We start from the raw sequence: 57,671 nt of genomic DNA, 5'->3' as shown, positions 1-57,671 counted from the left end.
ACGGCGTACGGCGTCCAGACCGCCACGGAGCCGGCGGGCCTGCGAAATGAGTGCGTCGACCGCGCCGCGCTCGGGCGGCTGCGCGTGATGATGGTCCGCGAAGAGATGGGACGGCATGACGTACTCCGATATCAGGCGGCGCTCGGCCATGTCTCCGGCCTTGTCGGCCATGTCTGACGGAAGGGCCGGTAACGACTGTTGCACAGGCTGCGACCGCGCGTAAGGGATTTGGCATGACCCGATACGGTGGTGCACATGGCATATGCCTCCGGCTGCGCCTCCGCAACCCTCCCGGGCGCTGCGGAATCCGTCACTCCGGGCTAGGCTTCGGCCGCCGTACGGCAGTCGTTCCGCCGATCCACTCCGGTGAACGACGCATACGGCCCGCGGACACCGGCAAGAATGCCGGTCAGCGGAAATCCCGTTGCCAGCCAGTCCCCCGCACCGGATGCTGACCTCATGTTCGATCCAGACATAGCGCCCAGTGGCACCCTGCTCGGCCTCCTCCAGCGAGGCCGCGGCGACGGGACCCTGCATGCCTTGGCGGCGCCCCGGGCCGAGGCCCTGGCCGCCCTCGACGACAGCGTGCTGCGCGACCCCCGGCGCGACTGGCAGCTGGAGAACCGCTCGCTGTACTACGCACGCCTCTACATGCAGCTCGACGGCGGACTCGAAGAGATCGAACGGCACCTCTTCCACCCCGACGACCGCACCGACACCCGTGAGGAGCGCACCGGCCTCGCGCTCTCCGTGCTCGGCCACCTCGCCTCCTACGGGCGCGACGCCGCGCTGCTCCTCTTGCGCAGCTACGCCGCGGTCGGTGCCAACTGGCGCTGGGCCCTGGACGAGCTCGCTCTGCGTGACGACGACGAGGGCCTGCTCTCCCTTGCGCCCGCCGTACTGGCGCGCTTCCCGGAGACCCCCGAGGGCGAGGCCGAGCTGGCCGCCGCCGTACGGGACGCCTTCGAGCCCCGCCCGTGGCGGCTGTGGGCCGAGGAGGACCGGTACGGCGCCCGGGTGCGGGCCGCGGGCGAGCAGGGCTGCTTCGACCGCTGGCAGCGCCAGCTCGCGCCGAGCGGTCCGCGCCCCGGCTGGAGCGTCCGTGAGGTCCTCCAGTGGGCCGAGGACGGCCGGGCCGCCCGGCCCGCCGAGTGGCGGACCGGCGCCGCCGCCCGCTGCCTCGCCGCGGTGGCCGGTCCCGAGGACCGCCCCGAGCTGCTCGCCGCCGCCCGCAGCGGCCCGGACGCGGCCCGCGCCGCCGCCCTGCGCCACCTCGCCGAGCGCGGCGACCCCGAAGCGCTCGACCTGATCGAGGCCGCCGTCTCCGACCCGCTCGGGTGCGTGGAGCTCACGGAAGCAGCGACCAGCGCCTTTGTCCGCATGCGCGCCGTGGCAGCCGTCGAACGCGCCAGGGTCTGGGCCCGCCGTCCGGACCGGCTGGGCGCCGTGGCCGCGGGGCTGCTCGCCCGGCGCGGCGGCGTCCAGGACGCCGGTACGGTGCTCGCGGCGCTGCGCAGGACGGTGCAGGCCGAGGGTCCGGACGCGGACGGCCTGTGGGAGCTGGCCGACGGCGTCGGACGGCTCGGCGTGGAGTGCGCCGCCCCCGTACTGCGCCACATCTACCGCGAGACCTCCTCCTCCCATCTGCGCGGCCGGGCGGCCGCCGCGCTCGCGGCCACCGATCCCGGCTTCGCCGCCGGGTTCGCCGTCGAGTGCCTCTGGGACTGCGAGGAGACCACCCGGGAGCTCGCCGCACGGACCGCCGCCACCGGCGACGCCCGTGTCGTGGAACAGCTCCGCCGGCTCGCCGCCGACCCGGCCGAGGAGACCGAGGTCCAGACCGCCGTACGCGGACGCATCGGCCCGGACGCCGCCGAGGTCTGACCTGCGGGCCCGCCGGGTCGGACAAGCCCCTTCGTGCGCCGCGTCGCCTGTGCGTCATGCCGCGGTCCGTCTCGTGTGCGGCGCTGCTGCCCCCTGTGTGCGATGTCGTTGCCGGCCTTCGTGCGCCGCGGACCGCGGCCCCGTCGTATGCGTATGGCGCGTGGCCGTACGTCCTACGACGGGCTGCGGATCGTGGCCCCGTACGGTGCGACCGACTCGCCGCACACGGGGCCGTCGACGCGCGTACGGGACGGGACGTAGCGGACCCGCACAGAGAACAGCCGTACGGGAACTCCCGCCGCCGTCGTGCTGTGCCGTCGTGCTGAGCGCGGCACGCCCCCGGGCGCCGAGAGATGAGCGCGCCTCGCCGTCTCGCGGCCCTCCTGCCACTCAAATCCCTCTTGTCACTCAAGCACCTCTTATCACTCGGGCGACCAACGCTCATGGGACGTTCCCCCGTTGGAAAGATCCCCTTGGCCCCGTCCACGCCCGGCCCGCCGACAACACCGGTATGCGTGTCGTCATCGTCACCGAATCCTTCCCGCCCGACGTCAACGGCGTCGCGCACTGCACCCTGGAGACCGCCCGGCATCTGGTGCGGCGGGGCCACGAGCCGCTGGTCGTGGCCCCCGCGGCGGCGCAGGACCCGGCGGCGGGCCGGACCCCGCCGTGCCCGGTCGTGCGGGTGCCCTCGCTGCCGCTGCCCGGCTACCCGCAGGTCCGGGTCGCGCTGCCGGGCCGCAAGCTGGCCGCCGCGCTCGGCGCGCACCGGCCCGACCTCGTCCACCTCGCGAGCCCCTTCGTGCTCGGCGTGCGCGGCATGGCGGCCGCCGCCCGCCTCGGGGTGCCCGCCGTCGCCGTCTACCAGACCGACCTGGGCCGCTACGCGCGTACGTACCTGGGCACGGGCAGCGCGGCGGCCTGGCGGCGGCTGCGCGCGGTGCACAGCGCCGCGGACCGCACCCTGGCTCCGTCCACGGCCGCGGCCCGGGAACTGACCGAGCACGGCGTCCCACGGGTGCTCCTGTGGCCGCGCGGGGTGGACTCCGTGCGGTTCCACCCGGCCCGGCGCGACGAGGTGCTGCGCAGCTCGCTGGCCGCAGGGCGGGAGGTGCTGGTGGGGTACATCGGGCGGCTCGCCCCGGAGAAGGAGGTCGGTCTGCTGCGGGAGGCGGAGCGGCTGCCGGGCGTACGGACCATCGTGATCGGTGACGGGCCGAGCGCACCGGCGCTGCGCGGGGCGCTGCCCGGGACGCGCTTTCTGGGCCGCCGCACCGGGGACGAACTGGCCCGGCTCTTCGCCAGCCTGGACGTCTTCGTGCACACCGGCCCGTACGAGACCTTCGGCCAGACCGTGCAGGAGGCCATGGCGAGCGGGGTGCCGGTGGTGGCTCCGGCGGCGGGCGGCCCGCTGGACCTCGTGCAGCACGGGCGCACCGGGCTGCTCGTCGCACCGGGGGACGCCGCCGCGCTGCGGGACGCGGTGCAGGTGCTTGCCGACAACCCGCGGCTGCGCGCCGCATACGGGGCGGCGGGACGCGCGGCCGTCACGGACCGCACATGGGAGGCGGTCGGTGACCGGCTGCTGGCGCACTACGAGGACGTACTGGGACAACGGGAGGCGGTGCCGGCATGAGGCGCGACGGTACGGAGTACGACCGCACGGGGTACGACGGCAGGGGGTACGACCGCACGGAGCACCTGCGGAGGCAGTCCGAGGCGGACGCCGCCGGGCACCGGGATCCGCGCCCCGAGGGGCTGCGCATCGTGCGGCTCGCGAACTTCGTCACCCCGGCGTCCGGCGGGCTGCGCACGGCCCTGCGGGAGCTGGGCGAGGGGTACCGGACGGCCGGTCACGACCCGGTGCTCGTCGTGCCGGGACCGGTCGCGAGCGACGAACGCACCCCGCAGGGGAGGGTGATCACCCTCCCCGGCCCGGTGCTGCCCGGCACCGGCGGGTACCGGGTCCTCGCCGGACGCGCGCACCTGGAGCGGCTGCTGCGCACCCTCGCCCCGGACCGCCTGGAGGTCTCCGACCGTACGACCCTGCGCTGGACCGGGGAGTGGGCCCGGCGCGCCCGGGTGCCCGCGGTGATGGTCTCGCACGAGAGCGTGGACGGGGTGCTGCACACGTGGGGCGTGCCCCGGTACGCCGCGCGGTCGGTCGCGGACCGGCTCAACCTCCGTACCGCGCACGCCTACACGCGCGTCGTCTGCACGACCGAGTGGGCGGCGGCCGAGTTCACCAGGACGGGCGCGCGCAACGTGGTCACCGCCCCGCTCGGCGTCGACCTGGCCCGCGCCCACCCCGGCTGCCGCAGCGAGGAACTGCGCCGGCGGACCGGCGGCGGCGCGTCCGCCGTGCTCCTGCTGTGCTCCCGGCTGTCGGTGGAGAAGCGCCCGGGAAGGGCCCTGGACGCCCTCTCCCGGCTGCGCGCCGGCGGGGTGGACGCCGCGCTGGCCGTGGCCGGTGACGGCCCGCTGCGCGCCCGCCTGGAGTCCCGTGCCCGGGCCGAGCGGCTGCCGGTGGCGTTCCTCGGCCACGTCAGCGACGCCTGCGCGCTCGCCGCCCTCCAGGCCAGCGCCGACGTCCTCCTCGCACCGGGGCCCGCGGAAACGTTCGGGCTCGCCGCGCTGGAGGCGCTGGCCTGCGGTACCCCGGTCGTCGCCAACGCCGGCTCCGCGCTCGCCGGCCTGATCGGCCCCGCGGGCGACACCGCCCTCGACGACGGCGACAGCATCGCCGCCGCCGTCCGCCGCGTCCTGGCCCGCCCCGAAGAACCCCGCCGCGCCGCGGCCCGCCACCGCGCCGAACACTTCGGCTGGCACGCCGCGATCAACGCCTTCCTCACCGCCCACGACGCGGCCCCCCTCACCCCGTCCCGCCCACCGGCTCTCAGGGGAGCGGCCTGACGCCCACTCGGCGGCCTCTCCGGGGCCCTCGCCGCTCCTCCGGAGCCCTCCCGCACGCCCGGCGGTCGCCTCTCATGGGCAACGCGCCGTCCCCTTCGGAGCGCTCCCTTGACCTGGTTCCGTTGTCACAATGGGTGCATGACGGGACGCTGGCAGTTCTGGATCGACCGGGGCGGGACCTTCACGGACGTGGTGGCGCGGCGGCCCGACGGGGGGCTGGTCACGCGGAAGCTGCTCTCGCACCATCCCGAGCGGTACGACGACGCGGCCGTCGCGGGGATCCGGGAGGTGCTGGGGCTCGCGCCCGGGGAGGCGGTGCCCGCGGAGCAGGTGGCCGTCGTGAAGATGGGCACCACCGTGGCCACCAACGCCCTTCTGGAACGCAAGGGCGAGCCCACCGTGCTCGTCACCACGCGCGGCTTCAGGGACGCGCTCCGCATCGCCTACCAGAACCGGCCCCGGCTGTTCGACCGGCACATCGTGCTGCCCGAAGCACTGTACGACCGGGTGATCGAGGTGCCGGAGCGCGTGGACGCGCACGGGGAGACGGTCACGCCCCTCGATGCCGGCGCGGCCCGGGAGGCGCTGACCGCCGCCTACGAAGCGGGCCTTCGCAGCGCCGCCGTCGTACTGCTCCACGGGTACCGTCACCCGGCGCACGAGAAGGAGCTCGCCGGGCTGGCCACGGAGGCGGGATTCACCCAGGTCAGCTGCTCGCACGAGGTGAGCCCGCTGATGAAGCTCGTGCCGCGCGGCGACACCACCGTGGTGGACGCCTACCTGTCGCCCATCCTGCGGCGCTACGTGGAGGAGGTCGCCGCTCAACTCCCCGGCATCCGGCTGATGTTCATGCAGTCCAACGGAGGGCTGCGGAAGGCCGAGCACTTCAGGGGGAAGGACGCGGTGCTCTCCGGGCCGGCGGGCGGCGTCGTGGGCATGGTCCGCTCCGCCGCCGAGGCCGGGCACGACAAGGTCATTGGATTCGACATGGGCGGCACCTCCACCGATGTGTCGCACTACGCGGGCGAGTTCGAGCGGGTACTGGGCAGCGAGGTCGCGGGCGTACGGATGCGCGCGCCCATGATGAACATCCACACGGTCGCGGCCGGCGGCGGCTCCGTCCTGCACTTCGACGGGCGCCGCTACCGGGTGGGGCCCGACTCGGCGGGCGCCGTCCCGGGGCCCGCCTGCTACCGCCGCGGCGGCCCCCTCACGGTCACCGACGCGAACGTCATGCTCGGCCGCATCCAGCCCGCGCACTTCCCTGCGGTGTTCGGCCCGCACGGCGACCAGCCGCTGGACGCAGACGAGGTGCGCGAGCGCTTCGAAGGGCTCGCGCGGGAGGCCGAGAAGGCGGTGGGCGACCGGCGCGGCCCGGAGGAGGTCGCCGCGGGCTTCCTGGACATCGCCGTGCTCAACATGGCCAACGCGGTCAAGAAGATCTCCGTGCAGCGCGGCCACGACGTGACCCGGTACGCGCTCACCAGCTTCGGCGGCGCGGGCGGCCAGCACGCCTGCGCGGTCGCCGACGCGCTCGGCATCGGCACGGTCGTCGTGCCCCCGCTGGCGGGCGTGCTCTCCGCGTACGGCATCGGGGTCGCCGACGCCACGGCGATGCGGGAACAGGCCATCGAGACCGAGCTGACGGCCGACGCCATGGAGGGGATCCGCGCGACCTGCGACGGGCTCGCCGAGCGGACCCGCGACGAACTCCTCGCCGACGGCGTGCCCGAGGAGAGCATCACCACCCGGGCCCACGTCGTCCTCCGGTACGCGGGCACCGACGCCGGCATCCCCGTGCCGCTCGCCGGGGCGGACGACATGGCCGCCGAGTTCGCCCGCGTCCACCGCACCCGGTACGCGTTCACCATGGACAAGCCGCTGATCGCCGAGGCGGCCTCCGTGGAGGCCGTGGGCGCGGCCGGCGGCACCGCGCGCCACCGCAGCCTCGCGACGGACCGGGAGGGACCGCTGAGGCCGCTGGACACCGTCCGGATGTTCGTCGGCGGGCAGTGGCGGGAGACCCGCCTGTACCGGCGTACGGAGCTGCGTCCCGGGGACACCGTGACCGGCCCCGCGATCGTCGTGGAGGACGACGCGACCACCGTGGTCGACCCGGGGTGGCAGGCGGCCGCGGCAGACCACGGCCACCTGCTGCTCTCCCGGGTCGAGGCGCGCCCCGAGCGCACGGCCGTCGGTACCGCCGCCGATCCGGTCATGCTGGAGGTCTTCAACAGCCTCTTCATGGCCATCGCCGAGCAGATGGGGGTGCGCCTCGAACACACGGCGCACTCCGTCAACATCAAGGAGCGGCTCGACTTCTCCTGCGCGCTGTTCGACGCCGACGGCAACCTGATCGCCAACGCTCCCCACATCCCGGTCCACCTCGGGTCGATGGGGGAGTCCATCAAGGAGGTGCTGCGGCGGCGCGAGGACGACATGCGCCCCGGCGACGTGTACGCGATCAACGACCCGTACCACGGCGGCACGCACCTCCCCGACGTCACGGTCGTCACCCCCGTCTTCGACGAGCGGGGTGAACAGCTGCTCTTCCTGGTGGCCTCCCGCGGCCACCACGCCGAGATCGGCGGCATCACGCCCGGCTCCATGCCGGCCTTCAGCCGCACGGTCGAGGAGGAGGGCGTGCTCTTCGACAACTGGCTCCTCGTGCGCGACGGGACGCTGCGCGAGGAGGAGACGCGGCAGCTGCTCACCGAAGGGCCGTACCCCTCGCGCTCCCCGGACGCCAACATCGCCGACCTGCGGGCCCAGATCGCCGCGAACGAGAAGGGCATCCGGGAGCTGCACAGGATGATCGGGCAGTTCGGCCTCGATGTAGTGCGTGCCTACATGGGCCACGTGCAGGACAACGCCGAGGAATCGGTGCGCCGCATCATCGCAGGACTGGCCGACGGCTCCTTCCGGTACGAGACCGACAGCGGAGCGGAGATCCGGGTCGCGCTGACCGTGGACCACGAAGAGCGCGGCGCGGTGCTCGACTTCGCCGGTACCTCGCCCCAGCAGCCCGGCAACGCCAACGCGCCCAGTTCGGTGGTGATGGCCGCGGTGCTGTACGTCTTCCGCACCCTGGTCGCCGACGACATCCCGCTCAACAGCGGCTGCCTGAAGCCCCTCCGGGTGCGCATCCCGGAGGGCTCGATGCTCGCGCCGGTCTTCCCGGCCGCCACCGTCGCGGGGAACGTGGAGACCTCCCAGGCGGTCACCGGTGCGCTCTACGGGGCGCTCGGCGTCCAGGCCGAGGGCGCCGGCACGATGAACAACGTCACCTTCGGGAACGACCGCGTGCAGTACTACGAGACGGTCGCCAGCGGCTCGGGCGCGGGCGACGGCTTCCATGGTGCCGATGCCGTGCAGACCCACATGACCAACTCCCGTCTCACCGACCCCGAAGTGCTGGAGTGGCGCTATCCGGTACGCGTCGAGGACTTCTCCGTCCGGGACGGGAGCGGCGGCCACGGGCGGTGGCACGGCGGCTGTGGCGTCACCCGCCGCCTCCGCTTCCTGGAGCCGATGACGGTGGCCCTGCTGACCGGGCACCGCAAGGTGCCGCCGTACGGCATGGCGGGCGGCGCGCCGGGTGCCCCGGGCGAGAACCTCGTGGAGCGTGCGGACGGCCGCACGGAGCGGCTGGCGGGCTGTGACGTGGCCGAGATGGACACCGGAGACGTGCTGGTGGTCCGTACGCCGGGCGGCGGTGGGTACGGGGAGCCGTCCGCGTAGCGGCCAGTGGCCCGCAGTCCGCCGCCCCGCAGTCCGTGGCCGCGCAGTCCTTGGCAAGGCGGTAAAGATTTCTGAGGTGCTGTGCAAGAACTCTTGTCCTCGGGGCCAGAGTTCTTTAGGTTCCCCGCCATGGCACATGGGCCCGAAGGGCAGCAGGACGACGGTGCCGGGGACGTCCCTGTGGGCGAGCGGCTGCGCGCACTGCGCCGTGCGCGGCGGCGGACACTGCGGGCGGTCGCCGACGCGGCCGGCATCAGCGAGGGGTACCTCAGCCAGGTCGAACGCGGCATGGCGAACCCGAGCATCGCCACGCTCCAGCAGATCGCCGGCGCGCTCGGCCTGAAGATGGGCGATCTGTTCGCCGCCGACTACACGACCGGCCCGCGGGTCCTGAAGGCGGCAGCGGCGCCGAGCCTCACCTTCGGGGTGCTGGGGCGCAAGTTCCGGCTCACTCCGGGGCCGCAGCATCACCTGGAGGCGTTCCTCGGCGAGTTCGCCCCCGGCGGGTCGACCGGGGACCAGCCCTACACCCACGGCGACTCCGAGGAGTTCCTCCACGTACTGGAGGGCGAGGTCGAACTGCACCTCGGGGGCGAGATGTTCGCCCTCGGGGCCGGCGACAGCATCCGGCACAGCAGCGCGGTCCCGCACAAGCTCGTGGAGACCGGCGGCGACGGCGCCAGGGTCCTGTGGGTGATCAGCCCGCCCAGCTACTGAGCGACGGAGGCGACGATGACGTGGAACGGCAACATCTCCTTCTGGTACCGCCAGACCGGCGTCCCCGGCCGGCGCGATCCCCTGGACGGACCGGTCGACGCCGACGTGTGCGTCGTCGGCGCCGGCTTCACCGGGCTGTGGACCGCGTACTACCTCAAGAAGGCCGACCCGGGCCTCGACATCGTCGTACTGGAGCGGGAGTTCGCCGGCTTCGGTGCTTCGGGGCGCAACGCCGGCTGGCTCAGTGCGAAGATCGCCGGCTCGCCCGCGACGTACGCGAAGGAGCGGGGCCGGCAGTCCGTTCTGGAGCTGCAACGGGCCATGAACGCCACGGTGGACGAGGTCATCGCGGTGGCCGAGGCCGAGGGCATCGACGCCGACGTGGTCAAGAGCGGCTACCTGAGCGTGGCCCACCGGCCCGCCCAGTTGCCGCGACTGCGCGCCGCGCACGAGAAGTCGCGGTACTGGGGCAACGAGGACGAGGTGCTGCTCTCGGGACGCGAGGTGCGCGACCGGGTCGATGTGGCCGGCGCGCTGGGCGGCGTGCACAACCCGCACTGCGCACGGGTTCACCCGGCCAAGCTGGTCCAGGGACTCACCCGGGCGGTCGCGGCCCTCGGAGTGCGCATCCACGAGTCCACGCCCGCCATCCGCATCGCCCCGGGGCGCGTGGAGACGCCCTTCGGGACGGTACGGGCCCGAAGCGTCCTGCGGGCCACCGAGGGCTTCACCACGGACCTGCACGGAGAGCGCCGCACCTGGCTGCCGATGAACTCCTCCATGGTCGTCACGGAGCCGCTGTCCGCCGCCTGGAAGGCCATCGGCTGGGACGGCCACGAACTGCTCAGCGACCTCACGCACGCCTACACGTATGCGCAGCGCACCGCCGACGGCCGGATCGCGATCGGCGGGCGGGGTGTCCCGTACCGCTTCGGGTCCCGCGTGGACCAGGACGGGCGCACCAGCCCGAAGACGGTACGGGCGCTGCGCGACACCCTGAACCGGCTGCTGCCCGCGACCGTCGGGGCGCGGATCGAGCACGCCTGGTCCGGAGTGCTCGCCGTACCGCGCGACTGGTGCGCTTCCGTCTCCTTCGACCGGGCCACGGGACTGGGCTGGGCGGGCGGCTACGTGGGCCACGGCGTCGCGGCCACCAACCTGGCCGGCCGTACGCTGCGCGACCTCGTACTGGAGCGGGACACCGAGCTGACGCGCCTGCCGTGGACCGGCCACCGGACCCGGGCGTGGGAGCCGGAGCCGGCCCGCTGGCTCGGCGTGCACGGCATGTACGCCGCCTACCGGGCGGCGGACCGCAGCGAGGCGGCGCGCCGCACCAGCACGGCGCCGATCGCGAAGCTCGCAGACCGCATCTCGGGGCGCTGACCTGGACGCCACCACGAAGGCCGCGGGCAGCGCCACGGCACACGAAGGCGGCGACAGCCGGACCGCACGCCGTGCGGGACTCGCCTCGTTCATCGGCACCACCATCGAGTGGTACGACTTCTACATCTACAGCACCGCGTCCGCGCTGGTACTGGGCAAGCTGTTCTTCCCCGTCTCCTCCTCGGGCACCGGCATGCTGGCCTCCTTCGGCACCCGGCTGGCTGGGCTTCCTCGCGCGCCCCATCGGGGGCGTCGTCTTCGGGCACCTCGGGGACCGCATCGGCCGCAAGAAGACGCTCGTGACCACGCTCCTGATGATGGGCGTCGCCACGACCCTCATAGGGCTGCTGCCCACCTACAGCAGCGTCGGGCTGCTGGCCCCCGTACTGCTCATCGTGCTGCGCATGCTGCAGGGCATGGCGGTGGGCGGAAGGGGGTCCCCCCCCTGGCCCTTTAGGCCTTGGGGGCGGGGTGGCGCGGTGCTCATCGCCTCCGAACACGCGCCTCGCGGCCGGGGAATGACCTTCGGGGCCTTCGCGCAGCAGGGCTCGCCCGCCGGGTCGATCCTGGCCACGCTGAGTTTCGCGCTGCTCTCGCAGCTGCCGGACGCGTCGTTCGACGCCTGGGGCTGGCGGCTGCCGTTCGTCTTCTCGGCCCTGCTGGTGATCGTCGGGCTGGTGATCCGGCTGCGGGTGGAGGAGTCGCCGGAGTTCACGCGGCTGCGTACGGAGCGGGCGGTGGCCCGGGTGCCGCTCGGCGAGGTCCTGCGGCACCATCCCGGCACCCTGGTGCTGGGCGTGCTGGCCAGCTCCATCGGTATCGCCGCGACCTACTTCATCACCACGTTCGTGCTCTCCTGGGCCACGAGCGACCTCTCCTTCGACCGCTCCACGATGCTGAACGTGCTGCTCTGCTACAGCGTCGTGCAGTTCCTCGTGCAGCCACTGGGCGTGGTCCTGGCGGAGCGGTTCGGCGCGGCCCGCACGGTCGGCACGCTGCTGACGCTCAACTTCCTGCTGGTACCGGTCATGTACGCCCTCGTGGCCACGGAGGACGCGGTCGCCGCCGGGTTCGGCATCTCCCTGCTGGGCGTCACCGGCGCGATGAACTACGCGATCCTGGCGGGGCTGCTCGCCCAGGCGTTCCCCGCCCGCGTCCGCTATACCGGCATCTCGCTGTCGTACCAGCTGTGCTCGGCGCTGATCGGCGGCACGGCCCCGCTGGTCGGCGAGTGGCTGTTCACCGCCGGCGGCGGCTCCATCGTGCCCGTCGCGGTCTACCAGATGGCGCTGGTGGCCGTGTCGCTGGTCTGCTCCCTGGCGGTCCTGGCCCGCAGCGCCCGGACCGCGGACCAACTCGATTAGCCGCGCGCCCGGGGGCCGGGGTGGGCGCGTACGAAGCGCACCGGGGTACCCGGCGCGGCCTGGGCGGCGGCCGGCAGCGCGGCCTCCTGGACGACGCCGACGACCGGGTAGCCGCCGGTCGTCGGGTGGTCGGCGAGGAAGAGCACCGGGAGGCCGTTCGGGGGCACCTGGACGGCGCCCAGCGCCATGCCCTCGCTGGGGAGCTCGCCGTCCCGGGCCCGCTCCAGCGACGGGCCCTCCGTCCGCAGGCCGATGCGGTTGCTCGCGGACGACACCCGCCAGACACCCGTCAGCAGGGTCCGCAGCCCGGCCGCCGTGAACCAGTCGTCGCGCGGCCCGAGGCGCACCGGCAGCACCAGCTCACGCACCGGACCGGCGTGCGGCACCGCGTCGGCGGCGGTGCCCGGCGCGCCCGGTGCGCCGAGCGGCAGTACGGCGCCGTCGGCGAGCGGGTCGGGGCCGAGCCCCGAGAGGAGGTCGGTGGCGCGGCTGCCCAGTACCGGTTCGGCGTCGACACCGCCCGCGAAGGCCACGTAGCTGCGCAGCCCGTGGGTGGCGGTGCCCACCTCCAGTACGGCGTCGGCCGGCACGTGCACGGGGGCGCCCCAGGCGGCGGGGCGGCCGTCGACGGTCACCGGGCAGGGGGCTCCGGTGACGGCCACCGTGACCGCGCACCGCATCCGTACCGCGCAGCCGGTGACGGTGGTCTCCAGGGTCGCCGCTTCGGGGGCGTTGCCGACGAGGCGGTTGGCCAGGCGGTGTGCGGCCGCGTCCAGCGCGCCGGAGCGCGGGACGCCCACGTGGGCATGGCCGGCGCGCCCGAGGTCCTGGACGGTGGTCAGTGCCCCCGCGCGTACGACGGCGAATGCGCGGTCGGTCACTGGGCCGCCTCCGGGTGCGGGTCGAACGGTTGGGGGACGAAGCGTACGAGGGTGCCCGGAGTGAACAGGGCCGCGGGCTCCCGGGAGGAGTCCCACAGGACGGCGTCCGTAGTGCCCAGCAACTGCCAGCCCCCGGGGGAGGAGCGCGGGTACACCCCCGTGTACGGACCTGCGAGGGCCACGGAGCCGACCGGGAGGCGGGTCCTCGGGGTGGCGCGGCGCGGCACGTGGTAGCGCTCGGGCAGGCCGGTGAGGTACCCGAAGCCGGGCGCGAACCCGCAGAAGGCGACGCGGAATTCGGTGCCGGAATGGATCCGTACGACCTCGTCGGGGGTGACGCCCCACAGCTCGGCGACGTCGGCGAGGTCCGGACCGTCGTAGCGGACGGGGACCTCGAGGGTCCGCGCACCGGACCGGGCGGCCGGCGGGATCTCCCAGCCGGCCAGCTCTGCCGCGAACCGTTCCGGTGCGTCGAGCCCGTCGATCAGCACGGTACGGGCCGCCGGCACGATCTCGCGGGTGGCGGGGAGCCGCCCGGCCGCGGCGCGGCGCAGCAGCTCGGCGTGGAGCGCCTCGACGGCCTCGCCGCTGTCCAGCTCGACGAGCAGGCCGTGGTCGCCCACGGGCAGGGTGCGCATCGGCAGGACGCGGTCCGCGGTGGAGGCGGACGGGGGTGCGGTCATGCGAACGCCGCCACACGGACGCCGGCGGCCGTCAGCTCGTCGCGTACCCGCCGGGCGAGCGCCGCGGCGCCCGGAGTGTCACCGTGCAGGCACAGCGACTGCACGTCGACCTCCACGCGCTCGCCGTCGATGGCGGTGACGGCGTGGTCGCGGGCGAGGCCGAGGGAGCGCTTGACGACGGCGTCCGGGTCGTGGACGACCGCGCCGGGCTCACGGCGTGGGACCAGGGTGCCGGCGGCGGTGTAGGCGCGGTCGGCGAACGCCTCGGTGACGGTGGGCAGTCCGGCGGCGTGCGCCGCCGCGTGCAACTGTGAGCCGGGGAGCCCGAGGACGGGCAGCGGGCCGGCCGCGCGCCGGATGCCCGCCACGATCGCGGCGGCCTGATCGGCGTCGTGCACGGCACGGTTGTACAGCGCGCCGTGCGGCTTCACGTACGTGACCTGCGAGCCCGCGGCGCGCGCGAAGACCTCCAGGGCACCGATCTGGTAGGCGATCTCGTCGGCGAGTTCGTCCGCGGGCACGTCCATGGCGCGGCGGCCGAAGCCCGCGAGGTCGCGGTAGGAGACCTGGGCACCGATGCGGACGCCGCGCTCGGCGGCGGTCTCGCATACCCTGCGCATCGTCGAGGGGTCGCCCGCGTGGAAGCCGCACGCGACGTTGGCGCTGGTGACGACGGAGAGGAGACTGTCGTCGTCGGTGAGGTGCCACCGTCCGAACCCTTCACCGAGGTCGGCGTTGAGGTCGATCACCGGGTCCGTCATGTGCGTCCGTTCCAACAGGCCGGCGGCGCCGGTCGGGGGCAGGGCAAGGCAGAGCCGGCCGGCCCGTTTCCGTAGCGGCTGTCCTCCATGGGCGCTCGGGCCGACCGGTTACCGCATCAAGCTAGAGGATTGTTGAACGATAGGACAAGAGGGTTGTTGTCTTGTTCGTCGATCTGGGATTGACTGCGTGCCCTCGTGGGCGGCCGGACGGCCGCCGTAGGCGGTCGGGTGACCGGGGGACGAAAGTGAGGCGCGACGTGGCGAAGGGCATCGACAGGGGGCTCGTGGAGCCGGCCGGACTGGCGGTGGACCGGGCGCTGCTGGGGCGGACGAGCACTGCCGAACGGGTCGCCGACATACTGCGCGACCGTATTGCGGAGGGGTTCTTCCCGCCCGGGGTGCGGCTGTCGGAGGACTCCATCGGAGGGGCGCTGGGGGTCTCGCGCAACACCCTCCGGGAGTCGTTCCGGCTGCTCACGCACGAACGGCTGCTGGTGCACGAGCTGAACCGCGGCGTCTTCGTGCGGGTGGTCGCGGTGGAGGACCTGCTCGACATCTACCGGGTGCGCGCCATGATCGAATGCGCCGTGATCCGGGGCCTGGGCGAGCCGCCGTACGAGCTGGACCAGGTCGAGGCGGCCGTGCTGGCGGGGGAACGGGCGGCCCTGGAGCGGTCCTGGCAGGACCTGTCGACCGCCAATATCCGATTCCACCAGGCGCTGGTCGCGCTGGCCGGCAGCCCGCGCATGGACGAGCTGATGCGTGGCGTCCTCGCCGAGCTGCGGCTGGTGTTCCACGTGATGGACGACCCGCGCCGCTTCCACGAGCCGTACCTCACGCGGAACCGGCAGATCCTCGAAGCGCTGCAGGGCGGCGACACGGCGCAGGCCGAGCGCCTGCTCGCGTCCTACCTGGAGGACTCCCGGGCGCAGCTGGCGAGCGCGTACGCGCAGCAGGTGTCCGGAGAAGTTTCCACGCGGTAACAGAACGTTCAACCTATTGTCGGATCGTAGAACGATCCTCTACCGTCCTGGCACATCCCCACGACGTCCGTGGGGTTCTGCGTGCGAAAGGCGGTCCCGGTGATCGTTCTTCTGGGCGTTCTCGTGGTGATCATCGGCTTCGCCACGCGGCGCAATCCTCTGCTGGTGGTGGGGGTGGCGGGCATCGCCACCGGCTTCCTCGGCGGGCTGTCCCCGCAGAAGGTGCTCGCGGCCTTCGGGGACGGCTTCGCCTCCAGCCGGGCCGTGACGATCTTCGTCATCACGCTGCCGGTCATCGGCCTCCTGGAGCGCCACGGCCTCCAGGAGCAGGCGCGCAACCTCATCTCGCGCTTCTCGAAGCTGACCACCGGACGCTTCCTGACGCTGTACCTCGTGCTCCGTCAGGGCTTCGCCGCGCTCGGCCTGCGGGACCTCTTCGGGCCCGCGCAGACCGTGCGCCCGCTCGCCGCCCCGATGGCCGAGGGCGCCGCCGAGCGCCGCTACGGGGCGCTGCCGGACAAGACGCGGGAGAAGATTCGTTCCTTCACCGCCAGCGCCGACAATGTCGGGCTGTTCTTCGGCGAGGACGTCTTCCTCGCCGTCGGCTCGATCCTGCTGATCACCGGCTTCGCCAACTCCACGTACAACACCCACCTCGAACCCCTGCAGCTCGCCCTCTGGGCCATCCCGACCGGGCTGTGCGCCCTTGCCGTGCACGGCGGCCGGCTGCTCCGCATGGACCGCACGCTGGAACGCGAACTGCTCGGCGCCCGCGTGGAACTCGCCACCCAGGAGGCCGCGAAGTGATCAAGGCAGAGTGGTTCTACTGGCTCGTCGGCGCGCTCTTCATGGTGCTCGCCCTGCAGATGGCCGCCGACCGTACCAACCCGAAGCGCTTCGGCACCGCGGCCTTCTGGGGCCTGCTCGGCGCGGGCTTCGTGTACAGCTCCTGGGTCGTCGACAAGTCGGCACCCGCCGAGCCGCTCGGTGTCGCCGTACTCGTGATGATCTGCCTCGCCGCCTTCGGGTTCACCGGGCGCGGCAAGGCCCGTACGACCACTACGGAAGAGCGGCGGGCGAGCGCCGGTAAGCACGGCAGCAAGCTGTTCCTCCCCGCCCTCACCATCCCGGCCGTCGCCCTGGTGTGCGCCGTCCTCGTCCCGAAGCTCTCCTTCGGGGGCGGGCCGCTCCTCCAGGAGGGCAGCGAGACCATCCTGGGCCTCGGGATCGGCGCCATCGTGGCGCTCGTCCTGGCGATGGTCATGCTCCGCGAGAAGAGCGTCGCCGCGCCGCTGCACGCCGGCCGTTCCATGCTGGAGTCCATGGGCTGGGCGATGCTCCTGCCGCAGCTGCTGGCCACCCTGGGCACGATCTTCGCGGTCTCCGGCGTCGGCAAGCAGGTCGGCATCATCACCGAGGCGGTGCTGCCGCACGGTTCGGTGATCACCGCGGTCGTCGTCTACTGCGTCGGGATGTTCCTGTTCACGGTCATCATGGGCAACGGCTTCGCGGCCTTCCCGGTCATGACCGCCGCCGTCGGCTGGCCCGTCCTCATCGAGCAGGCGCACGGCAACGCGCCGGCGATCCTCGCGATCGGCATGCTGTGCGGCTTCTGCGGCACCCTCGTGACGCCGATGGCCGCCAACTTCAACGTCGTGCCGGCGGCGCTGCTGGAACTGAAGGACCAGTACGGTCCGATCAAGGCGCAGCTGCCCACCGCGGTCGTGCTGCTCGGCTGCAACATCGTCATCATGGCCGCCTTCGCCTTCTGACCCCACCGCACACCCACACGCTCCGCACGACGCCGAGGAACAGCGCATGACACGGGTACTTTTGACGGGTTTCGCCCCTTTCGAAGGGAGTGACGTCAACACCTCCCAGCAGGCCGTGGAGGCCGTCGCCACCGATCCGCCTCCCGGCGTCGAGGTCGTGACCGCCGAGCTGCCCTGCGTCTTCGGGGAAGCGCTCGACGCGCTCCGCGAGGCCGTCGCGGCGGCGGACCCGGGCGTCGTGCTCTGCGTCGGTCAGGCCGGCGGGCGCCCGGACGTCACCGTCGAGCGGGTGGCCATCAACATCGACGATGCCCGCATTCCCGACAATTCGGGTGAGCAGCCCATCGATGCACCGATCGTCGAGGACGGTCCCGCGGCGTACTTCACCACGCTGCCCCTCAAGGCCTGCGTCGCCGCCGTACGCGAGGCCGGCCTGCCCGCCTCCGTCTCGCAGACCGCCGGCACCTTCGTGTGCAACCACGTCTTCTACGGACTGATGCACCTCCTGGCCACCGAACGGCCCGACACGCGCGGCGGCTTCGTGCACGTCCCGTACGCCCCCGAGCAGGTCACCGACAAGGGCGAGCCCTCGCTCCCCGTCGGCGCCACCGCCGACGCGCTGCGCGTGATCATGGTCACGGCGGCGGGCCGCACCGACGACATCAAGGCTGTGGGAGGCGCCACACACTGACCTGCGAGGCCGTGCCGTTTCGTCCGTTGTCAGTGCGACGGCCTAATCTGTTCACCGTGACTTCTCCATCCCCCCAGAGCGCTGCGCCCCAGTTCAGCGGGGTGACGCGACCCGCGCCGGGCCCGGCCGCCGACGAGGGCCTGGCCCGGCGGCTGCGCGCGCTCGCGTGCACGGCGCCGCTGCACGACCTCGACGCGCGCAAGGCCAACCTCGCGGGGGAGTACGGCGTCTACGCCATGGCCGAGGTCGCGCTGTCCGCGATCGACCTCGTCACGCTCCACATGGACTTCGACACCGGGGCCGACCACGAGCAGATAGTGGCCAGGCTGCAGCCCCGCATCGCGGCGCAGGCACCGCGCCGCCCGGCGGCCGAGCACGAGCGCGTCGCCCGCTGGGTCCTGGAGAACCTGATCAACGTCGGCAGCGTGGACCGCGGCTTCCGCGCGGTCTACGGCACGTTCACCGCCGACGGCGACTACGTCCGCCGGGACTACGACTTCAAGCTCATCGAAGAAGTCCCCGGCCCCGGTGGCACGGTCTACCTCCGCACCACAGACGAGGCGGTCAACGTCCTGGTCGGCGCGCTGGACACGGACGTCACCAGCGCCCAGATCGCCGCCGAGGTCAAGCTGGAGGTGCTGATCAGCCGCGGTCGCCTCGCCGACGCCCAGCTCGCCGCCGAGCAGGCGCGGTACCGCACTGTGCAGTACGCCGAGACGCTCCGCAAGACCCTCGACGCGACCCGGCGCAACGTCCGCGCCGTGGACTGGCTGCGCACCGTCCCCGACATGATCACCGAGGCGCTCGACCACGTCGCCGACCGGTACCGCCACGAGAACGCGATCCTCACCAACATCCGCCGCGCCCGGGACGAGGCCGAGACGGGGAACGGCCCGAAGACGGCGGAGCACAAGCGGCGCGCCGCCGAGCTCGTCGACATCGTCAAGGACTGCATCCGCCGCCACACCCAGCTCCAGTCCCGCCTCCTGGAGGCCGGCCCGCTCTTCCGCGCCGAGCAGGACCGGCAGGCGTTCGCGCCGCCCACGGCGCACGCCGGGCTGGACCTGTACGGCCAGCTGGTCGCCCCCGTACTGCCGCTGCCCGTGGAGCAGTCCACCCGGGTCACCGACGCCTTCTTCGCCAAGGGCACCGGCCTGCGCACCCCCACCGCCGTACGGGTCGGCGACCTGGTCGAGATGCTGCTCACCCCGCCCCAGGAGCGCGAGCACCTCGGCGCCGAGATGCCCGAGCCCGACCTCATCGCCACGCCCGACGACAGCCGGTTCAGCGAGGAGCAGCTCGACGCCGCGACCGCGCTGCTCACGCTGCCCCCGGACGCGCCGCGCCGGCTCTCCGGACTGCTCGCCGAGGCGCGCCGCCAGGACCCCGAACTGCCCTACCTCGTCGCGCTGCTGGCGGTGCACGCCGCGAGCCCGCCGGTCGGCACGGCGTACCGCCAGGGCGAGGGACAGCTGCTCTTCGCGGTCGACGACGGCACGGAGCTGGTGGACCACGAGTTCGGCGGCGCCGACCTCATCGTGGGCACAGCCCTGCTGGACGCGGCGGGCATGGCGGCCGAGCGGTCGGAGGTGGCGTGATGCCGGGAGCCGGGACGCCTGCGATCCCCGCCGGAGCGGGCACCGCCAAGGGGCGCACAAGAGTTGAGACCGTGATCCGCAAGGAGCCAGATTCGTGACCGAGTACGACGCCGACGACACCGCGCGGCCGGATCCGACGGCCGGCGCGGGCGACGGCTGGGGCCTGCCCGCACCGGAGGCGGAGCAGCCCGCCAAGGGCCCCGCGCCGGTCACCCCCGCCGACGCCGCGGACGCCGCCCGCCTGGTGTCCTTCGGCCTCCAGCCCAAGCTGCTGCCCGCCCGCGACGCCGAGTACGGCGAGCTGCTGCGGCGTTACCGGGACGATCCCGCGTTCGCGCGCCTCGCCGACGCCGTCGCCTCCGGGCTCGGCCTGGTCGTCCTGGAGGTCTCCACCCGCGCCGGCATGGCCGTCACCGCCGCCGAGGACTCCGTCTTCGCGGTCCGTATGGGCGACTACGCCCGCCGCGCCTCCACGGACGCGGGCGACCGCTTCCTGCACGGCCTCGCGCACCTGGCCGTCGCCGCGATGGCCTTCCCGCGCCCCGAGGACCTCGCCGACGACGGCTACATCGGCCGCATCACCATCAACGGCGTGGACGGCTTCGTGCGGCAGGCCTGCCGGCGCCTGGAGGAGCGCGCCGCCGAGGCCGGCGAGAACACCGACCCCACCAGCGGCGCGCCCGGCCTGGAGGCGTCCTGGCGGGTGTACGCCCGGCGCAGTTCGACGGGCGCCACCAAGGACGCCCGGCGGCTGGCCGGTTCGACCACCGGCATCATCGCCAAGGCCGTCTCCTTCCTCGTCGACTCCGGGTTCCTGCAGCGCACCGGGGACGACGCGGGCGGTACGTACCGCACCACGGCCCGCTACCAGCTCCAGGTGCGCGACATGGCGGGCACGGCCGCCATGGCCGAGCTGCTGGAGCTGGGCGTGGTCCCCATAGCGGACGGCAGTGCCTCGCTGCTGCCCGCCGAGGACACCGACGACCTGGACCTGGTCGCCGACGCGGGGCTGCCCTTCCACTCGGGCTGACCCCGCCCCCGTGGGCCGCGGCCCACGACCGACGGCCGGCCGGACCGGCCGGCCACCGACCGACCACCGTCACGACAACGAGAGTCCGCCTCTATGTACGAGCTGTCCCGGGTTCGCCTCTACTCCATCGGGCCCGCCGGTGCGCGCTACGCCGACACCGTCCTGGACCTGCGCGGAGTCGGTGAGCCCGTGCCCCGACCGGCCCCGGCCCAGGCGGACTTCTTCGAGGAGGAGCCGGTCGGCCCGCCGCGCCGGCCGGCCCCCGCCGGCGTGCTCTTCCTGGAGAACGGCGGCGGCAAGTCCGTACTGCTCAAGCTGATCTTCTCGGTCATGCTGCCCGGCCACCGCAACACCCTCGGCGGGGCGAGCTCCGGCGTGCTGCGCAAGTTCCTGCTCGCCGACGACTGCGGCCACGTGGCGCTGGAGTGGCAGCACACGGTGACCGGCGAGACCGTGGTGGTCGGCAAGGTCAGCGAGTGGCGCGGCCGCCAGGTCTCCAACGACCCGCGGAAGTTCGCCGAGGCCTGGTACAGCTTCCGCCCGGGGCCCGGGATGAGCCTGGACTCCCTCCCCGTGGCCGAGTCCACCGCCGTACGCCCGATCGTCGAGGGCGCCTCGGGGGCGCAGGGCCGCCGCCGCACGATGAAGGGCTTCCGCGACGCCCTCACCGAGGCCGGCAAGAACTATCCCAACCTCGACGTCGTCTGGGTCGAGATCCACGAGCGCTGGAACGAACACCTCGGCGAGCTGGGCCTGGACCCCGAACTCTTCCGCTACCAGCGGGAGATGAACGCCGACGAGGGCGAGGCCGCCGGCCTCTTCGCGGTCAAGAACGACTCCGACTTCACCGACCTGCTGCTGCGCGCCGTCACGGACACCCGGGACACCGACGGCCTCGCCGACCTCGTGCACGGCTTCGCGCACAAGCTCGGCCGCCGCGCCGAACTGACCGCCGAACGCGACTTCACGGCCGGCTCCCTCGACCTCCTCTCGAAGATCGCGGAGAACGCCGAACACCGCGAGCGCGCCCGGGACGTGCACGCCGGTGCCGAGCGGCGTACGCGCCACCTCTCGCAGCGGCTGCACGCCCGCGCCACCGAGGAGCGGGGCCGCGCCGCCGAGCTGGCCGAGCAGGTCGCCGGTGCCGCCCACGCCGTCACCGAGGCCGAGGCCACCCGCGAGCGGCGCTCCCTGATCTCCGCCGAGATCGCCTACCGGCACGCCTCGCTGGCGCTGGCCGCCGCCGAGAAGGGCGCCGCCGCGCAGCGCCGCGAGCTGAACGACGCCCGTACGCTGCACTCCGCCTGGCAGGCCGCCGAGACCGTGCTGCGGCACCGCGCGGCGGCCGACCGCTCGGCGCGCGTCGCCGCGGCCATCCAGGAGGCCGAGCGGGACGCCGCACCGGCGCTCGCCGCCCGCAGCAAGGCGGCGGCCGACCTCGTACGGGCGCTGCACGGCGCCGCTACCGAAGCGGAGACCTGGGCCAACCAGGAGGAGGAGCGGTCCGCGGCGCTTCAGGAGACGGGAGAGGCGGCGCATCGTGACGCCACTGCCGCCGCCACTGCGGCGCAGCGCGCCCGCAGCGAGACCGAGCACCTCCGGCAGCGGCTGACCGAGGTCGAGCAGGAGACCGCCGAGGCGGTACGGGCCGGCTGGCTGGACGACACCGCGCCGGACGCCGACCCGGCCCGCGCCGCGCTCGCCGCGACGGACGCGGAGAAGGCCGCGGTCGAGTCCTGGGACACCGCCCGCGAGGCAGCCAGGGTGACCGGTGACCGCGCCAAGGAGGCCGCGGCCCGCCAGTCCCGCGCCGAACTGGCCGCGGCCCGCGCGGAGGACGCCGCACAGGCCGCCGAGCGCGCGTACGACGCCGAGCGCCGCGCCGCCGAGTCCATCGGCGCCGAGCCCCGCCTCGCGGAGCTGCTGGGCCTCCCGACGGCCCCGGCCGCACCCGCGCCGGGCCTCCCGGGCCAGCGCGGCGCCGGACGCCCGTACGCCGCGGACGCCCACCCGCCGCTCCGCGTGACGGTCCGCCTGGACGACGAGGCGCTCGCGGCGGCTCCCGAGGACGACGGTGCCGGTGCGCACACTACGGACGCGGACGACGCCGAGCCGGACGACGGGTACTTCGCCGGGCCCGTGATGGGCAGCGCCCCGGACCGGACGCTGCCCGCCACGCCCGCGCACACGGACGAGGCCGGTACGTCCGGCACCGCCGACGCGATGGCCGTGGGCGGCGGCTCCTGGGCGTCCGGCGTGGTGGGCCTCGGCGCCTCCGCCGAGGACGAGGCACCCGCCTCCGACGAGCGGCCCGCCGGCGGACGCGGCACGTACGCCGCCGATTCGGACTCCCGTGACGAGGTCTCGGCGCGGATCGACTCCGAGGGACCGGAAGAGGGGCCGGAAGAGGGGCCGGAAGGCGCCCCGTACGACGGGCACGGTGCCGCGGAGGGCGCGCCGGCCGGGGACACCGGACCGGCGGACGGTACCGAAGAGGCCGACGCGCCCGTCGTCCCCGAAGCCCCCGCCGACGCCGCCCCCGTTGAGGACGCGTCCGCGGACGACGAAGCCTGTCCGGACGACGAGGGCGACGGCGACGGCCCGCACGAAGCGGCTGCCGCCCGCCCCCGGCGCACCGGTGCCGACGGCCCCCTCTCCGCCGAAGAGGTCGACCGGAACGCCGACGCGCTTAAGGAACTGCTCGACGAGAGCGTCGGCTCCGCCGAGCGGCAGCTCTTCGAGATGCGGACCGCCGCCGCCGACGACGCGCGCATCCTCGGCGCGCTCGGTGACGGCGGCCTCCTGCCGCCCGGCCCCGACGTGCTGGCCGCCGTCGAGTACCTGGGCGAGCACGGCGTCCCGGCCCTGCCCGGCTGGCGCTACCTCGCCCAGTCCGTCGACCCCGTGGACCACGCCCGGGTCCTCGCCGCCCGCCCCGAGCTGGTGGACGGCGTCATCATCACCGACCCCGACACCCACGCCCGCGCCCGCGACGTGCTGGCCCAGGCCGCGCTGCTGCCGCGGTCCGCCGTCGCCGTCGGCACCGCCGCCGCCCTGCTCGCGCCGACCCCGCCCCCGGAGGCCGAGGACAGCGGCGTCTTCCTCGTGCCGCCGAACCCGGCCATGCACGACGAGTCGGCCGCCGACGAGGAGCGGCAGGCGCTGCGCGCCCGGGCCACGGCGCGCGACGAGGAGATCCGGCAGCTCGCCGCCCGGCTCTCCGCCGACCGCGCGCTCGCCGCCCGGCTCGCCTCCTGGCGCACGGGCTGCCCCGCCGGCCGGCTCGCCGAACTGGAGGCCGCCGCCGAGGAGACCCGTACGGCCGCCGACGCCGCCACGGCCGAGCTGACCGAGTCCCGTACGGCACGTGCCGAGGCGGACGAGGCGGCCGGCGAGGCGGCCCGCGTCCGGGAGGAGCGCGGCGAGGCCGCACAGCGCGCCCGCCGGGTCGCCGACGCGCTGGCCGGGCTCGCGTACCGGCTCCGCGAGCGTGCCGCCTGGCAGACCAAGCTGCGCGAACTGGCCGACGAGGGCGCGGAGTACGAGTCCCGGGCGGAGGAGTGCGTCGACCGGGCGCGCGCCGCCGACGAGGACCGCCGCGCCGCCCAGCGCGCCGCCGACGACGCCCGCCGCACCGCCCGTGCGCTCCGCGCCGAGCGGGCCGAGATCGCGGGCGTGCCGGACGACCTCGGCGAGGAGGAGGCCCCGCCGGAGTCCTCGCTGCCGACGCTCCGTGAGGCCTACCGTGCCGCGTCCCAGCTGTACGAGAAGGTCGGCGTCGGCGCCGACCTGCGGGCCGAGCAGGCGCGTGCCGAGGGCGACGAGAGCAACGCGCGCAACGAACTGGACCGGCTCACCAACAAGGTCCGTACGCGCGCCGAGACCCTGCTGCAGAGCCCGGACGCGGCCGACGGCCCGTCCCGGCAGGCGGCGGCCGCCCGTGCCGAGGAACTGGTCGCGATGCTGGAGTCGCGCGCCTCCGCGGCCAGCGAGCAGCTGGGCCGGCTGCGCGGTGAGACGGAGCGGCTGGCGCCCCCCGAGGGCGTCGAGGCGCACACCGAGCTGCCCGAGGAGCTGGTACCGGCCGACGCCGACCGCGCCAAGGAGCTGCTGCGCACCGCCCACGCCGAACTGGCCACCGCCACCGACGCGCTGGACACCGCCCGCGCCACCCACGCCGAGCTGCTGCGCGGCCACCGCACCGCCGAGGACGCGGCGGGCGGCTTCGACGAGACCGCCGCGATGCTGCGGGACATCCTCCGCGACAACACCCCCGACGAGGATCAGGAGGCGCCCGAGCCGTACCGGGGGCGGCTGGAGGAGGCCCGGCAGGCGGCCGCCGAGGCCCGCCGCTCGCTGCGCGGCTGCGCGAGCGACCTGTCGGCGGCGGACTCCGCGGTCCGCGAGGCGAGCGACGTGCTCGTACGGCACGCCAACTCCACCCGGTACGAGATGGTCAAGACCCCGGCCCGGCAGCAGATCCGCGAGCTGCCCGCCGCCGCGCTTCCGGACCACGCGGCCAAGTGGGCCGAGGCGTTCGCGCCCCGGCTGCGGGTGCTCACCGACGAGCTGGAGCAGCTGGAGCGCAACCGCGACAGCATCGTCGACCGGCTGCGCGGGCTCGTGGAGTCCTCGCTGGCCACGCTGCGGTCGGCGCAGCGGCTGTCGCGGCTGCCGGAGGGCCTGGGGGAGTGGTCGGGCCAGGAGTTCCTGCGTATCCGCTTCGACGACCCGGACCAGGCCACGCTCACCGAGCGGCTCGGCGAGGTCATCGACGAGGCGACCCGGGCGGCCGTCAAGCGCAACAGCGACCTGCGCCGGGACGGCATGTCCCTGCTCCTGCGGGGCGTCGGCGCGGCCCTCCAGCCGCGCGGCGTCGCCGTGGAGATCCTCAAGCCGGACGCGGTGCTCCGTGCCGAGCGGGTGCCGGTCGGGCAGATGGGCGACGTCTTCTCCGGCGGCCAGCTGCTCACCGCGGCCATCGCGCTGTACTGCACGATGGCGGCGCTGCGCAGCAACGACCGGGGCCGCGACAAGGAGCGGCACGCGGGCACGCTGTTCCTGGACAACCCCATCGGCCGCGCCAACGCCACGTACCTCCTGGAGCTCCAGCGGGCCGTCGCCGACGCGCTGGGCGTCCAGCTGCTGTACACCACCGGCCTGTTCGACACCACGGCGCTCGCGGAGTTCCCGCTGGTCATCCGGTTGCGGAACGACGCGGACCTGCGTGCGGGCCTGAAGTACATCAGCGTCGAGGAGCACCTGCGGCCCGGACTGCCGCAGCAGCGCGAGGCGGAGACGATCCACGGCGAGATCACCGCGACCCGGATGTTCAAGCGCCCGGAGGAGCAGGAAGCGCCGCGCATCCCGCAGGGCGACCGCAAGGCGTCCCCGAAGGAGGAGCCGGCGACGACCCCGGACGAGGCGCCGGCGTCCGAAGAATCAAAGGTCTCGGACGAGGCGGCGGCTTCCGACGAACCGGCGTCCGAAGAGCCGGCTTCGGACGGCCCGGTGGCGGAGGGGTAAGCCGGTAGCCCGCACACGGCGCCGTCACCGGCCGGCCCGGACTAGGTCTTTCGGCAGTGTCCGGCGCCCGAACGCCCTTCGTATGGTGGCGCGGTGAAGCGACCGAAGACCGGGGCGGGGGCCGCGCCGCCCGAAGAGGCTGATAAGGGCGGTGCCCGGTGGTTCCCCGGGGCGGCGGGCCTGCCCCTGGCGGGCGCCGCCGTGCTGGGCGCCCTGAGCCCGGCGTTCCCGTGGTGCGCACTGCCGACCGCCGCCTGCGCGTTCCTGGCGGGGCGGCGGCCCGGGCGGACCCGCGCCGTGGCGATGGTCCTGATCGCCGTGCTCGCCGCCGGCGTGCTCGCCGTCTCGGTGATGCCCGAGTGGATCACCTGGGGGAGCCGCTACGTGGCGGTGCTGGCCGGGGCCGTCATGCTGCCCTGGTTCGCCGGCCGGTTCCGCCGCCAGTACCGGGACCTGATCCGGGCCGGGTGGGAACGCGCCGAGCGCCTGGAGCGCGAGCAGCGGCTGATCGCGGAACAGGCCCGGCTGCGCGAACGGGCCCGTATCGCCCAGGACATGCACGACGTCCTGGGCCACGACCTCAGCCTGATCGCCCTGTCGGCCGGTGCGCTGAAGCTCGCGCCCGGCCTGTCCGATGCCCACCGGGCGACCGCCCAGGACATCAGGGCCCGCGCGGCGGCCGCGGTGGAGCGGCTCGGCGAGACGATCGGGGTACTCCGCCAGGACATGGCGGAGGCGCCCGCGCGGCCGGCCGAAGCGGGCCTCGCCGACCTGGTCGACGAGGCGTCCGCCGCGGGGCTCGCGGTCGCGCTGCACATCGAAGGCGCGGCGGACGGCCTGCCCTCGATGGCCGAGCGCGCCGTCCACCGGGTCGTACAGGAAGCACTGACCAACGTCGCCAAGCACGCGCCGGATTCGACGGCCGCCGTCCGCCTCCGGCACACCGCCGGGGAGACCGAGGTACGGGTGACGAACGGCCCGCTGCCCGCCGCGGCGCCGGACCGGAGCGGCGAGGGCTACGGCCTCACGGGGCTGGACGAGCGCGTGACGCTGGCGGGCGGCACGTTCACCCACGGGCCCACGGAGGAGGGCTTCGCCGTCGTCGCCACGTTCCCGCACAGCGCTCCCGTGTACGGGGTCGGGACGGCCGAGTCCGCCGGGCGAGAGCGCCGCCACGGCCGCGTTACCGGCGACGACCGCTGCCGCGGCGACGAGCAGACGCCGCGGCAGAGAGAAGTGAAGAATGGTTTCCATGGCCGCCGACCGTAGGAAGGTCGGCGGCCTGGCGCCCGGGCCGAACGGCCGGGGCCACCCACGACCTTCGTCAGGGTTGACGGCGGGCGCGCTGCCCCTGAGTGCCGCTCACAGCACCGCCACCGACCGCAGGACGTCCCCCCGTTGCAGCCGGCCGAAGGCGCTCTCCAGGTCGTCCAGCGCGACCGTCTCCGAGACGAACGCCTCCAGGTCGAGCTTGCCGCGCAGATGGAGGTCGATCAGCACGGGGAAGTCGCGGCTGGGCAGGCAGTCGCCGTACCAGGAGGTCTTCAGGGCGCCGCCGCGCGAGAAGAGGTCGTGCAGCGGGATTTCGACGTGCAGGTCCTCCTCGGGGGCGCCGACCTGGACGAGGACCCCGGCCAGGTCGCGCATCGCGAGCGCCTGCCGGAAGGTGTCCGGGCTGCCGACCGCGTCGATGGTGACGTCCGTGCCGTGCCCGCCGGTGAGCGTGCGGACCGCCTCGACCGGGTCGGTCCAGCGGGAGTTGACGGTGTCGGTGGCCCCGAAGCGCTCGGCGGCGTCCAGCTTGCGGGCGTCCACGTCCACCGCGATCACCCGGCGGGCACCGGCCAGCGAGGCCCCGGCGATGGCGGCGTTGCCGACCCCGCCGCAGCCGATCACGGCCACGGTGTCGCCGTTGCCGACCCGCCCCGTGTAGACCGCGGCGCCGTACCCGGCCATCACCGCGCAGCCGACCAGCCCGGCGGCCTCGGGCCGGGCCGACGGGTCGACCTTGACCGCCTGGCCGGCGGCGACCAGTACCTTCTCGGCGAAGGCGCCGATGCCGAGCGCGGGCGTCAGCGGCGTACCGTCCAGCAGGGTCGTCCTGCCGCGCGCCGTACGGGAGTCGAAGCAGTACCAGGGGCGGCCGCGGCGGCAGGAACGGCAGGAGCCGCAGGGGGCGCGCCAGGCGAGGACGACGTAGTCGCCGGGGGAGAGATCACCGCAGCCGGGCCCGGTGGCCTCGACGATGCCGGCCGCCTCGTGGCCGAGCAGGTACGGAAACGCGTCCCCGGCCGCGCCGTCCCGGTGGTGCACATCGGTGGGGCAGACGCCGCACGCCTGCACCTGTACGAGGACTTCTCCGGGCCCCGGATCGGGCACCAGGACCGGCAGGACCTCGACCGGCGCCCCCTTTTTCACGGCGATGACGGCGCGGGCTTCGTGCGGCATGTCTTCACTCCTCGACAGCGCCTGCGGCGGCGGAGGTCGGTGCCCGGTTTATGTTGCCTATGATGCGGTCTGTTGCATCATATGAGACATGCTGGGATTCAGGGGCGGATCCGTCAAGAGGTTTTCGCCCCTGCGGGGCAAGGGAGTTCAGATCGCGAAGCCCATGGCGCGCGACAGCTCGGCGGCCGCCTTCACGGCCCGTTCGGCGAGCTCCGGCAGCAGCTCCTCCTCCATGCGGTACGCCGGTCCGGACACGCCGATCGCGCCGATCACCGCGCCGTCGTGCGCCCGTACCGGCGCCGCGACCGCGTTCAGGCCGATCTCCAGCTCCTCGGCGGTGCAGGCGAAGCCCTGCTCCAGCGCTTCGGTCAGCTGCGCGCGCAGCGGCGCGGTCGTGAGGGTGCGTTCGGTGAAGCGGGGCAGCGAGCGGGTCAGCAGGTTGTCGCGGCGCTCCCGCGGCAGGTGGGCCAGCAGGACCTTGCCGCTCGCGGTGGCGTGCAGCGGCGTGCGCCGGCCCAGCCAGTTGTACGCCGTGACCGCGGCCGAGCCGCGCGCCTGCATGATGTTGACCGCCGCGTCGCCGTCCAGCACCGCGATGTTGGCGGTCTCGCCGGTGTCCTCGGCCAGCGCCCGGCACACCGGCGCGCCCTCCTGGGAGATGTCCAGCCGGATCGCGGCGGCGCCCGCCAGGCGCAGCACGCCGGCGCCCAGGTAGTACTTGCCGCGCTCGCCCTCCTGCTCGACGAGTCCGCGGTTCTCCAGGACGCCGAGGATCCGGAAGGCGGTCGACTTGTGGACGCCCAGCTCCTCGGCCAGCTCGGTCACCTTGGCCTCGCCCAGCCGGGCCAGGATCTCCAGCACGCTCACCGCCCGGTCGACGGACTGGACGGAGCCGCCTCCGCCGCGTGTGCTGTCGCCGGTTTCCTCGACGGTCTCGTTGGTGCTGCTGTCGGTCGTCTTCGGCATCGGTCTGTGCGTCACCGCCCGTTGGCCCTGTGCGGCCAGTTGTCGGGAGCCCGTCGTGACCCGCTCCCGGAGCTCGGTCTGTTGCGCGTCACCCAGTTGCGCATCACGCCGAGCGATGCGCAATGGGAAACGTCATCATACCGATCGACGCCAAAGAGGCCAGATGGCGGCCCAAACCGCGGGAAGTCTTTCCGCTCCGTACGGTGTGGCGAAGGAAGACGGCCGGTACGGGTGCGGTCTCAGGCGGCGGCCGAGCGGCGCTCCTGTCGACGCGCGCGCCGCCGCTCACGGCGCAGCGCCCTGGCCGTGCTGCTCGGGCGCGACTCCACGCCGTTGCGCTGGAGCCACACCTGCCGGGTCACCCAGACGTCCAGCACGCCCCAGGTGGCGACGATCGTCGAGGCGACCGTGCTGAGCACCGCGGGAAAGGCGAGCCAGGAACCGGCGAGCGTGCTGAGGAAGGCGACCATCGCCTGGACGAGCGTCACCGCCACGATGATCACGGCACGTACGGCGGCGGCGCGGACCGGATCGGGCATCCGGGGGCGGGCGGTCGGCTCCTCCTGCCACAGTGTGCCGCTTCTGCCGATGTCCATGAAGGCGTCACTCTCCCCGTGCTTCCCCGCCTGCCCGCCGGCCCGGCTCTTCGGTGACTGCCCGGATTTCTCCGGTACATGCCGCCGCGTACCGGCGTTCCCGATCTTATGGTGACCCGCCCCGCGCTCCGTGGCGGAGGCCACATGGGCGGGCGGGTTGTCCCGGAATCACCGGACAAGGGCGGCTATCCGGGCCTGACCTGCGGCCCGCTCCGCCGGACAGCTCTTCGAGTTGATCCCCCGACAGTAGTAGGCTCGCGCCGTTTGTTGACGGAACACCATTCCCGCGCGCCGGGGTTGACGTAGGGGAGGCCATGCGCTTTCGCGGGAAGTCCATCCGCCGGAAGATCGTGGCGTTGTTGCTCGTACCACTGGTGTCCCTGACCGCCATGTGGGCGTTCGCCACCTACGTCACCGGAAGCGAAGCCCGCCAGCTGCTGCAGGTCGCGGTCATCGTCGACAAGGTCGGATATCCGACGGAGGACGCGGTACAGGCCCTGCAGAAGGAGCGCCGCGCCACGCTGGTCTACCTCGCGGACCCGCGCATCGCGGGCTCCCTGACCGACCTGCGCCGCCGAACCCGCGCCACGGACGAGGCCGTTGAGCGGCTGCGCAGCAACGCCGACTCCTCCGACATCCGCGGGGACCTGGCCGGCGGCGCGGGCCCGCGGCTGCGGACCGCGCTCGACGCGTTCACGGGCCTGGACGAGCTGCGCGCGCAGGTGGAGAACAACACCCTCACCCGCCGCGAGGCGTTCCAGCAGTACAACGCCCTGGTCGACCCCTGCTACGACTTCATGGGCAGCCTGCACTTCCTGCCCGACGCGGACATCTCCAAGGAGGGCGGCGCGCTGGTGAGCATCACCCGCGGGCGCGAAGCCATCTCCCGCGAGGACGCGGTGCTCAGCGCCGCGCTGGTGTCCCGCTCGATGACCCCGCGCGAACTGCGGGACTTCGCCGACCGGGTGGCCGAGCGCAAGCTGCTGTACGACACCAGCCTGACCTCCCTGCCCGCGAGCGAGCGGGCCGTCTACGAGGATTACTGGAACGGCGACAAGCCGCGCGAACTGCAGGCCTTCGAGGACCGGGTGATCGCCGCCGGGCCCTCGGCAGCCCCCACCGCGGTCAACGCCGAGCGCTGGCACAGCGTCGCGGGCCGGGTCCTCGGCGACCTGGACCGGATGGACAAGGAGGCGGGCGACCGCTTCGCCGACCGCGTCCAGCCCGCCGCGATGACCGTGCTCGTCAAGGCCGCCTTCGCCGGCGTCCTCGGCTTCGTCGCCCTGCTCGTCTCGATCATCGTCTCCTTCCGGCTGGGCCGCCGGCACGTGAAGGACCTCAGCCGGCTCCGCAAGGACGCGCACGAGGTCTCCGGCGTACGGCTGCCCAGCGTCATGCGCCGGCTCGCCGCGGGCGAGCACGTCGACGTGGAGACCGAGGCGCCGCGGCTGGAGTTCACCCAGGACGAGATGGGCCAGGTCGCCCAGGCGCTCAACACCCTGCAGCGGGCCGCGATCGAGGCCGCCGTCAAGCAGGCCGACATGCGCCGCGGCGTCTCCGAGGTCTTCGTCAACCTCGCCCGCCGCAGCCAGGTCCTGCTGCACCGTCAGCTCACCCTGCTGGATGCCATGGAGCGGCGTACGGAGGACACCGACGAGCTGGCCGACCTCTTCCGCCTGGACCACCTCACCACCCGTATGCGGCGGCACGCCGAGGGCCTGGTCATCCTCTCGGGCGCCGCGCCGTCCCGGCAGTGGCGCAAGCCCATCCAGCTCATGGATGTCGTGCGCGCCGCGGTCTCCGAGGTCGAGGACTACGAGCGCATCGAGGTGCGGCGGCTGCCGCGCCTCGCGGTGGAGGGCCCGGCCGTCTCCGACCTCACCCACCTCACCGCCGAACTGCTGGAGAACGCCACCGTCTTCTCGCCGCCGCACACCGCCGTGCAGGTGGTCGGCGAGCGGGTCGCCAACGGCTTCACCCTGGAGATCCACGATCGCGGCCTGGGCATGGCGGCCGACGCGCTCCTGGACGCCAACCTCCGGCTCGCCGAGACCCCCGAGTTCGAACTCTCCGACACCGACCGGCTCGGCCTCTTCGTGGTCAGCCGGCTCGCCCAGCGGCAGGGCGTACGCGTCTCGCTGCAGGCCTCCCCGTACGGCGGGACCACCGCTGTGGTGTTCATCCCGGGCACGCTGCTGACCGAGACGTCCGACGGCCGCGGCGAGGACACCGGCTCGGTCCCGGTGAAGCGGCCCGCGCCGGCCGCGCGCGGCGGCGACCTGTCGGCGCTCGCCCAGGTCCCGGTGCCGCTCCCGGAGCGCACCTCGGACCTGCCGGCGCAGCGGCCGGCCGCGGACGAGGACGCGAACGCCCTCCGCGGCCCCCGGAGGCAGCGCCGCACCGAGGAGAGCCGCCCCGCGCAGCCCACGGGCCCGGTGCCCGCGGCGCGCGAGCAGCAACCCCCGGCCCGCGACCGGGCCCCGGGCGACGGCCCCGCGCCCCTGCCGCGCCGCCGCCGCTCCCCGGCACTGGTCAGCGACCACGGCCGCCCGGTGGCGGACGCGGACCGGCCGGCCGAGGAGGTCCGCGGCGAACGGCGGCCCACCGAGGCCGGCTCCACCGAGACTGCCCCCACAGAGACCGCGCGCCCCGAGGCTGCGCGCCCCGAGGCCGTGCGCTCCGAGACCGCGCGCCCCGAGGCCGCGCCCGCGCCGTCCGAAGAGGCGCAGCCCGCGCGGACGGTACGCGGCCTGCCCCGGCGCGTACGGCAGGCCAGCCTCGCCCCCCAGCTCAAGGCGTCGCCCGACCAGCAGGCCGGCGCGGCACCCGAGGCCGCGGACCCCGCGGCCGACCGTGACGCCGAGGCCGTGCGGGCCCGTATGGCATCGCTCCAGCGCGGCTGGCAGCGAGGCCGGCGCGAATCCGGCGACGACGGCAGCGGCACAGCACCGAGAAAGAACATGGGAGGGGACGGTCGATGACCGCACCGAAGGCAACAGCAGCCGGGACCGCAGCGAAGGGCTCGGGCGAACTGGGCTGGCTGCTCGACGAGTTGGTCGGCCGGGTCGGCTTCATCCGCAAGGCACTCATCCTCTCCAGCGACGGCCTGGCCACCGGCGCCTCGGCCGACCTGTCCCGGGAGGACGCGGAGCACCTGGCGGCCGTCGCCTCCGGCTTCCACAGCCTGGCCAAGGGCGTCGGCCGGCACTTCGAGGCGGGGCAGGTGCGCCAGACGATGGTGGAGCTGGACGAGGCGTTCCTGTTCGTGAGCGCCGCGGGCGACGGCAGCTGCCTCGCCGTGCTCGCCGACGCCGACTCCGACGTGGGCCTGATCGCGTACGAGATGACGCTGCTGGTCAAGCGGGTGGGTACGCACCTGGGCACGGCGCCCAGGGGCGACCGGCCCAGTTGAGGATGACGACGGTGACCGCATGAACCGAGTGACCGCATGAACCGAGGAGAACAGGCCGGGCCCGGGGCGGGCCCGGCCCGGTGGTTCGACGACGAGGCGGGCCCGGTCGTCCGCCCGTACGCCATGACCCGCGGCCGTACCGCCAGCGGGGCCGTCGCCGGGCTCGACCTGATCGCGCAGGTGATCGCGGAGAGCCGCGCCGACGAGCCGGTCACCGACCAGTCCCTCTCGCCCGAGCACCTCGACATCGTCGACCTCACCAGGGAAGCCCCGCTCTCGGTGGCCGAACTGGCCGCCGAACTGGACCTGCCCGTCGGCGTGGTCCGGGTCCTGATCGGCGACCTGATGGAGGCCGACCTGGTACGGGTCACCCGGCCCGTGCCGCCCGCCGAACTCCCCGACGAGGGCATCCTGCGCGAAGTCATCAACGGCCTGCGCGCCCTCTGAGCGGCCCGGCCGGGCCCGGACGCCCCGGGCCCCGGCCCGTCCGCGTACGCCCCCTCAGCCGCCGTACAGGGCCAGATACGGCGCCAGCGCGAACAGGGCCACCACCAGGCCGGCCTTGAGCGTGCGCGCGGGCACCGCGCGGGCGATCCGCCAGCCGATCAGCACGCCCGCCAGCTCCGGTAGGCCGACGAGCGCGGCCAGCGGCCAGTCGACCGCGCCGTGCGCGACGTAGCCGAGCGTGCCCGCGGTGGCGATGACCACCGACTGGGCCTGCGCGACGGCCAGCGCGGCCAGTACCGGCATCCGGAGCGCGACCAGCAGCGGCACGGTGAGCATCGGCCCGCCGACGCCGAACACGCCGCTCGCCACCGCCACCCCGAAGCCCAGCGCCGCCGTCACCCAGGGCGAGGGGTACGCCGCCTCCGTAGGCGCGGCGCGCCGCTCCCGGTACCAGACCAGTCCGCCGACGAGCGCCACGAAGGCGCCCAGCAGCAGCCCGAAGGCCCGCCCGGAGACGAGGGTGTTGGCCAGCACGCCGAGCGGCGTCCCGAGCACCGCCGCACCCGCCAGGACCCATGCCGTACGCCGGGTACGGGGCTCCCGCAGCTCGCCGGAGCGCACGTACGCGGCGGTGCCCAGCAGGCCCGTCGCCACGTGCGTGACGATGGCGGTGCCGGCGACCTGAGCGGGGGAGAGGTCCGTGAGGACGAACAGCCCGACGGTCGCGAGGACGCCGCCGGGCCCCACGGCCGTGATGCCCACCCCGGCGACCAGCCCGAAGAGGGCCAGCAGCACCGGCGTGGCGGTGTCGAGACCGGCCGCCGTCATCGCTGCTCCTCCTGGGCCGGGCCGCGGTGCAACGTGGCGTGCAGGGCCAGCCGGTCCGCCCTGATGTGCAGCGACTCGGCGTCCACGGGGCGGCCGTCCGCGAGATGGGTGAGCCGCTCGATGGCGAAGACCGCGGCGCCCGCCTCCACGCCCAGCAGCGCGGCGGTGTCCGGGTCCGCGTTGACGGCGTGCACCGAGACCTCCGCCCGGCCCAGCCGCTGCCCTGAGGTCTCCTCGATGAGCGCGAACAGGTCGCGGTGCGCCAGGTCGCAGCCGAGCAGCGGCGTCCCGATGTCGTCCGTCAGGTACGTGGTGTCCAGGGAGAGCGGCAGGCCGCCCAGCCTGCGCAGCCGTTCGATGTGCACCGCCCCTTCGCCCGGGGCGAGCCGCAGCCGCTCCGCGATGGCCGCCGGGGGAGCGGGCACCGGGCGCGCCGCCCGTACCTCGTTGGTGACCGTCCCGTGCCCGGTCAGCGTCTCCGCGAGGCCCGCCAGCCGGTCCAGTCCGTGGCCGTACTTGGGCATCACGACCGTGGTGCCCACGCCCTGCTTGCGGGTGATCAGTCCTTCGTTGCGCAGCAGTCCGAGCGCTTCACGTACGGCGTTGCGCGACGCTCCGAGGTGCGCGCCCAGCTCGCTCTCCCCGGGCAGCACCCCGCCGTCGTACGCGCCACTGGTGATCCGGTGGCGGAGCACGTCGGCCAGCTGCCGAGCCCGCTCGGCGCGGGGCCGCGAGGACACCCATGGCCCGTCGTCCCCGTCCTGCGCACCCGGTGGTGCCGTGTCCCGCATGCCGACTCCCTTCCGTGGCGGCGCGTGGCGGCACTGTGCCGCCGCCGCGTCCTCCGGAGCCGTCGACGGTACCGCCGTGGCATTACGCCAGAGTTACGCCACCCGTATTGACCTGCGCAAATGCCTGACCAGCGGGTTTGTCGCATGCTGGGTGGCGGTCCGCCGGGCAGGCGTTGCGGAGTGTCGTGCTCCGCACGCTCAGTGATCATGAGCACATCACGCAGGGGCGGTGCCGGGCCGCAGGCTTGTCGTCGGTACAGTCGGTGCGGAACGATCCACTCCCACGCAGGAGTTGTCGTACTCCACGAGTTGTCGTCAGCCCGGTGCGCCGGCCCGTCGCTGACACGACACCACCTGAATCGGAGGAAGCGGTCAATGGTCTTCGGGCGCGCTGAGCGACGCCGCAAGCAAGCCGTCGAGCCGGTCACGCTCAAGATCCTGGTCGCGGGCGGTTTCGGCGTCGGCAAGACGACCCTGGTCGGCGCGGTGAGCGAGATCAAGCCGCTCCGCACGGAGGAGCAGCTGACCGAGGCGGGGCGGCCCGTCGACGACACCTCGGGTGTCGAGGGCAAGCACACCACCACCGTCGCCATGGACTTCGGCCGGATCACCCTCCGCGAGGACCTGGTCCTCTACCTCTTCGGCACCCCGGGCCAGGACCGCTTCTGGTTCCTGTGGGACGAGCTGGCCACCGGCGCGCTGGGCGCCGTCGTGCTCGCCGACACCCGCCGACTGGAGGACTCCTTCGCCGCGATCGACTACTTCGAGCGCCGCGGCATCCCCTTCACCGTCGCCGTCAACTGCTTCGAGGGCGCCGACCGCTACCCCGCCGAGACCGTCCGCGAAGCGCTGGACCTGGACCCCGACGTCAGCATCGTGGACTGCGACGCCCGCGAGAAGGACTCGGCGCGCGACGTCCTCATCGATGTCGTCCAGCACGCCCTGCGCATGAGCGAGGAGCAGCACGCACCGGCGCTGTCCTGACCGCGGGGCCGCGTGACGGTCCTTCGCCGCCCGCGGCGCCGCGCTGCCTGAGGTGAGGGCCCGGGAGCCTGCGACGGCGCCGCGCGGCCCGTACCCCGCCGTCCGGGATACGGGCCGCGACGTTCCCGCGGACGCCGTGCGGCAGCCCGTGGGACGCTCCGCTCGTCCTGCCTGCCCTACTCGCCGTTCTCGTCCAGCCAGCCGAAGCTGCGCTCCACCGCCTTCCGCCACTGCGCGTACTCCCGCTCGCGGACCTCGCCCGGCATCCGCGGCGACCACTCCGCGTCCCGCTTCCAGTGCGCCCGCAGCTCGTCCAGGTCCTGCCAGACACCGGTGGCCAGGCCCGCCGCGTACGCCGCGCCCAGACAGGTGGTCTCGGCGACCACCGGCCGGATCACCGGCACGCCCAGCACGTCCGCCTGATGCTGCATCAGCAGGTTGTTGGCGGTCATCCCGCCGTCCACCTTCAGCGTCGTGATCTGCACGCCGGAGTCCTGGTACATCGCGTCCACGACCTCGCGCGTCTGCCAGCTGGTCGCCTCCAGCACGGCACGCGCCAGATGCGCCTTGGTGACGTACCGGGTCAGCCCGGTGATCACCCCGCGCGCGTCGGAGCGCCAGTACGGCGCGTACAGCCCGGAGAACGCCGGCACGATGTACGCGCCGCCGTTGTCGTCCACGCTCGCCGCGAGCGTCTCGATCTCCTCGGCGGAGCTGATGATGCCCAGCTGGTCGCGGAACCACTGCACCAGCGCGCCGGTGATCGCGATCGAGCCCTCCAGGCAGTACACCGGGGCCTCACCGCCGAGCTGATACCCCATCGTGGTGAGCAGTCCGCTCTTCGACGGCACGGGCCGGTTACCGGTGTTGAGCAGCAGGAACGATCCGGTGCCGTAGGTGTTCTTGGCCTCGCCGACGCCGTAGCAGGTCTGCCCGAACACCGCCGCCTGCTGATCGCCCAGCGCCGACGCCACGGGCACGCCCGCCAGCTGCCCCACGGCCGTCCCGTACACCTCCGCCGAGGACTTGATCTCCGGCAGCACCGCCTCGGGCACCCGCATCGCCGAGAGGATCGCCGGGTCCCACTGGAGCGTCGAGAGGTTCATCAGCATCGTCCGGCCGGCGTTGGTCACGTCCGTGACGTGCGCCCCGCCGTCCGTACCGCCGGTGAGGTTCCAGATCAGCCAGGAGTCGATGGTGCCGAACGCGATCTCCCCGGCCTCCGCGCGCGCCCGCAGCCCGGGAACGTTGTCCAGCAGCCAGGCCGCCTTCGGCCCGGAGAAATAGCTCGCCAGCGGCAGTCCCGTGGCGTCCCGGAACCGGTCCTGACCGTCGGCTCCGCCCAGCTCGTTGCAGAGCGCCGCGGTACGGGTGTCCTGCCAGACGATCGCGTTGTGCACCGGCTTGCCGGTCCGCCGGTCCCACAGGACCGTCGTCTCCCGCTGGTTGGTGATGCCCAGCGCGCTGAGCTGGTCCGCGCGCAGCCCCGCGTCGGCGAGCGCGCCCGCCACCACGGCCTGCACCTTCGACCAGATCTCGGTCGCGTCGTGCTCCACCCAGCCCGGCTTCGGGAAGATCTGCCGGTGCTCGCGCTGGTCGACGGCGACGATCGCGCCGTCCTGGTCGAAGATGATGCAACGGCTGGAGGTGGTGCCCTGGTCGATCGCGGCGACGTACTTCTGCGTGCTGTCCGTCATGGCGTCTCCTCAGTCGGATGACCGCAGTCGGCGAGCGGTACTGCCCGCAGCGCCAGGCTGCGGGCGGAACGAGGCGGTCGGTAGGGCGTACGCGGATGCGGTCGGCTTCTGTGCGCGGGGTGCCCGGCGGGGCGGCGTGCTGACGGGGGTCGATCGGGGGCGATCAGGGGTGATCGGGGGCCGGCCCCGGGCCTCGGGGCCGCCGGGTCGGAGGGCGGCGTCCTGGGGGAGGGTGGAGTTCCGGGTCAGAAAGCCGCGTTGTAGATCAGCGCGGAGAGCACCGCTCCGATCAGCGGGCCCGCTACCGGCACCCAGGCGTAACCCCAGTCGGACGTCCCCTTGTTCGGGATGGGCAGCAGCGCGTGCGCGATACGCGGGCCGAGGTCGCGGGCCGGGTTGATGGCGTACCCCGTCGGGCCACCGAGGGACAGACCGATGCCGACCACCAGCAGGGCGACGAGCAGTACGTTGATGCCCGAGCCGTACACCCCGCCGTCCGTGCCCGGGATCGGGCCGATGCCGATGCCCTTGTTCTCGCCGAAGAACAGGATCGGCAGCACCAGGCCGACGGTCGCGATGATCTCGGTGACCAGGTTCGCCACGGGCTTGCGGACCTCCGGGCCGGTGGAGAAGATCCCCAGCGTCGGCTGGGCCTTGTCCGCCTGCGAGTTGGCCGCGAACTGCGCGTAGTACACGCCCCACGTGAGCGCCGCGCCGATGAGCGCCCCGATGAGCTGCGCCGCCATGTAGAGCGGCACCTTGGACCACGGGGTGCCGCCCGCGACGGCCGAACCGAGGGTGACGGCGGGGTTGAGGTGGCCGCCGGACAGCGGCGCCGAGGTGTAGGCACCGGCGAGCACGCCGAGGCCCCAGCCGAACGCGATGGCCACCCAGCCGGCCGACTTCGCCTTCGAGTAGTTCAGGGTGACGGCGGCGCAGACGCCCGCGCCGAAGAGAATCAGGATCGCCGTGCCGATGACTTCACCGACGAATATGTCCCCATTGGAATACATCTGCGGCTCCTAGGGCCCTTGCCCGGGGACGGACCCCGGTCCTCCGTGCAGGGTGCGTACCTCTCCCATGGCCCGGCCACATGAATTCCGGACGCGCCACGGTGTCCGTACGGGGCGGAGCCGACGGCCGTGATTCCCGCATGTTCCGCGCGGCCTCCGCGATGAGCGTGCCAGTGCGGCTGGACACCGGTGGGGCGCAGGACAGCGCGTGGCGACGCCACGCGGTCGGGGAGCCTGCGTACGGCACGCCGACTGACACCGGAAGTGTTCACCGGCCGTCATGGAGCGTCAAGGACATGGACAGCAACGACCGGCGACACTCAAGGCGCGCCCCGCCCCACACGCCTCCCCACCCCCGAAAATTGCAGGCCACGGGCCCGAACACCGCCCGACCGCCCGCCGACAGGGCCCCCTCCCTGCCCGAACCGGTACCGGACCGCATCCGAACCGCGACCGTGGGGTGGGGGTACGCGGGGTGGGGGTGGGCAGCGGCTGGGGCGTACGGCGCGGCGAGCGGGGAGCGGCGCTCAGTGCGGCGCGGGCAGCTCCTCGCGTCCGTGTTCCTCGCGTCCGTGCTCCCCGTGTCCGTGCTCCTTGCGGCCTTGTTCCTCGCGGCGGTGCGGCTCTTTGGTGTATGCCATGGGTGCCCGGCCGCCCGGGTATCCGGACGCGGGCTGGTACGTCGAACCGGCCGATGCCGGACCGGTCGTCGAGGTGGTCGTCCCGGTCGGCCGTCCCCGGCGGACCTCCTGGTGGGCCGAACCGTGCCGGCTGAGCACCCAGCTCGCCCCCGAGAGCCCCTTGGCCGCCTTCTTCAGCGGGGCCAGCGCGGCCGCGGCCTCCGCGTGCCCCGTGACCGTACCGGCCGGGCACACCACCGTGGCCAGCGACAGCGTCACCGGCCGCCCGCCCGCCGACCACGGCACGTCCAGTACCGCCGCGGCCACCGCGTCCAACCCGTCGGGATCGGTCAGCACCAGGAAGTCGTCGCCCCCGATGTGCCCCACTCGGCAGGCCGCGTCCCCGCTCGCCGCCCGGGCCAGTGCCGCGCCCACCGACCGGATCAGTTCGTCCCCCGCCGCGAACCCGGCCCCGTCGTTGACCTGCTTGAACCCGTCCACGTCCAGCCAGCTCACGGCGACGGCCCGGCCCTGCGCGAGCCGCCGGTCCACCTCCGCATTGACCGCGTCGGAACCCGGCAGCCGTGTCAGCGGATTGAGCCGCGCCGCCTCCTCCACCCGGCTCTCCGCCAGCGCCCGCAGGATGTCCGCCAGGTGCACCACCCCGATGCACCGGCCCCGCCCGTCCACCACCGCGACGTCGTCGCCCGTACGGTCCCGGTCGCCGTCCGCGATGACGTCGAGCACCTCCCACGCCGTCGCGTCGGCGCCGACCGTGCGCGGCCGGTCGCCCAGCCGCAGGGCCGGCCGGTCCGCGTACAGCGCGTGCCCGTACCGCCCGGACAGCGACAACAGGAACCGGTTCCGGTCCACCGCCCGTACGGGAACGCCGTCCGCGTCCACCAGCAGCACCCCGGACACGTCCGGCAGCCCCGTGAGTCGGCTGCGCACCTCCTCCGCAGAGGCCGTCACCGGAAGCAGCGCGGCCGGCTGCACGAACTGCGCCACCGGCGGCCCGGCCGCCACCCCGCCGGCCGCCACTCCGCCGGCCTCCAACCCTCCGCCGGCTTCCGATGTTCCTCCGCCTGCGGGTTCCCTGCCCGCCACGGGCCCGGCCGACTTGGATGGCGCGGGTGACACGAAGGGCGCGGCCGATACGGATGACGCGGTCGACGCGGCCGACGCGGAGGGTGCGGGCGGTACGGGCGCTGCGGGCGGTATCTGCGCGGGCACGAAGACCTCGGCCGCGGGCCGGCGCGCGGGTGGTGCGAACAGATGCCCCTGCCCGAGCTGCGCGCCGGCCCGCCGCACCGCCGCGTAGCTCCGCTCGGTCTCCACGCCCTCTACCGCCAGCAACCCGCCCAGCTCGTCGCAGAGCTGCCGCACCATCCGTACCACCGCCGCTCGCCCCGGCCGGACGTCCAGGTCCGTGCAGAGCGAGGCGTCCAGCTTGATGATGTCCGGCGCGAGATCCCCCAGCAGGCGCAGCGGTATGTCCCCGTCGCCCACCCCGTCCGCGCAGATCCGGAAGCCGTCGGCGCGCAGCCCCGCGACCGCCTCCAGCAACGCGCCGGCCGGTACGTGGGTGTACGGCCCGGTCAGGTCGACGGTGACCTCGCACGGCCGCCGCCCGGCCGCACTCACCGCCGCGCGGAGCGCCGACAGTTCGGGGAACTCGGCGGCGGTGGCCGCGAAGAGGTTCACCTGGAGCGGCAGCAGCGTCTCGCGATGCGCGGCGTGCCGGATGCCCAGCGCGGCCAGCTCGACGTCGAGGGCGGGGGAGCGGTGCGCCTGGGCGAGCACGTCCCCGCGCTCGGGACGGGCGAGTATCTCCAGCGCGGCGACGGAACCGGTCGTGAGATTGACGACGGGCTGGTAGGCGAATCGGAGCTGGTCCGTCCAGGCAGGCACGCGGACAGCATGCCTCCCACCCGCCCCATGCGCAGCAGGGTTCACGAGCTGTTCACGCACCCTTCCCCTGCGCAGGGAGAATGGGCCGCTCGCCCCCTCCAGCTCCCCCTCGCCCTCGCCTCGCGCCGGTGACGGGGACCCGGTCACCCCGGTACAGTCGCCCGGCGCGATCAAGCCGTCCCACTCGGGGGAGACCGCATGGCCGACGACAACGCGACGCCCGGAGCGGCGGTCCGCCTGACCGCCCTCACCAAGGACTTCAGCACCGTACGAGCCGTCGACAACGCCGAACTCGCCATCCGGCCGGGCGAGTTCTTCTCCCTCCTCGGCCCGTCCGGTTCCGGCAAATCGACCCTCCTCCGCCTCATCGCCGGCTTCGAACGCCCCAGCTCCGGGCGCGTCGAACTCGCCGGCCGCGACGTCACCGCACTGCCGCCCCACCAACGCGACGTGCACACCGTCTTCCAGGACTACGCCCTCTTCCCGCACATGACCGTCGAGCAGAACGTCGCGTACGCACTCCTCGTCGCCGGCGTCCGCAAGGACGAACGCCGGGCCCGCGCCCGCGAAGCGCTCGCCACCGTACGGCTCGACGGCTTCGGCGACCGTCGCCCCGCGCAGCTCTCCGGCGGCCAGCGGCAACGGGTCGCCCTCGCCCGGGCCCTCGTCGACCGCCCCGGACTGCTGCTCCTCGACGAGCCGCTCGGCGCGCTCGACCTCAAGCTCCGCCAGCAGATGCAGACCGAGCTGAAGCAGATCCAGCGCACCACCGGCATCACGTTCCTCCTCGTCACCCACGACCAGGAGGAGGCGCTGACGATGAGCGACCGGGTCGCGGTCCTGGACGGCGGCCGCATCGAACAGGTCGGTCCGCCCTTGGAGATCTACGACCGTCCGGCCACCGCCTTCGTAGCGGGCTTCGTCGGTATGACGAACCTGCTGCGCGGCGAGACCGCACAACGAGTCACAGGCCGCCCCGGCACCTACAGCATCCGCCCCGAACGCATCCACCTCACCCCCCTGAACGACACCCATTCCCCAACACCCCCAACATCCCCATCACGCCCAATATCCCCAACCTCCCCGACAGCGCCGGCCGCTGAGTCCGCACCTTCCACGGACCCGGCCGAGCGCTCGGCCACCGGCCGGATCACCGACATCGCCCACGCCGGACCGCACACCCGCTTCAGCGTCCGGCTGGACGGGGGCGACGACCGCCTGACCGTGCTCCGCCTGAACACGGCTCCCGCCCTGTCCGTCCGGCCCGAATCCCCGGTCCGCCTCACCTGGACCCCCGACGACGCCTACCCCGTTCCCCACTGACCCGCCCCGCCGGGGGCCCGAAGAGAGCGCCTTCTCGCCGGAGTTGACTCGATCTCTTCCCCATGCGCTCTGGTGCAGCGAGCCCTTGATCCGCATACTGAGCGACGCTCAGCGCCTGTGTCTGACGCCGTGTGCGACGGGAGAGAACCGGATGCGCAACACGAACGTGTGGAAGGCCGCCGCCGCGGCCACGGCCCTGCTGCTGGCCGCCGGGTGCGGCTCCTCCGGCGGTGGTGACGGAGGCGACGCCCGGAGCGGCGGCTTCCATGCGCCCGATGTCCCCATGAAGAAGTCGCTCGGCAAGGGCGAGGGCCAGGTCAACGTCATTGCCTGGGCGGGCTACGCCGAGGACGGCTCCAACGACCCGAAGACCGACTGGGTCCACCCGTTCGAGAAACAGACCGGCTGCAAGGTCAACACCAAGATCGCGGGCACCTCCGACGAGATGGTCTCGCTGATGAAGACCGGGCAGTACGACACCGTCTCGGCCTCCGGCGACGCCACCCTGCGCCTGATCGCCTCCGGCGATGCCGCACCCGTGAACACCACGCTCGTACCGAACTACAAGGACATCTTCGCGGGCCTGAAGGAGCAGCCGTTCAACTCCGTCGACGGTCAGATGTACGGCATCCCGCACGGCCGCGGTGCCAACCTCCTCATGTACCGAACCGACAAGGTCAAGCCCGCCCCCGACTCCTGGCGGGCCGTCTTCGAGGACGCCACCGAGCACGCCGGCAAGGTGACCGCCTACGACTCACCCATCTACATCGCCGACGCCGCGCTGTACCTGATGAAGACCGAGCCGCAACTGGGCATCAAGAACCCGTACGCGCTGGACCAGCGCCAACTGGACGCGGCCGTCGCGCTCCTGAAGAAGCAGCACGCCAACATCGGCGAGTACTGGAGCGACTACCAGAAGGAAGTCACCGCCTTCAAGGGTGGCGACAGCGTCGTCGGCACCACCTGGCAGGTCATCGCCAACCTCACCGAGGCCGAGAAGGCCCCGGTCAAGGCCGTCCTGCCCAAGGAAGGCGCCACCGGCTGGTCGGACACCTGGATGGTGTCCGCCAAGGCCCAGCACCCCAATTGCGCGTACAAGTGGCTCGACTGGATCGTCTCGCCCAAGGTGAACGCCCAGGTCGCCGAGTACTTCGGCGAGGCACCCGCCAACGCGAAGGCGTGCGACGAGACGTCCGACCCCAAGCACTGCGTCACGTACCACGCCGACGACGAGAGCTACTACAAGCGCGTCCACTTCTGGACCACGCCCGTGAAGCAGTGCCTGGACGGACGGACGACCGTGAAGTGCACCGACTACGCGCAATGGACCCGCGCCTGGACGGAGATCAAGGGCTGAGAGGACCAGGCCGGTGACCTCGCCGACGGGACCCCAGTCGTCAGACTCCTCGCCGACACGCCCCTCACCGACACGCGCCTCGCCAACAGGGGCATCGGCGACTGACCCGCACGCGACCGATACCTACGCGACCGACCCCTACGCGACCGACGCCTGCGCGACCCACGCCTCAGCGGCAGGAACTCCCGCGAAACCGGACTCCCGGGTGGGAGCGGTCTCCCGGGTAGGAGCGCGGCTGAGGCTGGCGGCGCTGCTCGCGCCACCCCTGCTGTGGCTCGGCCTCGCCTACCTCGGCTCGCTCGCCGTCCTCCTGCTCTCCGCTTTCTGGACCACCGACAGCTTCACCTCCGATGTCGTTCACGTCTGGAACACCGACAACTTCCGCACGATCCTGACCGACTCGGTCTACCGCACGATCACCCTGCGCACCCTCGGCGTGGCCGTCGCCGTCACCCTCATCGACGCCCTCCTCGCCCTGCCCATGGCCTTCTTCATGGCGCGAGTGGCGTCCGGGCGGTGGCGGCGCGCCCTGCTCGTGGCCGTGCTGACACCCCTGTGGGCCGGCTACCTCGTCAAGGCGTACGCCTGGCGCGTCATGCTCGGCGAACACGGCCTGGTCAATGCGGTACTCGCACCGCTCGGTCTGACCGGCCCGGGCTACGGCCTGCCCGCCGTCGTCCTCGTCCTCGCCTATCTCTGGCTTCCGTACATGATCCTCCCCGTTTTCGCGGCCCTGGAGCGGCTGCCCACCCACCATCTGGAGGCCTCCGCCGACCTCGGTGCCGGCGCCTGGCGCACCCTGCGCCTCATCGTCCTGCCCGCCGTGCGCCCCGCCCTGTTCGCCGGCTCCGTCTTCACCTTCTCCCTCAGCCTCGGCGACTACCTCACCGTCCAGATCGTCGGCGGCCGCACCCAACTGCTCGGCAACGTCATCGCCTCACAGGTCACCCTCGACCTGCCGCTGGCAGCCGCGCTCTCTGCCGTACCGGTCGTGCTGATCGTCTGTTACCTGGCGGCCGTGCGGCGCGCCGGAGCACTGGACTCACTGTGACCCCCCGTATCTCACATCGCCCTCTATCTCTGCTTTCCACCCCAATTTCCTTACTCACAGTGACAACGGATCGCCGAACGCCCCGGTTCCCGCATCCGAAAACTCATCCCGCCCCAATTCCCGCGAGGAGGACGTGAGGTGCATCTGACCCGCACCGCCCGGCTCGTGCTCGGCGTGCTCATGGCCGCGGGGCTGGCGATCGTCCACGCGCCGCTGCTCCTGGTCGTCCTCAACTCCTTCAACGCGGATCGCTCCTTCGCCTGGCCGCCCAGCGGGCTGACCGGCGAGTGGTGGGTACGTGCCGTACACAGTCAGGGTGTGCGGGACGCCTTGTGGACGTCGCTGCGGGCCGGCCTCGCCGCCACCGCCATCGCCCTGGTCCTCGGTGTACTCGCCGCCTTCGCCGTGCACCGGCACCGCTTCTTCGGCCGGCAGACGGTCTCGCTCCTGGTCGTGCTGCCCATCGCGCTGCCCGGCATCGTCACCGGCATCGCGCTCAACGCGGCGTTCCGTACCGTTCTGGACCCGCTCGGCATCGGGTTCGGCCTGTTCACGGTGATCGTCGGCCATACGACCTTCTGCGTCGTCATCGTCTTCAACAACGTCGCCGCCCGGCTGCGGCGCATCGCGCCCTCGCTCGCCGAGGCCTCCGCCGACCTGGGCGCCCGCCCCGCCCAGACCTTCCGCCACGTCACGCTGCCCGCGCTGCGGTCGGCCCTCTTCGCGGGCGCCCTGCTCGCCTTCGCCCTCTCCTTCGACGAGATCGTGGTCACCACGTTCACCGCCGGGCCGGGGACGAAGACGCTGCCCATCTGGATCTACGAGAACCTGGCCCGCCCGAACCAGGCTCCGGTCATCAATGTCGTTGCCGCCCTGCTCATCGCCCTGTTGGTGATCCCGGTGTACGTGGCCCAGCGGCTCTCGTCGGACTCGGCCGGCGGTCGGCTGTGAGCGCCCCGGCGGACCGCCGCTCGGACCGTGAAGAGGGCGGGGGAGCGGTCTCCTTCCGGCCTACTCCGCTCTACTCCGCGTTCTCCGCGAGCCATTTGCGGGCGATCTCGTCCAGCTCGGCGTCTCGCCCCGAAAGCATCATGCGGATCATCTGCGCGTCACCGCGCAGCGACCACGCCGGGTGCCCGAAGGTGGCCGGGTTGTTGCCCTCGATGAGGAAGTGCGCGGGCCAGGCCGTTCCGTACCCGATCAGCGGCAGCCCGAGCAGCAGCTTCCGGCGCCGCCGTATCAGCCCGTACGCCGAGACCGCGAGCCCGGTGAGCGTGCCCGTCAGGTGCACCCACCGGGTCGCGGCCTTCGAGTGCATCGCGACGTAGTACGGCCAGAACTCCTCGTAGCTGCTGAACTCCCGTGTCGTCATGCGCGCACGGTAGCGCCGGTCCGCGACGGCTGTCAGTGACGTCCGGCGAGCGACTTCCGGGTGATGGGGAAATCGAAGTACGTGTCGGGGAACGTCTCCGGCTGGAAGGTGTAGTGCCACCACTCGTTCTCGTAGTTCACGAAGCCGGCCTTCTCCAGCCCCGCCTTGAGGAGCAGCCGGTTCTTCCGCTGCTCACCCTTGATGCGCGGATCGAGGGTGTGCGCCAGGGTGTCGAAGCAGTCGAACCCCGTCCCCATGTCGAGCGAGTTGTCGGGGAACCGCTCGTCCTGCGGGCCGTAACACGGGCGCAGCGGCTCACCGGGCACGTACGGGCGGGTGGGCGGCGCGGGAAGCTTCGCCAGCGTCAGGTCGATCGTGCTGCCGCGGCTGTGCCCGGACTTCTCGGCGATGTACCCATCCTCGAAAAGCGTCGACTTATCGACCTGGGGATAGAACTCACCCTTCATGCGCTGGTCGTCCAGGTCCTTGGCCCACTCCACGAAGTGGTTCACCGCCCGCTGCGGCCGGTAGCAGTCGTACACCTTCAGGGTGTAGCCCTTCTTGAGGAACCCCACCTGCGCCCGGTGCAGCGCCTTCGCCGCGTCCCGGGTGAGGAGACACATCGGCTTCTTGTAGCCGGTGACGGGTACGCCCATGAAGTTGTGCGGCGTGAAGTACCGGATCTCCTGCCGGATCGTCGGGTCCACGTCGCGCAGCGCCACGAACTCCTTCGGGGCCTTCGGATCCCTGGCCTTCTCGGACGCTACGGCCGAGCCGGAGGACGGCGTTCCCTGCGGCTGCTGGGCCTGCGCCCCAGAGGGCAGCGCGGCGACGGAGACCAGGGTGGCGGCGGAGACGGCGAGGCCGCGCGGCGCGGCAGCAAGTCTTGGCATGCCCATCGTCTACCAGGCCCGCCCCGGCCGGCGGAAGACCACCACGCGGGCCGAGCGCCGCCTCCGGACCGGCGCCGGTCAGGCCACCGTCAGCTCCACGACCGCCAGCCGCCCCGCCGGACGGACCCCGCTCACCTCCAGCCCGGCCAGCGCCGCCAGTGCCGTCAGGTCCGTGACACCACGCTCGCGGCCGCCGAAGTACACCAGCATCCGCAGGTCCATCGCCGTGCTGACCGCCTCCCCGCCCGTGCCGAACTTCTCCACCACCAGGACCTTGCCCGTACGGCCGGCCGCCCGCGCGCAGCCCTGCAGGATCGCCACCGCCGACGCGTCGTCCCAGTCGTGCAGCACCGCACACAGCAGATAGCCGCCCGCACCGGACGGCAGCTCCCCGAAGAAGTCGCCGCTCACCGCGTCCCCACGGTCCGCGACACCGGCCGCCGCGAGGGTGGCCCGTGCTGCTCGCACCGTCTCCGGCTGGTCGAACACCGTGCCCCGCAACCCGGGATGGGCCCTCAGCAGCGCGGCGAGCATCGTGCCGTTGCCGCCGCCGATGTCCACCAGCCGGCCGAGCGCTGCCCAGTCGTACACCGGCAGCACGGCCTCGGCCCACGCGGTCACGTCCACCGCCATCTGCGCGTCGTAATCCGCCGTCCGTGCCGGATCCGCCCGCAGGTCGGCCCAGAAGCCCTGCCCGTACCGCTCGGGGAACGCTGCCGCGCCGGTCCGTACCGAGTGCGCCAGCTCGACGAACGCGAGGTCCGCCCGCCCGATCGCCGTACCGGTGTCCAGCCTCCGCCGCAGCCCGCCCGGGTGGCCGTCCCGCAACTCCTCGCCCGCTGCGGTGAGCTCGTACCCGGACGCGGCGTCACCGGACTGCCGGAACAGCCCGACGGAGGCCAAGTGGCGCAGCAGCTGCTCCAGCGCGCCCGGATCGCTGCCCGTGGCATCGGCGAGCGCGGCCGCCGTCCGTATGCCGTCGGCGACGCGGTCCGCGAGCCGCAGCGTCGCCGCGGTCCGTACGGCCATCGGCGTCACCAGATCCGCCAGTTCCCCCGCGCTCCGGGACGCGTCGGCGACCGGCACGCCGGAGGCGTCCCCGAGATGCTCCGAAGCCGCTTCCCCCATCACCGTCTCCGTTCGCCCGTCACTGCCGTGCCCCGTGTCATGCCTTGTCACGTCCCCCCTGTGCCTCGGGTCCGGCTTCACCCGTCTCCGCCTCGGAGCCGCCTCCGCGCACCCGTACCCGATAGCCCACCGGCTCGCCGTCCGGCCGGCTCACCACCACGCGCCCCGACTCCCACTGCGATTCCACCCGTTCAACGTCCGGACGCCCCCAACCGTCCCCGGAATCCGGCACGACCAGCCCGCCGCCCTTCCGCCCCGGAGCCGGCGCCCACACCTCCAGCTCCACTTCGCCGTCCGCGCCTGCCACCGGGAGCACCGCGCCCGCCCGGGCCAGCACCGGAATCCGCGACAGCGGCGCATCGACCACCGCCCGCCCGGGCCCCTCGTACGCCCGCCCCGTCGCCGTGTCGTACCACCGGCCCCGCGGCAGGCGTACGGACCGCCGCCGCGCGCCCTCCTCCAGCACCGGTGCCACCAGCAGCGCGTCCCCGAGCAGGAACGCGTCCTCGCAGTCACGCAGCGCCCGGTCGCGCGGCGAGTTCCACCACAGCGGACGCACGTAGGGCGCACCGGCCAGCCGTGCCAACTGACCCAGCGTGTGCACATACGGAAGCAGCCGCTCGCGCTCAAGGGCCGCCGCACGGGCGTGCGCCAGCACCTCGTCCCCGAACTCCCACGGTTCCCGGCGCCCCGCGTCGTGCGCGCAGTGCGTACGGAACAGCGGCAGATACGCCCCCAGCTGGAACCACCGCAGGTACAGCTCGGCCGACGGCACCTCCGAATAGCCCCCGATGTCCGGACCGCTGTACGGGACGCCGCACAGCCCCAGGCCCAGCACCAGCGCCAGGGAAGCCCGCAGCCCCGGCCACCCGGTCGCCACATCCCCCGACCACGTACCCCCGTAGCGCTGCATCCCCGCCCACCCGGAGCGCGAGAAGAGGAACGGGCGCTCCTCGGGGCGCAGCTCGCACAGCCCCTCATAGCCCGCGCGCGCCATCGCCAGGCCGTAGACGTTGTGCGCCTCCCGGTGGTCCCCACCCCGGCCCTCCATGGCGTGCCGCGCCGACCGGGGCAGCGTCGACTCCCCGAACGCGACGAACGACGACGGCTCGTTCATGTCGTGCCATATGCCCGCGAACCCCTGGGCCAGCCGCTCCGCATACAGCCCGCCCCACCACTTGCGCACCCGGGCGTCCGTGAAGTCGGGAAAGACCGCCTCACCCGGCCACACCACGCCCCGCACCTCGCGCCCACGCGCCTCCCGCACGAACGCGTCGGCGGCCGCCCCGCTCTCGTACACCGCGTTCCCCGGCTCCGCCTTCACCCCGGGGTCCACGATCGACACCAGCCGCACGCCCTCCTGACGCAGCTCGGAGGCGAGCCTCGGCAGATCGGGGAAGCGGTGACGGTCCACCGTGAACACCCGATGGCCGTCGAGATGATCGATGTCCAGATGGAGAGCCGACAGCGGCACGCCGTGCGTCCGGTAACCGGCGGCCACCCGCCGCACCTCCGCCGCATCACCGAAACCGAACCGGGCGTGTTGGTGCCCGAGGGCCCAGCGAGGCGGCAGCGCCGGCGCACCCGTAAGAGACGCCCAGCCGTGCAGCACACGGGCAGGCGTACCCGTCAGCACCCAGTAGCGCAGCGGACCGCCGTCCATCCGGATCTCGCAGGAGCCGGCCCGGTCGTGCCCGGAGCCCCTGCCCTCCTCACCCTCCTGCAGCGAGACCCGCCCGTCCCAGGAGTTGTCATGGAACACCAGGTGCGTACCGGCGTCCGCGACGACCAGCTGCACCGGCATCGTCAGCGACAGCGGATCGTCACCGGGCCCGAACGCGCCCCCGGGATCGGTGTTCCACAGCCGGTACGTGCCGTCCCGCAGCCGCGGCCCGCTCGCCCGGCCGCCCAGCCCGAAGAACCGCGCGTCCGCCGCCACCTCGGAGCGCTGCATCCACCGCGACTCACCACCGCACGACCCGGCCCGCACAGCCTCCGCGGCGGCGTAGCCCACGGACAGCGCCTCCTGCCCCGAGAGGCCCTCCTGCGCCGTACCGTCCTCGGGGCCCGCTTCCGGTACCACGTCCCACCACCGGGGCGGCAACTCCCGGCGCAGCACCACACCACCCGGCGTACGGATCTCCACCGCCCCGAACCGCGACACCGCGACCGTCACCCGCTCCGACACCACACGCCAGCCGCCCTCGGTGTCGGGCTCCAGCTCCGCCCGGCCGTCCGCCTCCGGGCCGGCCCCCACCAGCGCATACGAAGGCTCCGGCGCCGCACCGTCCCAGCCGCAGAACACCGCGCCGCCCGCCGTCACCCTGATCCGCAGCGAGGACCGCGCGAACCGCACCACCCCGCCGCCCGGCTGCGGCTCCGCCCCCACCGCCGTACCCGGAACCCGCGCCCGCTCCGTACCCCGCCGCGGCAGCCCCGCCGCATCGGCCCGCCTCCGCCGCAGCGCCGACCGCACCGACAACCACCCCTGCGAGGTGCCCACTGCCCTGACCGTCCGTGCCGACCGCACCAGATCCCGCCCGTCCATATCGCTCAGCCTGCCATCAGCGCACCCAGGTGAAAGCATCGTTCAGCTTCCGTTCACCTGCGTTGACCTGCTGTGTCCGCAAAAGAGACACCGTGCCCCGGGCCCTGTGCCCCACCGCGGGGCGCGCCGCTCACCTTGTGTCCGCGCCACACACCATTCCCCCCGAATGTGGGGCGTCCACCCTGGTGCCGAAGACGATCACATGGCATCGTCCTGAGCAGTCGTGTCCTGCGCACCCCTACGGACGCGTCGGGCGCCACCGGACGAGGACGACCGGCGGCACCGCCCACCGCGGCGCACGGACCGGCACACCAGCCGTGTACAGCCCGGGAGCCGCATGATGACCACCGCACCGCAGCCCGCAACCCACCCGGAGCCCCTGTGGCAGCCCGGCGCGGACCGTATCGCCGGAGCACAGGTCACCCGCTTCCAGGAATGGGCCGCCACCCACTACGGCGCGCCCGCTGCAACACAGGGCGACCCCGTCGCGAGCTACGCCGCCCTGCACCGCTGGTCCGTCGATGAGCTGAGCACCTTCTGGCGCGCCACCTCCGAATGGTTCGACGTCCGCTTCAGCACCCCCTACGACACCGTGCTGGCCGACGCCACCATGCCCGGCGCCCGCTGGTTCCCCGGCGCCACACTCAACTACGCCGAGCACGCCCTCCGCGCCGGCGAGGACCCCGCCAGGGCCGCCGAACCCGCCCTCCTGCACGTCGACGAGAGCCACGAACCCACCCCCGTCACCTGGGCCGAGCTGCGCGCCCAGGTCGGCTCGCTCGCCGCCGAACTCCGCCGCCTCGGCGTCCGCCCCGGCGACCGCGTCAGCGGCTACGTACCCAACGTCCCGCAGGCCGTCGTCGCCCTCCTGGCCTCCGCCGCCGTCGGCGCCGTCTGGACCTCCTGCGCCCCCGACTTCGGCGCCCGCAGCGTCCTGGACCGCTTCCAGCAGGTCGAACCGGTCGTCCTGTTCACCGTCGACGGCTACCGCTACGGCGGCAAGGAACACGACCGCCGCGCCACCGTCTCCGAACTGCGCGCAGAACTGCCCAGCCTCACCGCCGTCGTGCACATCCCCCTGCTCGGCACCGAGGCCCCCGAGGGCGCGCTCCACTGGGACGACGTCGTCTCCCGTGACGAAGAGCCCGTCTTCGAACAGGTGCCGTTCGACCACCCCCTGTGGGTGCTGTACTCCTCCGGCACCACCGGCCTCCCCAAGGCCATCGTCCAGTCCCAGGGCGGCATCCTCCTCGAACACCTCAAGCAGGCCGGACTCCACTGCGACCTCGGCCCCGGCGACCGCTTCTTCTGGTACACCTCCACCGGCTGGATGATGTGGAACTTCCTCGCCGCCGGCCTCCTCGTGGGCTCCACGATCGTCCTCTACGACGGGAGCCCCGGGTTCCCCGACACCGGCGCACAGTGGCGGATCGCCGAACGCACCGGCGCCACCCTCTTCGGCACCTCCGCCGCCTACGTCATGGCCTGTGCCAAGGCCGGCGTCCACCCCGGACGCGACTACGACCTCTCCCGCGTCAAATGCGTCGCCACCACCGGCTCCCCGCTGCCCCCTGACGGCTTCCGCTGGCTCCACGACGAAGTCGCCGAAGACCTCTGGATCGCCTCCGTCAGCGGCGGCACCGACGTCTGCAGCTGCTTCGCCGGCGCCGTGCCCACCCTCCCGGTCTACATCGGCGAACTCCAGGCACCCTGCCTCGGCACCGACCTCCAGGCCTGGGACCCCCAGGGCAAGCCGCTCACCGACGAGGTCGGCGAACTCGTCGTCACCAACCCGCTGCCTTCCATGCCGATCCGCTTCTGGAACGACCCCGACGGCAGCCGCTACCGGGACAGCTACTTCGAGATGTACCCCGGCACCTGGCGGCACGGCGACTGGATCACCCTCACCGCACGCGGCACCGTCGTCATCCACGGCCGCTCCGACTCCACCCTGAACCGCCAGGGCGTCCGCATGGGCTCCGCCGACATCTACGAAGCCGTCGAACGCCTCCCCGAGATCCGCGAATCCCTCGTCATCGGCCTCGAACTCCCCGACGGCGGCTACTGGATGCCCCTCTTCGTGCACCTCGCCGAGGGCGCCACCCTCGACGACGACCTGCGCGGCCGCATCAAGCAGACCATCCGCACCCAGCTCTCGCCGCGCCACGTCCCCGACGACATCATCGAAGCCCCCGGAGTACCGCACACACTCACCGGCAAGCGCATCGAAGTACCCGTCAAGCGCCTGCTCCAGGGCACCCCGCTCGAAAAGGCGGTCAACCCCGGCTCGGTCGACAACCTCGAACTCCTCCGGTTCTACGAGCGGATCGCCGCCGACCGCGCACAGTGATCATCCGAGCCGCCGGAAATCCCTGCTCACAGCCGATTCCGGCGGCTCACAACGGCCATTGTCAGACCCCTCGCTTACGCTCAGTGAGCAATGAGTCATCGGCGACGACGACTCCCGAGCGCGGACCGGCCCGCCGGCCGGCCCGCGCTCGCTCACCAGCGTCACCAAGGGGGAAACCATGGCCAGGACCGCACGCCGCACCCAGCCCGCCGACCGGCACGGCAGCAAACGACGGCACACCCGTCGCGCCCGCGGCCCCGCAAGCCGAGCCCGCCGCAGGACCGCCACGGCTCCACGACGACTCGCCCGCGAAATCCCCGGCACCCTCGCCGTCCTGCCGACGCCCGAGGACCTCGCGGCCATGAGCCGCTACCGCACCTTCCCCTTCACCGGCCAGGACCACAGCGGCTACCTGCGCCGACTCGACGGCCTCCTCCGCACCCGCACCGCCCAGGGCCGGCACACGACCCTCACCCTCTTCGACCCCGGCGAATACGCCACCTACTGCGGCGACACCGGACTCGACCCCGACCGGCCGGAGAGCCGCGCCCGCTACACCACCGAGGTCGCCGCCGGCGGCGCCATCGTTCCGTACAGCGGCCGACGGCTCACCGACACCCTGCCCGTGCTCCTCGACGAAGCCGCCCGCCAGGACACCTGGGACCGGGCCGGTGCCCTCCTCTCGGCCGCCGGGCGCTGCCCCACCTGCGACGGCGACACCGCACACGACGCCTTCGAACACGCCTCTCAGGCCATGCTCCGACTCCTCGACGCCCTCGGGCCCGGCAGACACCACCTCGTCTGCAGCGTCACCGCGAGCGACAGCGGCCCGCTCCTCGCGGCAGTGCACGCCACGGCACTCCCCGACGGCCGCCTGCACCTCGCCGAAGCGGAAGCCCTGGTCTTCTGCACCGTCCTCGCCGCCGGCATCACCCTCCGCGGCCCCGGCGGCGTCGTCTCCCGCACCCTCGACGACCAGCACGGCGACGAGGTCCGCGGCTGGTCCCTCCGCGGCAACTGGCTCACCGCCCTCACCGCGGCCGAGGTCTTCTCCGCGTACTGCACCGACGCCAGGACAGGCGACCCCCTCTCACCCGAACCAGGCGTCGACTACCTCCCCGGCATCGCCCTGCCCACACCCGCCTACGCCCACGAGCACTGCAGGAACACCTAGGGGAGGGCAAACGCAACCGAAAAGCAGATGGCCGCCCCGCCACCAGGGCGGGACGGCCATCAAGACCACGGCACTAAGCCGCTGAGCACGCTACGGTCACTCGCCGGAGAGCACCGCCTGCGCCGCCAGACGCGCCTCCTCGGCAGTGTCCGCCGCACGCGCCGCCGACGCGGCACGCTCGCACTGCGCCAGCGTGTGCTTCGCCAGCGTCGCGCGCACGTAAGGAAGCGACGCCGCACCCATGGAGAGGCTGGTGACGCCGAGCCCCGTCAGCACACACGCGAGCAGCGGGTCGGAAGCCGCCTCGCCGCACACACCACAACTCTTGCCCTCGGCCTTGGCGGCCTCGGCGGACGTCGCCACAAGGTCGAGCAGCGCGGGCTGCCACGGGTCCTGCAGCCGGGACACCGCACCGACCTGACGGTCGGCCGCGAAGGTGTACTGCGCCAGGTCGTTCGTGCCCAGCGACAGGAACTCCACCTCCTGCAGGATCGAACGCGCCCGGAGCGCGGCGGACGGAATCTCCACCATCGCACCGAACTTCGCCTGCAGCCCCGCCTCACGGCACGCGTCTGCGAACGCCTTGGCGTCCGTACGGTCCGCCACCATCGGCGCCATGACCTCGAGGTAGACCGGCAGCCCCTCCGCCGCCTTCGCCAGCGCGGTGAGCTGGGTCCGCAGCACATCGGGGTGGTCGAGCAGGGTACGCAGCCCCCGCACGCCCAGCGCCGGGTTCGGCTCGTCCGCCGGCGTCAAGAAGTCCAGCGGCTTGTCCGCGCCCGCGTCCAGCACGCGCACGACCACCCGGCCCTCGGGGAAGGCCTCCAGCACCTGGCGGTACGCCTCGACCTGCTTCTCCTCCGACGGCGCGTTCTTGCTGTCGTCGAGGAACAGGAACTCGGTACGGAACAGCCCGACGCCCTCGGCACCGGCCTCCACCGCCGCCGGCACGTCCGCCGGACCGCCGACGTTCGCCAGCAGCGGCACCTTGTGCCCGTCCGACGTCGCACCCGGACCCGTGGCGGCGGCCAGCGCGGCCTTCCGCTCCTCGGCCGCCTGCTCCATCTCCGCGCGCTTCTCGTCGCTCGGGTTGACGAAGATCTCCCCGGTGGAGCCGTCCACGGCCACGACCGTGCCCTCGACCAACTCGTGCGCGCCCGGCAGCGCGACGACGGCCGGCACGCCCAGCGCCCGCGCGAGAATCGCGCTGTGGCTGGTCGGCCCGCCCTCTTCGGTGACAAAGCCGAGCACCAGCGACGGGTCCAGCAGCGCCGTGTCGGCCGGCGCGAGGTCCCGCGCGATCAGCACGTACGGCTCATCGCTGTCCGGCACACCCGGCATGGGCACGCCCAGCAGCCGCGCGACGATCCGGTTCCGTACGTCGTCCAGGTCGGCGACCCGGCCCGCCAGGTACTCCCCGGCACCGGCCAACAGCGCCCGGTACGCGGCGAACGCGTCGTACACGCCACGCTCGGCCGTGCTGCCCACGGCGATCCGGCGGTCGACGTCGGCCATCAGCTCGGGGTCCTGGGCCATCATGGCCTGGGCCTCCAGCACCGCCTGCGCCTCGCCGCCCGCGAGGTTGCCGCGGGCGATCAGGTCGGCGGCCACGGCTTCCACGGCCTGGCGGGCGCGCCCCTGCTCGCGCTCCGCTTCCTCGGCGGGGATCTGCTTGGCCGGCGGCTCCAGCACCGCCGTCCCCATGTGCCGCACCTCGCCTATGGCGACACCGTGGCTCACGCCGACGCCTCGCAGCGTTGTCTCCATTGCACCCGTCTCCGTGTGATGCGACGGCCGGTGCCGCCGCGTTGAATGTCGTACGTGCCGTTCCTGCGTACCGGGTTCCGGTACCGGTGTACGGAACGGCGTCGGCGTCACTGCCAGCTGAAGAGCTGGTCCCCGGCCTTCACGTCGCCGTCCTCGCGCACGTCACCGAGCGCGTCGGCGGTGGCCTCGAGAGCGACGACGGGGCAGACCGGCGACTTGCCGGCCTCCTCGACGGCGGCCGGGTCCCAGCGGACGACGCCTTGGCCGCGCGTCACGTTGTCCCCCTTGTTGACGAGCAGCTCGAAGCCCTCGCCATTGAGCTGAACGGTGTCGATGCCCAGGTGCGTCAGCACGCCGTGCCCTTCGCCGTCGACGACGACGAATGCGTGCGGGTGCAGAGAAACAACGACGCCGTCCACGGGCGCGAGCGCCACGGAAGGCTCGCGGGCCGGGTCGATCGCGGTACCGGGACCCACCATCGCGCCGGAGAAGACGGGGTCAGGAACTGCGCTGAGCCCGATGGCGCGTCCGGCGAGCGGGGACGTCACGGTGGTCATGGGAAGCCTCCCAGGGGTGGAGATCTATCAGGTCGCCGTCACTACCTGTCCCGGACGGCGCACCGGTCAGAGCGTAAGTCATAAGAAGTGGACGCTCCGCACGACAGACGGGAGGCGCGATCATGCGTGTGAAGGGGTGCGGCTGGACGGCGGCCTTCCCCCGATTTGCCTCGCCCCAACCCCGCCTGTACTGTCTTACTCCTGCCCCGGAACGAGGACGCAATCACTGCGGCCCGCGAAGGAAGCAGCACCCCATCAGTCTTGATCCGAGAATCTCGATCACTTCTGCATGCCTGCATCGCTTCTTGTGATGCGCGCATTGAATGCGGAAAGGGACGCGGTTCGGAAGACCGAAAAGGCCTGATAGAGTGTGAAACACCGAAGGGAAGCGCCCGGAGGGCCCGGTGAAACGGGACCAAAGGAAGCGTCCGTTCCTTGAGAACTCAACAGCGTGCCAAAAGTCAACGCCAGATATGTTGATACCCCGTCTCCAGCATCCGCTGGGACGAGG

Annotated in this window: 42 protein-coding genes and 1 pseudogene (1 of these 43 running past the window's edge); 25 read left to right on the top strand and 18 right to left on the bottom strand. The window is 73.3% G+C overall.

What is annotated here, in order from left to right; genetic code table 11:
• Positions 1-117: the 5' portion of a SpoIIE family protein phosphatase gene (locus tag ABZ840_RS35920; RefSeq protein ID WP_361567702.1), read on the bottom strand. Its footprint begins 1,359 nt before the window's first position; only the first 117 of its 1,476 coding nucleotides appear in the window; it begins with the start codon at positions 115-117; the stop codon falls past the left edge of the window.
• A gap of 342 nt (positions 118-459) precedes the next feature.
• On the opposite strand from ABZ840_RS35920, the gene ABZ840_RS35915 reads away from it, so the two are divergent.
• The 7 genes from ABZ840_RS35915 to ABZ840_RS35885 all read left to right on the top strand — a co-directional run bounded on the left by ABZ840_RS35915 (position 460) and on the right by ABZ840_RS35885 (position 12,002).
• Positions 460-1,884, top strand: a complete 1,425-nt coding sequence (locus tag ABZ840_RS35915) for a HEAT repeat domain-containing protein (RefSeq protein ID WP_361567695.1) — start codon at positions 460-462, stop codon at positions 1,882-1,884.
• A gap of 511 nt (positions 1,885-2,395) precedes the next feature.
• Positions 2,396-3,520 (top strand): glycosyltransferase family 1 protein, encoded by a 1,125-nt coding sequence (locus tag ABZ840_RS35910; protein WP_361567692.1) that lies wholly within the window; start codon positions 2,396-2,398, stop codon positions 3,518-3,520.
• Positions 3,517-4,797: a glycosyltransferase gene (locus tag ABZ840_RS35905; protein WP_361567689.1), complete on the top strand. Its 1,281-nt coding sequence runs from the start codon at positions 3,517-3,519 to the stop codon at positions 4,795-4,797. The genes ABZ840_RS35910 and ABZ840_RS35905 overlap by 4 nt, the downstream gene beginning before the upstream one ends.
• A 138-nt stretch (positions 4,798-4,935) precedes the next feature.
• Positions 4,936-8,538 carry a hydantoinase B/oxoprolinase family protein gene (locus tag ABZ840_RS35900; protein ID WP_361567687.1) on the top strand — a complete coding sequence of 1,201 codons (3,603 nt, stop codon included), beginning with the start codon at positions 4,936-4,938 and terminating at the stop codon, positions 8,536-8,538.
• A gap of 129 nt (positions 8,539-8,667) precedes the next feature.
• Positions 8,668-9,255: an XRE family transcriptional regulator gene (locus ABZ840_RS35895; protein WP_361567684.1), complete on the top strand. Its 588-nt coding sequence runs from the start codon at positions 8,668-8,670 to the stop codon at positions 9,253-9,255.
• Positions 9,256-9,270: 15 nt separating this feature from the next.
• The gene (locus ABZ840_RS35890) at positions 9,271-10,638 is read left to right on the top strand and encodes an FAD-dependent oxidoreductase (protein ID WP_361567682.1); all 1,368 of its coding nucleotides are present in this window, start codon (positions 9,271-9,273) and stop codon (positions 10,636-10,638) included.
• A 71-nt stretch (positions 10,639-10,709) separates the two neighbouring features.
• Positions 10,710-12,002: an MFS transporter gene (locus ABZ840_RS35885; RefSeq protein ID WP_361567679.1), complete on the top strand. Its 1,293-nt coding sequence runs from the start codon at positions 10,710-10,712 to the stop codon at positions 12,000-12,002.
• Here the strand turns inward: ABZ840_RS35885 and ABZ840_RS35880 are convergent.
• From ABZ840_RS35880 to ABZ840_RS35870, 3 genes are read right to left on the bottom strand one after another with little or no spacing between them, the layout of a single operon-like run.
• Positions 11,999-12,883, bottom strand: coding sequence for a biotin-dependent carboxyltransferase family protein (locus tag ABZ840_RS35880; protein WP_361567676.1), 885 nt, complete (start codon positions 12,881-12,883; stop codon positions 11,999-12,001). The genes ABZ840_RS35885 and ABZ840_RS35880 overlap by 4 nt on opposite strands.
• Positions 12,880-13,566, bottom strand: coding sequence for a 5-oxoprolinase subunit PxpB (gene pxpB / locus ABZ840_RS35875; protein WP_361567673.1), 687 nt, complete (start codon positions 13,564-13,566; stop codon positions 12,880-12,882). Before pxpB ends, ABZ840_RS35880 begins: the two co-directional genes overlap by 4 nt.
• Positions 13,563-14,327, bottom strand: a complete 765-nt coding sequence (locus ABZ840_RS35870; RefSeq protein WP_361567671.1) for a 5-oxoprolinase subunit PxpA — start codon at positions 14,325-14,327, stop codon at positions 13,563-13,565. Before ABZ840_RS35870 ends, pxpB begins: the two co-directional genes overlap by 4 nt.
• Positions 14,328-14,584: 257 nt before the next feature.
• Here ABZ840_RS35870 and ABZ840_RS35865 point away from each other — a divergent pair, with 257 nt between their 5' ends.
• The 8 genes from ABZ840_RS35865 to ABZ840_RS35830 all read left to right on the top strand — a co-directional run bounded on the left by ABZ840_RS35865 (position 14,585) and on the right by ABZ840_RS35830 (position 27,196).
• The gene (locus ABZ840_RS35865; protein ID WP_361567669.1) at positions 14,585-15,310 is read left to right on the top strand and encodes a GntR family transcriptional regulator; all 726 of its coding nucleotides are present in this window, start codon (positions 14,585-14,587) and stop codon (positions 15,308-15,310) included.
• A gap of 99 nt (positions 15,311-15,409) precedes the next feature.
• Positions 15,410-16,117, top strand: a complete 708-nt coding sequence (locus tag ABZ840_RS35860) for a DUF969 domain-containing protein (protein WP_361567667.1) — start codon at positions 15,410-15,412, stop codon at positions 16,115-16,117.
• Positions 16,114-17,082 (top strand): DUF979 domain-containing protein, encoded by a 969-nt coding sequence (locus ABZ840_RS35855; RefSeq protein ID WP_361567664.1) that lies wholly within the window; start codon positions 16,114-16,116, stop codon positions 17,080-17,082. The genes ABZ840_RS35860 and ABZ840_RS35855 overlap by 4 nt, the downstream gene beginning before the upstream one ends.
• A 46-nt stretch (positions 17,083-17,128) precedes the next feature.
• Complete coding sequence (gene pcp / locus ABZ840_RS35850) at positions 17,129-17,773, top strand: pyroglutamyl-peptidase I (RefSeq protein ID WP_361567662.1); 645 nt, start codon at positions 17,129-17,131, stop codon at positions 17,771-17,773.
• Between the two features lie 56 nt (positions 17,774-17,829).
• Entirely contained in the window at positions 17,830-19,371 is a 1,542-nt protein-coding gene (locus ABZ840_RS35845; protein WP_361567660.1) for a hypothetical protein, read from the top strand.
• A gap of 94 nt (positions 19,372-19,465) precedes the next feature.
• The gene (locus ABZ840_RS35840) at positions 19,466-20,401 is read left to right on the top strand and encodes a hypothetical protein (protein ID WP_361567657.1); all 936 of its coding nucleotides are present in this window, start codon (positions 19,466-19,468) and stop codon (positions 20,399-20,401) included.
• 93 nt (positions 20,402-20,494) lie between these two features.
• On the top strand, positions 20,495-25,927 hold the full coding sequence (locus ABZ840_RS35835) for a hypothetical protein (RefSeq protein WP_361567654.1): 5,433 nt from the start codon (positions 20,495-20,497) through the stop codon (positions 25,925-25,927).
• 93 nt (positions 25,928-26,020) lie between these two features.
• Positions 26,021-27,196 (top strand): histidine kinase, encoded by a 1,176-nt coding sequence (locus ABZ840_RS35830; protein ID WP_361567652.1) that lies wholly within the window; start codon positions 26,021-26,023, stop codon positions 27,194-27,196.
• Between the two features lie 93 nt (positions 27,197-27,289).
• On the opposite strand, the gene ABZ840_RS35825 is transcribed toward ABZ840_RS35830, so the two are convergent.
• The 3 genes and pseudogenes from ABZ840_RS35825 to ABZ840_RS35815 form a co-directional block, all read right to left on the bottom strand.
• Entirely contained in the window at positions 27,290-28,375 is a 1,086-nt protein-coding gene (locus tag ABZ840_RS35825; RefSeq protein WP_361567650.1) for an S-(hydroxymethyl)mycothiol dehydrogenase, read from the bottom strand.
• Positions 28,376-28,522: 147 nt separating this feature from the next.
• The gene (locus tag ABZ840_RS35820) at positions 28,523-29,341 is read right to left on the bottom strand and encodes an IclR family transcriptional regulator (RefSeq protein WP_361567647.1); all 819 of its coding nucleotides are present in this window, start codon (positions 29,339-29,341) and stop codon (positions 28,523-28,525) included.
• Between the two features lie 239 nt (positions 29,342-29,580).
• A pseudogene (locus tag ABZ840_RS35815) lies at positions 29,581-29,913 on the bottom strand (hypothetical protein); the annotation flags it as partial.
• A gap of 338 nt (positions 29,914-30,251) precedes the next feature.
• On the opposite strand from ABZ840_RS35815, the gene ABZ840_RS35810 reads away from it, so the two are divergent.
• From ABZ840_RS35810 to ABZ840_RS35800, 3 genes are read left to right on the top strand one after another with little or no spacing between them, the layout of a single operon-like run.
• Positions 30,252-32,918 carry a nitrate- and nitrite sensing domain-containing protein gene (locus ABZ840_RS35810; protein ID WP_361567644.1) on the top strand — a complete coding sequence of 889 codons (2,667 nt, stop codon included), beginning with the start codon at positions 30,252-30,254 and terminating at the stop codon, positions 32,916-32,918.
• Positions 32,915-33,349 carry a roadblock/LC7 domain-containing protein gene (locus ABZ840_RS35805; protein WP_361567642.1) on the top strand — a complete coding sequence of 145 codons (435 nt, stop codon included), beginning with the start codon at positions 32,915-32,917 and terminating at the stop codon, positions 33,347-33,349. The genes ABZ840_RS35810 and ABZ840_RS35805 overlap by 4 nt, the downstream gene beginning before the upstream one ends.
• A gap of 36 nt (positions 33,350-33,385) precedes the next feature.
• Positions 33,386-33,796, top strand: coding sequence for a DUF742 domain-containing protein (locus tag ABZ840_RS35800; protein WP_361567639.1), 411 nt, complete (start codon positions 33,386-33,388; stop codon positions 33,794-33,796).
• Between the two features lie 54 nt (positions 33,797-33,850).
• On the opposite strand, the gene ABZ840_RS35795 is transcribed toward ABZ840_RS35800, so the two are convergent.
• Complete coding sequence (locus tag ABZ840_RS35795) at positions 33,851-34,624, bottom strand: sulfite exporter TauE/SafE family protein (protein WP_361567637.1); 774 nt, start codon at positions 34,622-34,624, stop codon at positions 33,851-33,853.
• Positions 34,621-35,415, bottom strand: a complete 795-nt coding sequence (locus ABZ840_RS35790; RefSeq protein WP_361567634.1) for a GntR family transcriptional regulator — start codon at positions 35,413-35,415, stop codon at positions 34,621-34,623. Before ABZ840_RS35790 ends, ABZ840_RS35795 begins: the two co-directional genes overlap by 4 nt.
• Before the next feature lie 375 nt (positions 35,416-35,790).
• On the opposite strand from ABZ840_RS35790, the gene ABZ840_RS35785 reads away from it, so the two are divergent.
• Complete coding sequence (locus ABZ840_RS35785) at positions 35,791-36,399, top strand: ATP/GTP-binding protein (RefSeq protein ID WP_361567631.1); 609 nt, start codon at positions 35,791-35,793, stop codon at positions 36,397-36,399.
• A gap of 176 nt (positions 36,400-36,575) precedes the next feature.
• Here ABZ840_RS35785 and glpK read toward each other — a convergent pair whose 3' ends face one another.
• The 3 genes from glpK to ABZ840_RS35770 all read right to left on the bottom strand — a co-directional run bounded on the left by glpK (position 36,576) and on the right by ABZ840_RS35770 (position 41,640).
• The gene (gene glpK, locus ABZ840_RS35780; protein WP_361567629.1) at positions 36,576-38,096 is read right to left on the bottom strand and encodes a glycerol kinase GlpK; all 1,521 of its coding nucleotides are present in this window, start codon (positions 38,094-38,096) and stop codon (positions 36,576-36,578) included.
• Positions 38,097-38,341: 245 nt separating this feature from the next.
• Entirely contained in the window at positions 38,342-39,109 is a 768-nt protein-coding gene (locus ABZ840_RS35775) for an MIP/aquaporin family protein (protein WP_361567626.1), read from the bottom strand.
• Positions 39,110-39,636: 527 nt separating this feature from the next.
• A complete protein-coding gene (locus ABZ840_RS35770) occupies positions 39,637-41,640 on the bottom strand; it encodes a GGDEF domain-containing protein (RefSeq protein ID WP_361567624.1) in 2,004 nt (667 codons plus the stop codon).
• A gap of 198 nt (positions 41,641-41,838) precedes the next feature.
• Here ABZ840_RS35770 and ABZ840_RS35765 point away from each other — a divergent pair, with 198 nt between their 5' ends.
• From ABZ840_RS35765 to ABZ840_RS35750, 4 genes are all read left to right on the top strand, one after another.
• Positions 41,839-42,963, top strand: a complete 1,125-nt coding sequence (locus ABZ840_RS35765; protein WP_361567622.1) for an ABC transporter ATP-binding protein — start codon at positions 41,839-41,841, stop codon at positions 42,961-42,963.
• A gap of 151 nt (positions 42,964-43,114) precedes the next feature.
• Complete coding sequence (locus ABZ840_RS35760) at positions 43,115-44,320, top strand: ABC transporter substrate-binding protein (protein ID WP_361567620.1); 1,206 nt, start codon at positions 43,115-43,117, stop codon at positions 44,318-44,320.
• Positions 44,321-44,525: 205 nt separating this feature from the next.
• Positions 44,526-45,371, top strand: coding sequence for an ABC transporter permease (locus ABZ840_RS35755; protein WP_361567618.1), 846 nt, complete (start codon positions 44,526-44,528; stop codon positions 45,369-45,371).
• A 138-nt stretch (positions 45,372-45,509) separates the two neighbouring features.
• Positions 45,510-46,322, top strand: a complete 813-nt coding sequence (locus ABZ840_RS35750) for an ABC transporter permease (protein WP_361567615.1) — start codon at positions 45,510-45,512, stop codon at positions 46,320-46,322.
• Between the two features lie 70 nt (positions 46,323-46,392).
• Here ABZ840_RS35750 and ABZ840_RS35745 read toward each other — a convergent pair whose 3' ends face one another.
• The 4 genes from ABZ840_RS35745 to ABZ840_RS35730 all read right to left on the bottom strand — a co-directional run bounded on the left by ABZ840_RS35745 (position 46,393) and on the right by ABZ840_RS35730 (position 51,312).
• Positions 46,393-46,743, bottom strand: coding sequence for a DUF962 domain-containing protein (locus ABZ840_RS35745; protein ID WP_361567612.1), 351 nt, complete (start codon positions 46,741-46,743; stop codon positions 46,393-46,395).
• Positions 46,744-46,775: 32 nt separating this feature from the next.
• The gene (locus ABZ840_RS35740) at positions 46,776-47,636 is read right to left on the bottom strand and encodes a M15 family metallopeptidase (protein ID WP_361567609.1); all 861 of its coding nucleotides are present in this window, start codon (positions 47,634-47,636) and stop codon (positions 46,776-46,778) included.
• Positions 47,637-47,714: 78 nt separating this feature from the next.
• Positions 47,715-48,764, bottom strand: a complete 1,050-nt coding sequence (locus tag ABZ840_RS35735) for a methyltransferase (RefSeq protein WP_361567606.1) — start codon at positions 48,762-48,764, stop codon at positions 47,715-47,717.
• Positions 48,765-48,801: 37 nt separating this feature from the next.
• Positions 48,802-51,312: a glycoside hydrolase family 31 protein gene (locus ABZ840_RS35730; RefSeq protein ID WP_361567603.1), complete on the bottom strand. Its 2,511-nt coding sequence runs from the start codon at positions 51,310-51,312 to the stop codon at positions 48,802-48,804.
• A gap of 340 nt (positions 51,313-51,652) precedes the next feature.
• Here ABZ840_RS35730 and ABZ840_RS35725 point away from each other — a divergent pair, with 340 nt between their 5' ends.
• Both ABZ840_RS35725 and ABZ840_RS35720 read left to right on the top strand, forming a co-directional pair.
• Positions 51,653-53,662: an acetoacetate--CoA ligase gene (locus ABZ840_RS35725; protein WP_361567601.1), complete on the top strand. Its 2,010-nt coding sequence runs from the start codon at positions 51,653-51,655 to the stop codon at positions 53,660-53,662.
• Positions 53,663-53,840: 178 nt separating this feature from the next.
• The gene (locus ABZ840_RS35720; RefSeq protein ID WP_361567599.1) at positions 53,841-54,836 is read left to right on the top strand and encodes a hypothetical protein; all 996 of its coding nucleotides are present in this window, start codon (positions 53,841-53,843) and stop codon (positions 54,834-54,836) included.
• A 96-nt stretch (positions 54,837-54,932) separates the two neighbouring features.
• On the opposite strand, the gene ptsP is transcribed toward ABZ840_RS35720, so the two are convergent.
• Together ptsP and ABZ840_RS35710 are read right to left on the bottom strand one after the other, a co-directional pair.
• Positions 54,933-56,603: a phosphoenolpyruvate--protein phosphotransferase gene (gene ptsP, locus ABZ840_RS35715; protein ID WP_361567597.1), complete on the bottom strand. Its 1,671-nt coding sequence runs from the start codon at positions 56,601-56,603 to the stop codon at positions 54,933-54,935.
• Positions 56,604-56,710: 107 nt separating this feature from the next.
• Positions 56,711-57,160 (bottom strand): PTS glucose transporter subunit IIA, encoded by a 450-nt coding sequence (locus ABZ840_RS35710; RefSeq protein ID WP_361567594.1) that lies wholly within the window; start codon positions 57,158-57,160, stop codon positions 56,711-56,713.
• Positions 57,161-57,671: the final 511 nt, after the last annotated feature.

Source organism: Streptomyces sp. NPDC047117 (assembly GCF_040643545.1).
In the GTDB taxonomy this organism is placed as follows: Bacteria; Actinomycetota; Actinomycetes; order Streptomycetales; family Streptomycetaceae; genus Streptomyces.
This window is presented reverse-complemented; position numbering and strand designations above follow the sequence as displayed.

What these genes read in the sequence shown, in the direction of transcription:
- ABZ840_RS35915 (WP_361567695.1), top strand. Translation starts at nt 460, where the DNA reads ATGTTCGATCCAGACATAGCGCCCAGTGGCACCCTGCTCGGCCTCCTC.
- ABZ840_RS35910 (WP_361567692.1), top strand. Translation starts at nt 2,396, where the DNA reads ATGCGTGTCGTCATCGTCACCGAATCCTTCCCGCCCGACGTCAACGGC.
- ABZ840_RS35905 (WP_361567689.1), top strand. Translation starts at nt 3,517, where the DNA reads ATGAGGCGCGACGGTACGGAGTACGACCGCACGGGGTACGACGGCAGG.
- ABZ840_RS35900 (WP_361567687.1), top strand. Translation starts at nt 4,936, where the DNA reads ATGACGGGACGCTGGCAGTTCTGGATCGACCGGGGCGGGACCTTCACG.
- ABZ840_RS35895 (WP_361567684.1), top strand. Translation starts at nt 8,668, where the DNA reads ATGGCACATGGGCCCGAAGGGCAGCAGGACGACGGTGCCGGGGACGTC.
- ABZ840_RS35890 (WP_361567682.1), top strand. Translation starts at nt 9,271, where the DNA reads ATGACGTGGAACGGCAACATCTCCTTCTGGTACCGCCAGACCGGCGTC.
- pxpB (WP_361567673.1), bottom strand. Translation starts at nt 13,566, where the DNA reads ATGACCGCACCCCCGTCCGCCTCCACCGCGGACCGCGTCCTGCCGATG.
- ABZ840_RS35870 (WP_361567671.1), bottom strand. Translation starts at nt 14,327, where the DNA reads ATGACGGACCCGGTGATCGACCTCAACGCCGACCTCGGTGAAGGGTTC.
- pcp (WP_361567662.1), top strand. Translation starts at nt 17,129, where the DNA reads ATGACACGGGTACTTTTGACGGGTTTCGCCCCTTTCGAAGGGAGTGAC.
- ABZ840_RS35835 (WP_361567654.1), top strand. Translation starts at nt 20,495, where the DNA reads ATGTACGAGCTGTCCCGGGTTCGCCTCTACTCCATCGGGCCCGCCGGT.
- ABZ840_RS35825 (WP_361567650.1), bottom strand. Translation starts at nt 28,375, where the DNA reads ATGCCGCACGAAGCCCGCGCCGTCATCGCCGTGAAAAAGGGGGCGCCG.
- ABZ840_RS35820 (WP_361567647.1), bottom strand. Translation starts at nt 29,341, where the DNA reads ATGCCGAAGACGACCGACAGCAGCACCAACGAGACCGTCGAGGAAACC.
- ABZ840_RS35810 (WP_361567644.1), top strand. Translation starts at nt 30,252, where the DNA reads ATGCGCTTTCGCGGGAAGTCCATCCGCCGGAAGATCGTGGCGTTGTTG.
- ABZ840_RS35805 (WP_361567642.1), top strand. Translation starts at nt 32,915, where the DNA reads ATGACCGCACCGAAGGCAACAGCAGCCGGGACCGCAGCGAAGGGCTCG.
- ABZ840_RS35800 (WP_361567639.1), top strand. Translation starts at nt 33,386, where the DNA reads ATGAACCGAGGAGAACAGGCCGGGCCCGGGGCGGGCCCGGCCCGGTGG.
- ABZ840_RS35795 (WP_361567637.1), bottom strand. Translation starts at nt 34,624, where the DNA reads ATGACGGCGGCCGGTCTCGACACCGCCACGCCGGTGCTGCTGGCCCTC.
- ABZ840_RS35790 (WP_361567634.1), bottom strand. Translation starts at nt 35,415, where the DNA reads ATGCGGGACACGGCACCACCGGGTGCGCAGGACGGGGACGACGGGCCA.
- ABZ840_RS35785 (WP_361567631.1), top strand. Translation starts at nt 35,791, where the DNA reads ATGGTCTTCGGGCGCGCTGAGCGACGCCGCAAGCAAGCCGTCGAGCCG.
- glpK (WP_361567629.1), bottom strand. Translation starts at nt 38,096, where the DNA reads ATGACGGACAGCACGCAGAAGTACGTCGCCGCGATCGACCAGGGCACC.
- ABZ840_RS35775 (WP_361567626.1), bottom strand. Translation starts at nt 39,109, where the DNA reads ATGTATTCCAATGGGGACATATTCGTCGGTGAAGTCATCGGCACGGCG.
- ABZ840_RS35765 (WP_361567622.1), top strand. Translation starts at nt 41,839, where the DNA reads ATGGCCGACGACAACGCGACGCCCGGAGCGGCGGTCCGCCTGACCGCC.
- ABZ840_RS35760 (WP_361567620.1), top strand. Translation starts at nt 43,115, where the DNA reads ATGCGCAACACGAACGTGTGGAAGGCCGCCGCCGCGGCCACGGCCCTG.
- ABZ840_RS35745 (WP_361567612.1), bottom strand. Translation starts at nt 46,743, where the DNA reads ATGACGACACGGGAGTTCAGCAGCTACGAGGAGTTCTGGCCGTACTAC.
- ABZ840_RS35740 (WP_361567609.1), bottom strand. Translation starts at nt 47,636, where the DNA reads ATGCCAAGACTTGCTGCCGCGCCGCGCGGCCTCGCCGTCTCCGCCGCC.
- ABZ840_RS35735 (WP_361567606.1), bottom strand. Translation starts at nt 48,764, where the DNA reads ATGGGGGAAGCGGCTTCGGAGCATCTCGGGGACGCCTCCGGCGTGCCG.
- ABZ840_RS35730 (WP_361567603.1), bottom strand. Translation starts at nt 51,312, where the DNA reads ATGGACGGGCGGGATCTGGTGCGGTCGGCACGGACGGTCAGGGCAGTG.
- ABZ840_RS35725 (WP_361567601.1), top strand. Translation starts at nt 51,653, where the DNA reads ATGACCACCGCACCGCAGCCCGCAACCCACCCGGAGCCCCTGTGGCAG.
- ABZ840_RS35720 (WP_361567599.1), top strand. Translation starts at nt 53,841, where the DNA reads ATGGCCAGGACCGCACGCCGCACCCAGCCCGCCGACCGGCACGGCAGC.
- ptsP (WP_361567597.1), bottom strand. Translation starts at nt 56,603, where the DNA reads ATGGAGACAACGCTGCGAGGCGTCGGCGTGAGCCACGGTGTCGCCATA.
- ABZ840_RS35710 (WP_361567594.1), bottom strand. Translation starts at nt 57,160, where the DNA reads ATGACCACCGTGACGTCCCCGCTCGCCGGACGCGCCATCGGGCTCAGC.